The sequence below is a fragment of the Collinsella sp. AM28-11LB genome, from assembly GCF_003469895.1.
Lineage (GTDB): Bacteria > Actinomycetota > Coriobacteriia > Coriobacteriales > Coriobacteriaceae > Collinsella.
This window is the reverse complement of record NZ_QSKJ01000010.1, coordinates 7,638-49,339: the sequence shown is the minus strand read 5'-3', so window position 1 is coordinate 49,339 and position 41,702 is coordinate 7,638. Positions and strand designations below refer to the sequence as shown.

36 protein-coding genes, 1 tRNA gene, 1 other RNA gene and 1 pseudogene are annotated in these 41,702 nt (G+C 59.8%); 22 read left to right on the top strand and 17 right to left on the bottom strand.

The features are described from left to right. The first annotated feature begins 186 nt into the window (after positions 1-186). Positions 187-540: a hypothetical protein gene (locus DW732_RS09900; protein WP_158567386.1), complete on the top strand. Its 354-nt coding sequence runs from the start codon at positions 187-189 to the stop codon at positions 538-540. Next, a complete protein-coding gene (locus DW732_RS08095) occupies positions 537-1,052 on the top strand; it encodes a PIN domain-containing protein (RefSeq protein WP_158567385.1) in 516 nt (171 codons plus the stop codon). Before DW732_RS09900 ends, DW732_RS08095 begins: the two co-directional genes overlap by 4 nt. 58 nt (positions 1,053-1,110) lie before the next feature. Here DW732_RS08095 and DW732_RS08090 read toward each other — a convergent pair whose 3' ends face one another. Next, positions 1,111-1,545: a hypothetical protein gene (locus DW732_RS08090; protein ID WP_117793970.1), complete on the bottom strand. Its 435-nt coding sequence runs from the start codon at positions 1,543-1,545 to the stop codon at positions 1,111-1,113. A 239-nt stretch (positions 1,546-1,784) separates the two neighbouring features. Here DW732_RS08090 and ssrA point away from each other — a divergent pair. The 8 genes from ssrA to DW732_RS08050 all read left to right on the top strand — a co-directional run bounded on the left by ssrA (position 1,785) and on the right by DW732_RS08050 (position 10,874). Further along, positions 1,785-2,148, top strand: a transfer-messenger RNA (tmRNA) gene (ssrA, locus tag DW732_RS08085). A gap of 370 nt (positions 2,149-2,518) precedes the next feature. Beyond that, positions 2,519-3,397, top strand: a complete 879-nt coding sequence (locus DW732_RS08080; RefSeq protein WP_117734642.1) for a patatin family protein — start codon at positions 2,519-2,521, stop codon at positions 3,395-3,397. A 157-nt stretch (positions 3,398-3,554) separates the two neighbouring features. Then, on the top strand, positions 3,555-3,998 hold the full coding sequence (gene rplM / locus DW732_RS08075; protein WP_022094635.1) for a 50S ribosomal protein L13: 444 nt from the start codon (positions 3,555-3,557) through the stop codon (positions 3,996-3,998). A 2-nt stretch (positions 3,999-4,000) separates the two neighbouring features. After that, positions 4,001-4,396 (top strand): 30S ribosomal protein S9, encoded by a 396-nt coding sequence (rpsI, locus tag DW732_RS08070; RefSeq protein ID WP_022094634.1) that lies wholly within the window; start codon positions 4,001-4,003, stop codon positions 4,394-4,396. A 123-nt stretch (positions 4,397-4,519) separates the two neighbouring features. Further along, positions 4,520-5,857, top strand: a complete 1,338-nt coding sequence (glmM, locus tag DW732_RS08065; RefSeq protein ID WP_118099246.1) for a phosphoglucosamine mutase — start codon at positions 4,520-4,522, stop codon at positions 5,855-5,857. 100 nt (positions 5,858-5,957) lie between these two features. Then, positions 5,958-6,425 (top strand): PTS glucose transporter subunit IIA, encoded by a 468-nt coding sequence (locus tag DW732_RS08060; protein ID WP_306421699.1) that lies wholly within the window; start codon positions 5,958-5,960, stop codon positions 6,423-6,425. A 272-nt stretch (positions 6,426-6,697) separates the two neighbouring features. Further along, a complete protein-coding gene (gene nagB, locus DW732_RS08055; RefSeq protein ID WP_117734640.1) occupies positions 6,698-7,426 on the top strand; it encodes a glucosamine-6-phosphate deaminase in 729 nt (242 codons plus the stop codon). Between the two features lie 448 nt (positions 7,427-7,874). Then, positions 7,875-10,874 (top strand): BTAD domain-containing putative transcriptional regulator, encoded by a 3,000-nt coding sequence (locus DW732_RS08050; protein ID WP_118099245.1) that lies wholly within the window; start codon positions 7,875-7,877, stop codon positions 10,872-10,874. A 70-nt stretch (positions 10,875-10,944) separates the two neighbouring features. On the opposite strand, the gene DW732_RS08045 is transcribed toward DW732_RS08050, so the two are convergent. The 9 genes from DW732_RS08045 to DW732_RS08010 form a co-directional block, all read right to left on the bottom strand. Continuing rightward, on the bottom strand, positions 10,945-11,244 hold the full coding sequence (locus DW732_RS08045) for a YhbY family RNA-binding protein (RefSeq protein WP_006234690.1): 300 nt from the start codon (positions 11,242-11,244) through the stop codon (positions 10,945-10,947). A gap of 158 nt (positions 11,245-11,402) precedes the next feature. Further along, positions 11,403-11,966 carry a hypothetical protein gene (locus DW732_RS08040; RefSeq protein WP_233539412.1) on the bottom strand — a complete coding sequence of 188 codons (564 nt, stop codon included), beginning with the start codon at positions 11,964-11,966 and terminating at the stop codon, positions 11,403-11,405. A 38-nt stretch (positions 11,967-12,004) separates the two neighbouring features. After that, the gene (locus DW732_RS09985; RefSeq protein ID WP_199406600.1) at positions 12,005-12,169 is read right to left on the bottom strand and encodes a hypothetical protein; all 165 of its coding nucleotides are present in this window, start codon (positions 12,167-12,169) and stop codon (positions 12,005-12,007) included. A gap of 317 nt (positions 12,170-12,486) precedes the next feature. Next, complete coding sequence (locus DW732_RS08035; protein WP_117734638.1) at positions 12,487-13,851, bottom strand: PFL family protein; 1,365 nt, start codon at positions 13,849-13,851, stop codon at positions 12,487-12,489. Positions 13,852-13,959: 108 nt separating this feature from the next. Beyond that, positions 13,960-16,527, bottom strand: a complete 2,568-nt coding sequence (locus tag DW732_RS08030; RefSeq protein ID WP_233539409.1) for a homocysteine S-methyltransferase family protein — start codon at positions 16,525-16,527, stop codon at positions 13,960-13,962. Then, on the bottom strand, positions 16,517-17,524 hold the full coding sequence (locus DW732_RS08025) for a DUF4928 family protein (RefSeq protein WP_233539408.1): 1,008 nt from the start codon (positions 17,522-17,524) through the stop codon (positions 16,517-16,519). The genes DW732_RS08030 and DW732_RS08025 overlap by 11 nt, the downstream gene beginning before the upstream one ends. Beyond that, positions 17,493-18,653 (bottom strand): DNA cytosine methyltransferase, encoded by a 1,161-nt coding sequence (locus tag DW732_RS08020; protein WP_117734636.1) that lies wholly within the window; start codon positions 18,651-18,653, stop codon positions 17,493-17,495. Before DW732_RS08020 ends, DW732_RS08025 begins: the two co-directional genes overlap by 32 nt. A gap of 109 nt (positions 18,654-18,762) precedes the next feature. Then, positions 18,763-19,554, bottom strand: coding sequence for a hypothetical protein (locus DW732_RS08015; RefSeq protein ID WP_118099244.1), 792 nt, complete (start codon positions 19,552-19,554; stop codon positions 18,763-18,765). Then, positions 19,554-20,426 carry a methylenetetrahydrofolate reductase gene (locus tag DW732_RS08010; protein ID WP_118099243.1) on the bottom strand — a complete coding sequence of 291 codons (873 nt, stop codon included), beginning with the start codon at positions 20,424-20,426 and terminating at the stop codon, positions 19,554-19,556. Before DW732_RS08010 ends, DW732_RS08015 begins: the two co-directional genes overlap by 1 nt. Positions 20,427-20,924: 498 nt before the next feature. Between DW732_RS08010 and DW732_RS08005 the strand changes: the two genes are divergently transcribed. After that, on the top strand, positions 20,925-23,012 hold the full coding sequence (locus tag DW732_RS08005) for a glutamine synthetase III (RefSeq protein ID WP_117798975.1): 2,088 nt from the start codon (positions 20,925-20,927) through the stop codon (positions 23,010-23,012). A gap of 231 nt (positions 23,013-23,243) precedes the next feature. Here the strand turns inward: DW732_RS08005 and DW732_RS08000 are convergent. The 4 genes from DW732_RS08000 to DW732_RS07980 form a co-directional block, all read right to left on the bottom strand. Then, positions 23,244-23,320 (bottom strand) — tRNA-Glu (locus DW732_RS08000). Between the two features lie 299 nt (positions 23,321-23,619). Beyond that, positions 23,620-25,797, bottom strand: coding sequence for a MurT ligase domain-containing protein (locus DW732_RS10115; protein ID WP_233539407.1), 2,178 nt, complete (start codon positions 25,795-25,797; stop codon positions 23,620-23,622). 45 nt (positions 25,798-25,842) lie between these two features. Then, positions 25,843-26,886: a hypothetical protein gene (locus tag DW732_RS07985; RefSeq protein WP_118099242.1), complete on the bottom strand. Its 1,044-nt coding sequence runs from the start codon at positions 26,884-26,886 to the stop codon at positions 25,843-25,845. Then, on the bottom strand, positions 26,886-27,962 hold the full coding sequence (locus tag DW732_RS07980; RefSeq protein ID WP_118099241.1) for a hypothetical protein: 1,077 nt from the start codon (positions 27,960-27,962) through the stop codon (positions 26,886-26,888). The genes DW732_RS07985 and DW732_RS07980 overlap by 1 nt, the downstream gene beginning before the upstream one ends. Before the next feature lie 500 nt (positions 27,963-28,462). Here DW732_RS07980 and DW732_RS07975 point away from each other — a divergent pair, with 500 nt between their 5' ends. The 6 genes from DW732_RS07975 to DW732_RS07950 all read left to right on the top strand — a co-directional run bounded on the left by DW732_RS07975 (position 28,463) and on the right by DW732_RS07950 (position 35,025). Continuing rightward, on the top strand, positions 28,463-29,677 hold the full coding sequence (locus tag DW732_RS07975; RefSeq protein WP_117734630.1) for an iron-containing alcohol dehydrogenase: 1,215 nt from the start codon (positions 28,463-28,465) through the stop codon (positions 29,675-29,677). A 76-nt stretch (positions 29,678-29,753) separates the two neighbouring features. Then, positions 29,754-30,854, top strand: a complete 1,101-nt coding sequence (locus tag DW732_RS07970; RefSeq protein WP_117763638.1) for a glycerol dehydrogenase — start codon at positions 29,754-29,756, stop codon at positions 30,852-30,854. Positions 30,855-30,966: 112 nt separating this feature from the next. Further along, positions 30,967-32,034 (top strand): glycerol dehydrogenase, encoded by a 1,068-nt coding sequence (locus tag DW732_RS07965; RefSeq protein ID WP_117794789.1) that lies wholly within the window; start codon positions 30,967-30,969, stop codon positions 32,032-32,034. 151 nt (positions 32,035-32,185) lie between these two features. Further along, entirely contained in the window at positions 32,186-33,439 is a 1,254-nt protein-coding gene (locus tag DW732_RS07960; RefSeq protein ID WP_117763640.1) for a 4Fe-4S binding protein, read from the top strand. Positions 33,440-33,553: 114 nt separating this feature from the next. After that, the gene (gene ychF, locus DW732_RS07955; RefSeq protein WP_055309950.1) at positions 33,554-34,630 is read left to right on the top strand and encodes a redox-regulated ATPase YchF; all 1,077 of its coding nucleotides are present in this window, start codon (positions 33,554-33,556) and stop codon (positions 34,628-34,630) included. A gap of 11 nt (positions 34,631-34,641) precedes the next feature. Further along, entirely contained in the window at positions 34,642-35,025 is a 384-nt protein-coding gene (locus DW732_RS07950; protein WP_089572786.1) for a DUF1648 domain-containing protein, read from the top strand. A 9-nt stretch (positions 35,026-35,034) separates the two neighbouring features. On the opposite strand, the gene DW732_RS07945 is transcribed toward DW732_RS07950, so the two are convergent. Continuing rightward, a complete protein-coding gene (locus DW732_RS07945) occupies positions 35,035-35,424 on the bottom strand; it encodes a hypothetical protein (protein WP_118099240.1) in 390 nt (129 codons plus the stop codon). Between the two features lie 76 nt (positions 35,425-35,500). Here DW732_RS07945 and DW732_RS07940 point away from each other — a divergent pair, with 76 nt between their 5' ends. Continuing rightward, complete coding sequence (locus tag DW732_RS07940) at positions 35,501-35,719, top strand: helix-turn-helix domain-containing protein (protein ID WP_099432713.1); 219 nt, start codon at positions 35,501-35,503, stop codon at positions 35,717-35,719. A 22-nt stretch (positions 35,720-35,741) separates the two neighbouring features. Here the strand turns inward: DW732_RS07940 and DW732_RS07935 are convergent, their stop codons facing one another. After that, positions 35,742-36,755, bottom strand: coding sequence for an asparaginase (locus DW732_RS07935; RefSeq protein WP_117763641.1), 1,014 nt, complete (start codon positions 36,753-36,755; stop codon positions 35,742-35,744). 267 nt (positions 36,756-37,022) lie between these two features. Between DW732_RS07935 and guaA the strand changes: the two genes are divergently transcribed. After that, positions 37,023-38,621 (top strand): glutamine-hydrolyzing GMP synthase, encoded by a 1,599-nt coding sequence (gene guaA, locus DW732_RS07930; protein WP_117583320.1) that lies wholly within the window; start codon positions 37,023-37,025, stop codon positions 38,619-38,621. Between the two features lie 617 nt (positions 38,622-39,238). On the opposite strand, the gene DW732_RS07925 is transcribed toward guaA, so the two are convergent. Beyond that, entirely contained in the window at positions 39,239-39,532 is a 294-nt protein-coding gene (locus DW732_RS07925) for an XRE family transcriptional regulator (protein ID WP_068539730.1), read from the bottom strand. Here DW732_RS07925 and DW732_RS07920 point away from each other — a divergent pair. The 3 genes and pseudogenes from DW732_RS07920 to DW732_RS07910 all read left to right on the top strand — a co-directional run. After that, a pseudogene (locus DW732_RS07920) lies at positions 39,531-39,941 on the top strand (site-specific integrase); the annotation flags it as partial. The gene DW732_RS07925 and the pseudogene DW732_RS07920 overlap by 2 nt on opposite strands. 2 nt (positions 39,942-39,943) lie before the next feature. Then, a complete protein-coding gene (locus DW732_RS07915; RefSeq protein ID WP_052792090.1) occupies positions 39,944-40,264 on the top strand; it encodes a hypothetical protein in 321 nt (106 codons plus the stop codon). A 7-nt stretch (positions 40,265-40,271) separates the two neighbouring features. Beyond that, a complete protein-coding gene (locus DW732_RS07910) occupies positions 40,272-41,426 on the top strand; it encodes a helicase RepA family protein (protein WP_052792089.1) in 1,155 nt (384 codons plus the stop codon). The last annotated feature ends 276 nt before the right edge of the window (positions 41,427-41,702 follow it).

The window sequence follows — 41,702 nt, the reverse complement described above, 5'->3', positions numbered from 1 at the left end:
CGACGATTGCCTACAGCCTGAGCAACGCAAAGGCGTACCTGCATTAGCGTTTTCGATTGAGTATATGGCCTGCACCCTGGCGGCACCGCAGCCGCCAGGGTGCAGGCCTTCTTTTGTTTGACGAGATGTTAGCTCAGATATATGATCGTGCTAGCACGGCTAGTAAATGCTGAAGGTGAGGTTGAGATGGCTACCGTTGGCAGCATGGCGCAGGTGAATGTTCGCGTAGATCGCTCGGTTAAAGAGCGCGCCGAGGAAGCGCTGCAGCTTTCGGGCAGGTCACTGCCTGAGCTCATCAAAAAGGTGGTGGCCAAGGTCGCGCAGGGTGGCGGGCAGTGCGAGGAAGTGCTTGCGGCCGTCGACGACCGGCGGCAGACCGTCGCGCCCGATACTCCGTTCGCCGCATCATGGGCGGCGGCGGATCAGCTTTACGCGGACCTGGGCATCGCTACGTCGCACGTATCCGACGATCGCGATTGGGACACAATCTATTCGGAAGCCATGGACGAGCGCTATCGCCAAAAGGGGATGATCCTGTGAGCGGGGCTCCCCTCAAAATAATGGTGGATGCCAACGTATGGGTTGATTCGTTTTGCGTCGACCATGCCGAGTCGCTTGCCGCGCGTGCGTTTATTGGGCGGGCGACGGAGACGGGGGCGTTGCTGTTCTTTCCGGTGCATATCGCTAAGGACGTGCTGTACGTTGTCCAACACGAGCTGAAGCGTAGCGTTCTTGCCAGCGGGGGAGCGCTCGACGAGGCTTCTGCCCGCGCGATTGGCGATGCGGCGCTGGCGTTTGTTCGAAATATGACCGAAAACGCCACGGCCGTGGGTGCAGATGCGTCGGATCTTTGGCTGGCCGACAAATATCTGACGCTCCATCGCGATTACGAGGACAACTTGGTGCTCGCTGCATGCAAGCGCGCGCAGGTTGATTACTTGGTAACTAACGATCGCAAACTGCTCGAACATGCCGATCTTGCAGCAAAGACACCTCGTCAAATGATGCCGATTCTTGCTTTGGCCAAACGCGGTGGCGCGGCTATCGGTTGACGCGAACTGCTTGCGGGCCTCTTGGACGACGATGAGCCAAGGGGCCCGCGTCTGCTATTTACAAAAGCTCGGCCTTAATGGCGGGACTTTCTGCGAGCTGCTCGGCTGCCTTTTCGTCGGAGCTGTCGAGTACTGCCAGACTGCGATAGACCCACTCGTTGACCTGGGTGTTCTTGACGCCTGCGGTTTGCATGAGGGCGCCTACCTCGCGGATTGCTGCGAGCAGATCAGCCTTGGGACCCGCGAGCTCGACTTCGATGCCGTGGTAGGCGGCCACGCCGCGGTTCTCACTCACGTGGTCGATAAAGTCCTCGACGGTCTCAAGCTGCTGGGCGAGAGCTGCATCATCGTCAGCGTCCAGCGCGACGAGTGCGTTCGATACCGTGAGGGCGGGATGTCCGCAGGGGACAAAGCCCTCGATGACATCCATAGCTTCGGTAATGGTTGAGCCCAGGCCTGCGAGGGCATTGACGAGTTGCTGCTTGGTATCCATAACGGTCCTTTCGACGGGTCAATTTTGTTTGGCGAAAATATACGTTACGCGATCGGTAGCAAAAGTGCGAAGTGCGGCACACATTGTGGTCTTCACAGCTCGTGCATAGAACAGCTGTCTGCCTTTAGAACGTGGTAAGATAGCACTCCACAAGCGGCGCATGTCCCGCGTGTTCTTTGAAAAGTCGACGGCTGTTGGGTGCTTGTGCGCCCGATGCCACCCAGACTTTCCCGACATTCGGGGGCGACTGGTTTCGACACGATAGCTCTGAGAGAGGAAGCAAGCCGAGGTCTCCTTGCCTCGTTAAACAGGGGTACCGTCAAATTGAATTGACAACAACTCTTCTTTTGAGCCTATGGCTCTCGCTGCCTAATTTATAGCGGCGCGTCAACCCGGTGATTTCCCCGACACCGGCGCGACGTCATTTTAGGGGAATGCTCCTGCGCACGTAATCGGTATGGCGCAGGTTAAGACCGAACCGGTTGGGACGGCGCGAGCGTGTCGCTGCGCGCAAAGCGTCCGAGACTAAACCAGCGACTGAGCTTGGAGATGCCAATCAGGGGGCTTTCGTGGACCGGAGTTCGATTCTCCGCGCCTCCACCACAAGTAATAGGCAGGTAGATATTCGTATCTACCTGCCTTTTAATTTCCAGCCCGTACCGCGGAGAATCGAACTCTATGCAGGGCGCGGGCGTAAAGAAAACGCGTGAGCGTTTTAGCCCGCGGGCGAGGACGCCGGCAGGCGGCCGAAGCCGGTGCGGATTTGCGAAGCAAATACGCGGATTCTCCGCGCAATGCCTCGACTAGATATAGATGCGATGCCGATCGCGCTGCAGCCTGCCGTGCCCCGCAGCAACGCAGGGTGAGACGTGCTTTCCGCCAGCCGCCCCGCCCTCCTCAACTCCAAAACCTACACGCCCTCCATCCCAAAACTGGGTAGAAGAAGGCCAAAACGAAACAGCAGGAGGTCAACATGACTGCAGAAGATAAAGCAAAGAACGCCGGCAGGGTCGCGCTCGTCCTGGAGGGCGGTAGTTTTCGCGGGCAGTTTACCGCGGGCGTGCTCGACGTTCTCATGGAGGCCGGCGTCGAGATTCCGGCGGTATATGGCGTATCGGCCGGCGCCCTCAACGGCGTGAACTACAAGTCGCACCAGATCGGCCGTGCTAACCGCATCAACCTGGCTTTCTGCAACGACAACCGCTTCATGGGCGCCGCATCGTTTGCGTCCACGGGCTCCATCGTCGGCTACGACTTTATCTTCAACGATGTCCAGGACCGCCTGGATCCCTTTGACAGCGAGACGTTCGACGCGAGCCCCATCGAGATGTACGCCGTCGCGACGGACATGCTCTTTGGAACCGCCGCGTACCTGTCGGTCAAAAGTGCCGTGCTCGACCTCGACGCCGTGCGCGCATCGACGTCGCTGCCGCTGGTGACGCCACCGGTCGAGATTGACGGGCACAAATACGTCGACGGTGGCGTAGCCGATTCGGTCCCCATCGAGCACGTGCTGGAGGAGGCAGGCTTCGATCGCGCGGTCGTCATTGTCACGCAGGACCGCTCGTACGAGAAAAAGCCCTACGAGTTTATGCCCGCCGCACGAGCCCGCTATGCCGACTACCCCTATCTGCTTGAGGCTATCGAGACGCGCCACGACCGCTATAACATCCAGCGCATGCATCTGTGGAAGTATGAGCGTGAGGGCCGTGCGCTGGTCGTTGCTCCGCAAAAGCCGGTCGAGGTCGGCCATGTTGAGCACGATCCGGCAAAGCTCCTCGACCTGTATATTCAGGGCCGCCAGGAGGCAAAGCGCTTGCTGGGAGATATCGAGGCGTTTGTCGAGCGCTAGTGTCGCGACGTCATGACCCATGGACGACATGTGCAGAAACTCTGGTCGGAGCCAAAATACCTGTTGACTCGTACGGCGAGCGGGGTAATATGGACGGGTTACTTGCAGAGCCCCGTGAATCTCTGTAACAACACGTACTGTACATGGAGGAGTCTAAGTGATTTCGAAATCGACTCACTACGCCAAGCAGGGCGAGGTCCAGCGCAACTGGGTTCTCGTCGACGCCGATGGTGCTGTCCTGGGCCGTCTTGCCACCCAGATCGCAATGATCCTGCGCGGTAAGAACAAGCCTCAGTTCACGCCCAACAGCGACTGCGGCGACTTCGTTGTCGTCATCAACGCCGATAAGGTCCAGCTTACCGGTAACAAGGCCGACACGAAGACCTATTATCGCCACAGCGGCTACAACGGCGGCCTTAAGGCTGAGAGCTTCCGCCAGGCTATGGAGAAGCACCCGGAGAAGGTCATCGAGCGCGCTGTTCGCGGCATGCTGCCCAAGACCACCCTCGGCCGTGCCCAGATGACCAAGCTTAAGGTCTACGCTGGTGCCGAGCATCCGCACGCTGCCCAGAACCCCACGAAGATTGAGCTGGAGGCTTAAAGATGGCTGAGAACACCGTTGTCTACCAGGGTACCGGCCGTCGTAAGAACGCCGTCGCCCGCGTCCGTCTCGTCCCCGGCACCGGCAAGGTGACCATCAACAAGCGTGACGCCGAGCAGTATTTCGGCCGTCATCAGCTCGTTGAGAACGCCCTTGCTCCCTTCAAGGTGACCGACACCGCCGGTCAGTTCGACGTTATCGCTCTGTGCGATGGCGGCGGCATCTCCGGTCAGTCTGGCGCTCTGCGCCTGGGTATTGCTCGCGCTCTTCTGAACGCTGGCGACTACCGTGCTGATCTCAAGAAGGCCGGTTTCCTTACGCGCGATGCTCGCGTGGTCGAGCGCAAGAAGTACGGCCTCAAGAAGGCCCGCCGCGCTCCCCAGTTCTCCAAGCGCTAAGGTTTTATCTCCTTTCGAGATACAATGTACAAGCGGGGCCTGCCGATTCCTCGGCGGGTCCCGCTTTTCTTTTTCGACTAGGGTGGGCGGTTGCATATCGCCTGCTAGGGAAGGAGCGATCCTATGCCCCAGAACATCTTCGGTACCGACGGCGTCCGTGGCGTCGCCAATGCCGGCCTCTCGTGCGACCTCGCGTTTCGCCTGGGCCGCGCGGCGACCAAGTTCCTTGGTCCGGATATCTGTGTCGGCCGCGACACGCGTCTTTCGGGCACCATGCTCGAGAGCGCTCTGACCGCCGGCATCATGGCCGAGGGCGGCCGTCCGCACTGCTGCGGCGTCATCCCCACGCCGGCCGTGGCCCTGCTCACCGTTCAGAACGAGCTCGACGGCGGCATCGTCATCTCTGCTTCGCATAATCCGCCGGAGTTCAACGGCATCAAGTTTTTTAGCCGCAAGGGCATGAAGCTTCCCGATGCTGTCGAGGAAGAGATCAGCGCCTGGGTCATGTCCGAAGAAGCCATGGCTGCCGACACGCTGCCGACCGGTGCCGGCGTGGGCCACATCATTAAGATGAAGGATGCCCGCAAGGCATACGTCGACCACGCCATCGATACGCTTGATGGCCTGAGGCTCGACGGCCTGGTCGTTGCCGTCGACTGCGGTCACGGTGCTTCCTGCCAGACTACGCCCGCCGCTCTGCAGCGCTTGGGTGCCACGGTCCATGCCATCAACACCGATTACTGCGGCACTGACATTAACGTTGAGTGCGGCTCCACTCACCTCGAGCCCCTGCGCGAGCTCGTACTGCGCACCCATGCTGACATTGGTCTGGCCCACGACGGCGACGCCGACCGCGTACTGTTCGTGGACAGCGAGGGCAATGAGATCGACGGTGACTACATCCTGGCTATCTGCGGTTCTGACCTCGCCGCTCGCGGCAAGCTCTCCAACTCCGAGATCGTCTCGACCGTCATGTGCAACCTTGGCTTCTCCATCGCTATGAAGGAGCAGGGCTTCGAGATGGTTCAGACTGCCGTGGGCGACCGCTACGTTCTGGAGCGCATGCTCGCGGATGGCGCCGTCATCGGCGGCGAACAGTCCGGCCACATCATCTTCCTGGAGCACAACACCACCGGTGACGGCCTGGTGACGGCTCTGCAGCTGCTGGCCGTGCTCAAGCGCACCGGTCGTACCCTCACCGATCTTGCCGGTATCATGAAGAAGTACCCGCAGGTACTCGTTAACGTGCATTCCGACAACAAGGCTGGTCTGGACGATTGCCAGCCCATCTGGGATGCCGTCGCTGCTGCCGAGAAGGAGCTTGACGGCCGCGGCCGCATTCTGGTGCGTCCGAGCGGTACCGAGCCACTGGTCCGCGTGATGGCCGAGGCCGAGACGCACGAGCTGACCCAGCGCGTTGTCGACGACATCGTCGAGGTTGTCAAGCGCGAACTTCCCTAATGGTCAAAAACGGGTGCCAAGTGGTAAACTGTTAAGGCTATTTGATTGATTGGTATGTCCGAGGGGGAGCATGTTCACTAAAGTCCTAAGGTCTTTTGGTATGCGTGGTCGAGTCCTTACGCTGGATGCTCCCATCTCGGGCGACGTCATTCCGCTCTCCGAGGTAAACGACCAGACGTTTGCCACCGGCCTTTTGGGCCAGGGCGTGGCGATTCAGCCCACCGGAACGCGTGTGATTGCACCGGCTGATGCCAAGGTCGAGGCCATTTTTCCCACGGGGCACGCCGTTGCGCTTAACACGGTCGATGGCCTGGACGTGCTCATCCACGTTGGTTTGGACACTGTTCAGCTCGAGGGCAAGCACTTTACCGTACATGCGCAAGTGGGTGACATCGTCCATAAGGGCGATGTGCTCATTGAGTTTGATCGCGAGGCAATTGCTGCCGAGGGCTACGATGTGACGGTTCCCATCTTGGTGTGCAACTCCGTTGAGTTCTCGAGCATCAAGGGCTCCGTTGGCGTGCATGTCGAAGAGATGGACCAGCTCATCGTTGCTCGCGAGCGCTAGTAAGTGCACGTGGCCATTAGCCTACAATTCAAACACGTTTACGGAGGGCGCCCTTGAAAGAGGGGGCCCTCCGTGGCAAGATGGGATTTGTCCGAAGCTAAAAGGCTTCGGGTCACCGTGGACGGGCAGGGGCCTCGACGCGGCTAGACACGAGACACATACATTACGCGACCTCGCCCTGGTGGCCGCACACGTTGGTTGCGGCCGACGCAGGCCGCGGGCAAGTGCTTGTAAGGGGAGCCTTGCCTCTCTTGTACGAGAAAGGATGCGTAATGAAGATCATTAAAGCTAAAGACTACGAGGATATGAGCCGCAAGGCCGCCAATATTATCTCGGCGCAGGTTATCCTCAAGCCCGACTGTGTGCTGGGCCTTGCCACCGGCTCTACCCCGATCGGTGCCTACAAGCAGCTCGCTGCTTGGTACAAGAAGGGCGACGTCGACTTTGCCGAGGTCAGCACCTACAACCTGGACGAGTATCGCGGCCTTTCGCACGACGATCCCCAGAGCTATCACTACTTTATGCGTAAGAACTTCTTCGATCACATCAACATCGACCTGAACAACACGCATGTGCCCGACGGTTCCAACCCCGATGCCGCCGCTGCCTGCTCTGAGTACGACAAGGTCGTCGCTGCCGCCGGTTATCCCGATCTGCAGCTGCTCGGCATTGGTAACAACGGTCATATCGGCTTCAACGAGCCCGACGACCACTTCTCCAAGGGCACGCACTGCGTCGATCTCACCGAGAGCACCATTCAGGCCAACAGCCGTCTGTTCGACAGCATCGACGATGTCCCTCGTCAGGCCTACACCATGGGTACCCAGACCATCATGTATGCCCGCATGATCCTGGTCGTCGCCAACGGCGAGGCCAAGGCTCAGGCCGTGCATGACATGTGCTATGGCCCGGTTACGCCCGAGTGCCCGGCTTCGATCCTACAGCTGCACACCAACTGCGTTGTCGTTGCCGACGAGGCCGCCCTTTCGCTCTGCGAGTAGCGCGAATCCTGCACCTCGACATAGCCTTGCCTAAGGCCTCCGCATTGCGGGGGCCTTTTTGCTATCCCTTTCCGCCCACTTGACCAAGATCTTGCCGCAAGCTTGACGAATACTGGATGCCCAACAGCTTGATTCATCCCATACCATAATATATGCAAAAATGCCACTAAAAGGTCGTAGACGGTAGCGGGTGCTAGGCGAGTTGAATGACATGGCTGAACCTTGTTCATTTACGTTACACTGCCGCTTAGATGGGACAAGCTGACAAGCTCATTTACCTGCTTAAAGACCGATTAGTCGGGGGATTAATAACAATCTGCCCTTGCTGTACAAAAACTTGCCGCTTGCGTACCAAAAGACAACCTAAAGCACAAGGTCGCTCTATTCATAGCGCGGCCTGTATGGTCTTGCGGTTACAGTGTCCATACGGTCGAGTTGAGGAGTGGGCATGGTAAACGATTTGAGCAGTATAGACGACCTCGAGCTGATGCCGCTGGGCGGAGGCTATATGGTGCGCCGCGAACGCTTGATGAATGAGCTTATAGCCAAGGGCCGAAAGGCCGGAATCGTGGTTCTTTATGCGCCCGACGGGTTTGGGAAGACCTCGGTGCTGCTGCAGTACACCCATGAGGTTAAATGCGACCCGACGCGAGGCCCCGTGCGGATTATCGAGGCCGATCGCGCCATTGGGCGCGAGGTGTTTATGCAGCTCGAGGTGGTTACCGAAGAACTCAAAGACAAACCGCACTCCCTTATCGCAATCGATAATGTGCCAAACCTCGATCAGCACGATACCGAAGACCTCATCGACAGGATTCGCGGCCTGCGCGCTATGGGGGTAGGGGTCTTTATCTCCTGCCGTCCTTCAAATCGTCAGCTGATTCACGGGCTGGGCGATTCGGTTAAGATCAATGCGCAGATGCTCAAGGTGCATGCCTATGAGTATTCGGCGTGGGCATCGGCGTTTTCGATCAGCACGTCGCTCGACTTTTATCAGCTCACGCAGGGCGTGCCCGAGCTTGTTTCGGCATTGCAGACGGGTCTGTATGGCCAAGGCGACGTAGCCGGTCTGCTCGAAAACGAGATTGTCAACGTATATGGCGCGGCACTTGCCGATCTGGCTTCGCTCGACAATAATGCGCTGTTTTGCGTGGCATGTCTCATGATTTTGATGGGCGAGGGCAATATCGCAGAACTCGAGGCTTGTGGGGTGAGGCTGTCGATGGTCGACCAGTCCTACTTTGTACGCGACTACCCGATCTTTGGCTTGGACCCCGCCGAGCGGAGTTTTACGTGTCTGGGTACGGAGGATAACGGACGCTTGCGTTTGCGTAAGTTGGTGGCCGAGGTTCGCCCCGAACTTGTTCCGAGGGCGGCCCGGATTTTGCTTAAGGCGGGCCGATGCGATGCGGCGATGGGCCTAGCGGACGCCTTTTTGGACCGTGATGCGGTCCTTGAACTTGCTGGTCAGTATGGGGTCGATCTTGCTCTGACGGGGCACGGGGCCGATATCTGCCGAGCGGCGCTGGGCACGATCGATGTCGACGATCCGGCTCCAGAGCCAACGCCTGCCGAGGCGCTTGGCGTATATCTGGCAGCGGTCAGCGTGTCCAATACAAAGCTCGCTCGCTATATGGCATCGGTTATCGAGCGCGGGGGCGAACGGGCGGCCTGCGAAATAGACCCTGTTTCATGGAGGGTGGCCCAGACACTGACGGCTGTTTGCTATGGGGACAACGGGCTTGGGCTTCCTGCGAACCTGGCCGTGCCAGAAATCGAGACATCCCATACTGCACTCGATATGTTGTCCGCGCATATCGAGGTCAAGCGCTGTCTGACCGAGCGGGGAGATGAGGGCGGCGTTCTACAGCGGCTCAAATCGAGCAAGGCCTACGACTGTGAGCTCGACATTGCGGGGATTGTTACACGGGCCGATAGCATGCTGGTGGAGCTCTTTGATGGGTCGTTCGCGGGAACCGACGAGCGCGACGACGAGATGACGGTGGTGCGGGAGGCGCTCGACGTACGTGGGCTTAAGGCGATGGCTATCTGGGTGCGTATGGTGTTGGCGGCACGGCGGCTCCTTTCCGGCTTGCCGGTAACCGACGACGCGGCGTTCAACGAGCTCGATCGTTTTGCCGTGCGCATGCGCGACAACCAGATTCAGCTGTTTGGCCTGTTGCTAGAAGGCTGGCAGTCGCTGGCAGAGGGACGGCCGGTTAATGCAAAGTTCCGTGCGGTCCAAGTGCTCAAACTTGCCGAGGAGTCGATTGCGTACATGCGCGATAACGCATTGCTGCTGGAGCGCGCGGCGTATCTGCGTAACACCTCGATGGTTTCGGTGCGCGAGGAAGCGGAGTTACTCGATATAAGCCAGACACAGGTTGGTGGAGCGGAGGCCTGGATGGTGGCGCTGCATTTGGCCTGTGCGGGCCGAGACAGCGACCTTGCGGCCTGGATGTCCATGAATCGTGCGGGGATTCTAGAGCCATCGTATCGGCTCTTTGCGCGCCTTGCCATGCATTGTCTGGGCGAGCCGGCGGCCAGGATACGCAAGAAGCTTCCCGTGCGAGAGCTGTCGCGGTACTCGCTGCGCGACGATTTGGAAGGGGAGGGCGAGCGCCTGTTCCAGGCCAGCGAGGTTGAAGCCGTTGATACCATCGACCATATCGAGATTCGCATGTTTGGTGCGTTTCGCGCCGAGCGCGACGGGTTTCCCATCACGGACAAAATGTGGCGCCGCAAGAAGGCGGCGACGCTTGCCGAGCGGCTTGCACTGGGCATGGATGCGCTCGTCGACCGCGAGACGCTGGCAATGGAGCTGTGGCCCCATGCCGAGTTTAATAGCGCCCGTAACAACCTGTACTCGACGATATCGCGCTTGCGGTCGGCTTTGGGACCGACGCCGGATGGCAAGTCGTGTGTACTCATCCAAAATGAATGTATCGGACTCAATGGCGACTACGTCAAGACCGATGTGCGGCTGTTTGACCAGATAAGCCGTGAGGTTTTGGGAAATCGTACGGGTGCGCGCGGGCCCCATTTAGTTGAGCTGTGCCTTAAGATTGAGCAGCTTTATGCCGGACCGCTGTATGTTCCCAATGGCTGTAATCCCACCTACTTTTTGCGTATGCGACGCATTATGCAGTCAAAGTACATCGATTGCATGATTAAGGGAGCAAATGCCGCTCTAGAAGAAAACGATCTGCAGTCGGCGATTTGGCTGGCGGAGTCGGGGCTTCGGCAGGAAACGGCGCGTGAGGATATGGTGCGCTGCGCCATGCGTGTCTACAGTGCGGCGGGGCGGAGGCGCGATATTGTCGAGCTGTACAGCGGGCATATGCACCATCTGAGGGAGCAGGTCAATGGCGTACCCGAGCCCGAGACGCGGCGTCTATATGAGCACTTGGTGGAGGGTCGGCTCAACCGCGTGCTGGTCGAGCGATAAAAAAACGGGCGTCCGAAGTACTTGGGCGCCCGTAAGCTTGCTATGTGTTGGCTCGCCGGATCATTGGCTCTTAGACGAGCTTGATCTTCTCGATATCCTTGCGCGAGGACTCTCGATACAGCGAGAACTTGCGGCCGATGACCTGGACGACCTCGGCGTGGCAGCGCTCAGCGAGCTCTTCGGCGGCCTCGCGGGCGGAAAGACTGGAGCCGTCCAGCACGGAGCACTTAACGAGCTCGTGCTTCTCCAGGTAGGCGACCGTCTGCTCGACGGTGCCCTCGTTGACATCGGACTTGCCGATGATGATGGCGGGGTTGAGGTGATGGGCCATGCTGCGAAGCTGCTTGACTTGGGCTCCTGTCAGTGCCATGGGTTCTCGCTTTCTATGTATGGGGCGCCCCGCGACGGGGCCTTAATCTACGTGAGCTGTCCCACGATAGCGCAGGAACGGCGCGGTGTGGAGTGCGTTTGCCCAGTTCGCAAAGAATGCGGATGCCAAGTGAGTGGGCGGTGCGGGCTGCGAACAGGCTATGAGCTGGGCGCAGAGACCGGCTCCCATGCAATAAACGCCCAACGAACCTTGCGGACATGCTCGAGCATACGGGAAAAATCCGCCACACCTGCTTCAAGGCTGTCGAAGGTATCGCGACGATGCGATTCAAAGTACGTGACCTGCGGCAGCGCACCCATCTGAATAAGGATATTAAAGGCATACACAAAGCCATTGCTGCAGGTAACGGAGGCGCCGATGGCGTTCATCAGGTGCAGATCATAGCGCGGGCTGGAGTTGGCGACCATCGTGACGGCACAACGCCGACGAGCCGTACGATCAAGCTTGGCAAGCGCACCTTTTAGATTAGTCGTCGTAACCGACCGACTGGCAAAGGCAACATCCACCGCCTTTGCGACCGGTCCAACCAAATCCCAATCATCATCCCAAGCAAGCTCAAGCGGCGTAATGCGATTCTCGAGCCCATAGTACTCAATGCCAGCATCAAGCGTGCCCAACATAGCAGGGGAGAAATCAGCCGCAATCACAGGATGCCCAGCCTGAGCAAGCGGAATAGCAATCGACCCAGCCCCACATCCCATATCCAGCACCGACTCGCGGGGCTCAAGCGCCAATAGCTTTATAAAATCCCGGGCATACGGAGCAGTCTCAAGTGGCCGAAAATGCCGAGCTCGCTTATCCCATTCAAAAGAATCATCAGCCCGCCGCCGACTAGCTTGCAAGCGCACCATTCGCCATTCCAATCCGCGGAAAGCAGCTCAGAATGAATCAAATCATCAGCCACGGGCCATTTCCCCTTACAACAAAAAAGCGACTCCTCCCAAAAGAAGAGCCGCAACCAGCATATATCAGAAAGAACCGATCCAACGCCAAACCGCCATACCAGCCTAGTGGTGCAGGAGCGAAGCAACTGCAACCGGGATAGAACCCAACTGAGGTCCCGTTGTGTGGGAGCCCCGGGGAGGGCAAATATATAAGGTCGATCGCGAGTTCCGCACGAGCCGGAGAGCACTTAATGTGCTCTCCGTGCGAGTCAGGACTGTTCGAGCAGGCGACCTTATATATTTGCCCTCCCCGGGGCTCCTCGCCCGAACCCCTCAGCTAGTTCTTCAGCGAGTTCAGCGGTGCCGGGAAGCGTCCACCGCGATGGGCAAGCACGGTGCCGGCGTTGGGGTTCACCGGCATGATGGGTGCACGGCCGAACAGGCCACCGTACTCGACGCAGTCGCCCACGCCCTTGTCGATGGCAGGGATCACGCGGACGGCCGTGGTCTTGTTGTTGATGACGCCGATGGCCATCTCGTCGGCGATGATGCCGGCGATGGTCTCGACCGGGGTGTCGCCGGGGATAGCGATCATGTCCAGGCCGACGGAGCACACGCAGGTCATGGCCTCGAGCTTCTCGAGCGAAAGCGCACCGGCCTCGACGGCGGCGATCATACCGGCGTCCTCGGACACAGGGATGAAAGCGCCCGAGAGGCCGCCCACGCTGGAGCTGGCCATGACGCCGCCCTTTTTGACGGCATCGTTGAGCATGGCGAGCGCACAGGTCGTGCCGGGGCCACCGCAGGTGCCCACGCCGATGATCTCGAGGATGCGCGCGACGGAGTCGCCGATGGCAGGCGTGGGAGCCAGCGACAGGTCGACAATGCCTTTCTCGACACCCAGACGATGGGCGGCCTCGCGGCTCATGAGCTCGCCGGCGCGGGTGATCTTAAAGGCGGTCTGCTTAATCTTCTCGGCGACTTCCATCATCGATGCGGAATCGGGCAGCGTCTCCAGGGCTGCGGCCATAACGCCGGGGCCCGAGACGCCTACGTTGATGACGGCGTCGGCCTCGCCACCGCCGTGGACGGCGCCCGCCATAAACGGGGAGTCCTCGACCATGTTGGCAAAGCAGACAAACTTGGAGGCGCCAACGGAATCCTGGTCGGCCGTGAGCTTGGCGGCGTCGATGATGGTCTGGGCGGCCATGAGCACGGCATCCATGTTGATACCGGCGCGCAGGCTAGCGACGTTGACGCTGGAGCAGACGCGGCTCGTGGTGGCGAGCGCCTGCGGAATGGACTGGATGACGCGGCGGTCGGCGTCGCCGATGCCCTTCTGGACGAGTGCGGAGAAGCCGCCCAGGTAATCGATGCCGAGCGTCTCTGCCGCGCGGTCGAGGGCATGCGCGATGGGGGTGAGGTCCTCATCCTTGCAGCACGCGGCGATCTGCGCCACCGGGGTGACGGAAACGCGCTTGTTGACGATGGGGATACCGTACTCGCGCTCGAGGTTCTCGGCGGTCTCGACCAGATGTTCAGCCGTGTGCGTCACGTGGTCGTAGATCTTCGTGCACATGCGGTCGAGGTTCTCGTCACCGCAACCCATGAGCGAAACACCCATGGTGATGGTCCTGATGTCGAGGTTCTGCTCCTCAACCATGCCGCGGGTTTCCGCGATTTCTGCGGGCGTGATCGCCATCCTTGCGCTCCTATCTGCCAAAACGAGCATAGTCTTTTCTATTCTAACGTGCCGCACGTGCCAAGTGGCGCGTGCGGCACGTTTTGGTGCGGGGTTGTTTCCGTTGTGTTACCGCCCAAAGACCTCTTCGGCGATACGGGCGCTTTCGGCGGCGTCCTTGGCGTAGTAGTCCGCGCCGATCTGCTTGGCGTATTCGGGGGTGAGTACGGCGCCGCCTACGATGATCTTGACGTCCGGCACCTCGGCATGAAGCAGCTTGATGGTCTCTTCCATGGCCACGACGGTGGTGGTCATAAGCGCCGAGAGGCCGACGAGTTTGATATCGCGCTTCTTGACGGTCTTGAGTACCTCCTGCGGATCGACGTCGCGGCCCAGGTCAAAGACGGTGTATCCGTAGTTGTCGAGCAGCATCTTAACGATGTTTTTGCCAATATCGTGGATGTCGCCCTTGACGGTGGCCACGCAGATCTTGCCCTTGTCGGCAATCTCGCCGGCGGGCATCAGGCGCTTGATGGTGTCGAAGCCCACGCGTGCGGCCTCGGCCGAGGCCATAAGCTGCGGCAAGAAGAACTTGCCCTGGTCAAAGAGGACACCAACCTCGTCGAGGGCGGGGATAAAGTGATTGTTGATGAGGTCCATGGCATCGTGGTCTGCCAGCAGACGCTCGGTCTCGGCGGCGATCTCGCCTTTGCGGCCCGAGACGACCATGCGACGAATCGGGTCGTCGTTGCCGTCGGTGCCGGCGGTGCCAGCAGCGGGCGCAGCGTCGGTCGATACCGCCTGGGCCGCCGCCGGGTTCGCGGCGATCTTGTACGGATCGGTCCAGCCGGCGTAGCGCTCGATGTATCCGGTCGAGCCCTCGTCCTCAACGCTCAAGACGCGATAGCTGTAGACGGTATCCATAAAGCGCTTGGAACCCGGGTTCATGATGGGGGCGTCCAGGCCAGCGCCAAAGGCGGCAGCCAAAAAGACCGAACCCAGGAGCGGCCGCGCGGGCAGGCCAAAGCTGATGTTCGACACGCCGAGCGCGCATTTGACGCCCAGGCGCTCCTTGCACAGGGACATGGCGCGCAGGATCTGCTCGGCCTGGCGCTGGTTGGTTGAGGCGGTCATGACCAGGCAGTCGATGAGGATGCGGTCCGGTCCGATGCCGTAGCGGGCGGCCTCGGCCACGATGCGCTCGGCGATGGCGAAGCGAGCCTCGGCGGTATCGGGGATGCCGCCTTCGTCGAGCGTGAGGCCGACGACATTGGTGCCGTAGTGGGCGACCAGCGGAAAGATCTCATTCATGATCTGCTGCTTGCCGTTGACGGAGTTGATGATGGGCTTGCCGGCATAGCGGCGTACGGCGGCCTCGACGGCGGCGGGATCGGTGGAGTCGATCTGCAGCGGCAGCAGCGTGGAGCCTTGGAGCTGCTCGGTCGCCTGTTGAATGATCTTGACCTCGTCGATCTCGGGCAGGCCCACGTTGACGTCCAGGATGTCAGCGCCCTGCTCCTGCTGACTGATGCCCTGGCTCACGACGTAGTCCAGGTCGCCGTCGCGCAGGGCCTGCTGCAGGCGCTTTTTGCCGGTGGGGTTGATGCGCTCGCCGATGACGGCGATCTTGTGGCCGTCGCAGGGAAGGTCCACCACGGTCTGGGCGCTCGTGACCGACATGCTGGGCTTGCGGTGACGCGGGCTGGGCGTGTGGTTGTCGATGAGCGTGCGCAAGGCGGCCATGTGCGTGGGCGTGGTGCCGCAGCATCCGCCGACGACGCCAACGCCGTCCTCGATCATGCCGGCGACGGCCTCAGCGTACTCGGGTGTCTGGACATCAAAGACGGTGTTGCCGTTGTCGTCCACGCGGGGGAGTCCCGCATTGGCCTGCACCATAACGGGCTTGTCGGTAACGGTGAGCATGCGTTCGGCGAGCCCGCGGAGCTCGGCCGGTCCCTGACTGCAGTTGATGCCCAAAACGTCGGCGCCGATGGCGTCGAGCGTGATGGCGGCGACCTCGGGGCTCGTGCCCAGGAAGGTGCGTCCGTCTTCCTCAAAGGTCATGGTGGCAAAGACGGGCAGGTCGGAGTTCTCGCGGCAGGCGAGGACTGCCGCCTTGATCTCGGCCAGGTCGGTCATAGTCTCGATAATAAAGAGGTCGACGCCCGCAGCGACGCCGGCGTGCACTTCCTCGGCAAAGAGGTCGTAGGCCTCGTCAAAGCTGAGGGTGCCCAGGGGGCGCAGCAGGGCGCCGATGGGGCCGATGTCGCCGGCGACGTAGCGGGCGCCGGCCTCGCGGGCGCAGGTGACGGCCGCGGCAAAGACGTCTGCCACGGTGGCAGCACCGTCGAGCTTGTGGGCGTTGGCGCCAAAGGTGTTGGCGGTGATCACGTCACAGCCAGCCTCGACATATTGACGTTGGATATCGGTGATAACCTGGGGCTCCTCAAAGTTGAGCAGCTCGGGCAGAGCGCCCGCCTTCATGCCGGCGGCCTGCAACATGGTGCCCATGCCGCCGTCAAACAGCAGGTGCCCCGTGCCCTCGATGGCCGCACGCAGGCGTTCATCCTTAATGTGCAGGTCGTCGATCGTGCGCGTCTTGTACGCGGCGCCGTTGCGACGGGCAGCATCAACAGGCGCCGCCAGTGCAGCGCCGTCAGAATCATGGGTGATAAGTATGTTTGAGCTATTCGCCATGTGCGTCCATTTCGTCTAGAGCCCACTGAGGGATTTCTATTTGTAGGGATTTGTCGGGCTCGATGTCTTCGATTCGTTTGTTGTAGTAGACAAGAAGTCGTGCAACATTTAATCGAATTAGGCTTCGCTTGTAGAACGATAATTCTTCAATATTGATGCCAATAAACGATTCGAGCGCGATAACCTGTACGCAATCGCCGAGCCCCTCACTTTCGAACAGTCCGTAAGCGAAGGAAACTTTATTGCGGGGGACAACAACGATGGGCCGAATGCCATTTCGAATGTTATCTCGGCATCGATCGGTCAACTTGGCCATCGGCGATACAGTTACATGAAATGCAGCATCATTGATTTGGAAATCGCCAGAACGGTCAGTCTGCTGGTCAGCAGCGTTTGAGTTGTCCTTTCCGATTTCTATGGTTGGAAATAACATTTCAAGTTTTGCACCTACCAGGTGCTGTGCGACCGTGCCTGTTGGTTTATCGGATCGCAGGCTTGCTTCGGCCAGGATATCTTCGACAATGGCAGAAATTGGTTTTTGAAGATCGATTTCGACTTTGATTCTCTGCCGGTTGAAGAAGTCGACCTGGATACGCTCGACGAAGAAGTTGGCGATTGCATTCGCAGCTTCAAGACGAGCGTCTTCACAAGTGTCGCTGGGCAGGGTAGAGTTGATGATCGCGGCAAGCTCAAGCGCCATTGGAAGCGTGCCGCGTGAGGTCCTGCCGCCTTCTGATGCGAAGGCGCGCGTTTCCCCATGTCTGGCTAAAACTGTTTTGATGCATGCCCCACTTAGGCCTCGTACTTGGCTCCCCTTGTCCGATTGCACGTAATCGTTGGTGAGCGGGAAACGGTTTTGCAACAGCTCGCTTATGCCTATGCCAACCGCCATGACGTTGCGGTTGACATTGCCTCGCTTGTTTCGCTTGGATTCGTACCAGAGCTCAATGGCATTCAAGACGTTTTTATTGGGCTCGCTCAAGGAGTAATTTGCCATTTCCATCATCGCTCACTCCATTCCTTGAAGACATTAACGCGGGCTTGACTGCATTTTTTATAAGCCAGGTGACAACTGGCACGGCAACTGCATCGCCGAATGCATAACGAATCTGAGCATCCGAGAAGCCGCTAAATTGATATGAGCCGGCACCTTGGAGACGAGCATATTCAGTTCCAGTCATCCAGCGAACTTTTAACTTTCCGTTTTCGCATATAACGACTGCCTGTCTTGATGAGCCGCCGCGAGCCGTTCTTAGGCATCCGGCAATTTCCTCTTCGCGGATTTCCCAGCGTACAACGCCCGACCGCGTGCGACGATAAGCAGTGCGAACAATTTTTGCACTGGCATTTAAGAAGCGCTGAAGGCGATCTTCTTGATGTGGCGCAAGTGAATCGGTAAATGCTTGCACTTGGTTCTTGTCCCACCAACGCTTGTCGTCCTCGGGAATATTTTCAACTACCGTTGCGAGGCCTGTCATGCGAAGTGGACTCGGCTCGTTTAGGTGAGAGATGTGTGTAATGAGCGAAGGGTCGGAGTGAATCCAGGAGACCTTTTCAGGTCGAAGCGAGGAATCGAGTCGGCTGTTGGGAAGGGGATTTTTTAATCCGACGACAAACATGCGGGGGCGAGACTGGGGAAGCCAGTGCCGTGCGTCGATAAAATAGGCATCGCATGAATAGCCCAATCGATTAAATTCCTGGCAAACGAGTCTAAAGTCATCACTGTTATTAGACGTCGCAAGGCCGATGACGTTTTCGAGAACAATTGCCCGCGGGGCGCGATCGCCCATTCCTTCGATGGCCTTAATAAAGCCAAAGAACGCACTAGACTCTTTGCCAGAGATAAGCCCCTCCCGGTTCCCCGCGAGAGATAGGTTTGTGCAAGGGCTTGATGCCCATGCGATGTCGGCTTGGGGTATCAGGTCGGGATCGAGTGCGTGGACATCCTGCTCGACTAGATGTTCATCGCCCCAACGCTGGCTGTACATGGCGCATTTAGTATGGTCTATGTCGTTTGCCCAGATTGTTTTGATTCCGGCTTTTGCCATGCCGGCACGAGCCAGGCCAATGCCTGAAAAAAACTCAAGCGCGGTAAGTTGTGGCGAGAACTGCAGAATGTTGTGCATGTACTGGCTTTCAGATAGTTGTTATTTGGCCTCTTATGGTACTTGTTTGCGAGGACATCTGCTTACAAACGGATGCGATTCCCTCGATACCGAGCCATCAATTGACATTTTATTCAGAATACGAATAGCAGGTGGTGTGGGCGGCGCGGAAGCGGCAGTGTTCGCGCATACGGCAGATATTGCAGGTGGGGCGGGTTTGGGCGTCGTGGACTTCACCGTCGAACAGGCCAATCACCGCGGTCACGCTCTTGGTGGGCATGAGCAGGCTGGTGGGTGTGACGGTGAGTCCAATGAGGCGCGTGGCGTTGAGCGCATCCACGATCGAGCGCTGAGCCGAGAGCGGGCAGTCGCCGTAGCCGGGGCTAAAGCGCCAGTTGCCGGCGAGTCCGTGTGCGGCAGCCGCAGCCTTGACCTGCTGGTCCATCTGCTCAACGGCTGCCTCAACATATGCCGAGCATGCGGCGTCGAGCACGGCACCTTCCAGAGGCTGCTGGGCTCCGGTGGTGCGCAGACGGCGCTCGGCGGCCATGCCGAGGGTGCAGGCCATCAGCGCGGCCATGCGGGCGTCCTTAAGGTGGCGGTAGATATCGCGACCCCGCAGCTCGACATTGGAGCCAACCAGGCGGATACAAGGTTCGCCCTGCTCGTCGACGCCCGTGGCATCGACGGCAAAGACGCGACGTACACCGCGTGGCTCGATATCCAACTCCAGGCGCTCGACCACAAGCTCAATGCGTTGCGACAGTTCGGGCTCGATCTGCTGGCCGCCGTAGCCCAGATAGCGAAGCATCTCGGCGCGATCGACGCGGGGATGATGGGCAGTGTCGACACGGTAAAGCGCCGGCGACGCAAGGTCAGCCGGTACTTCGACAGTGGTTGTATCGATATGCGGTTTTTCCATTACCCTAGGCGCTCCATAATGGTCGCGGCGATCGCAGGACGATTCATAGTGTACAGGTGCAGACCGTCGGCACCGTGCTCTTTGAGGTCGCAAAGCTGGCGGGTGGCATACTCTACACCGGCTGCCTGCAGGCTCTCGGGGTCGTTCTCGTACTTGGCGAGAATCTTGATGACGGGGGAGGGCAGCGACGCTCCGCACATAAAGACCATGCGGCTGATCTGGGACTTGCTCATAAACGGCATGATGCCCGCGGTGATGGGCACCGTGATGCCCGCTTTATCGGCAAGCTCGCGGAAGCGGTAGAAGCACTCATTATCAAAGAAAAGTTGCGTCACAAAGAAGCTTGCGCCGGCATCCTGCTTTTGCTTGAGGTATTCGACCGAGAGGCTGAGGTCCTTGCAGGCAATGTGGCCCTCGGGGTAGGCCGCAGCGCCCACGCAAAAGCCGGCGTCGACGAGCTCGGGGATGAGGTCGCGGGCGTGGGCGTATTCGGAGGCGGGCTTGTCGTCCTCAGTCGCGCCGGCAGGGAGATCGCCACGCAGCGCCAGGATGTTATTCACGCCGGCGGTGCGGTACTCATCGATCTTGGCGGCGATATCGGCATGCGTGCGGCCGACGCAGGTGAGGTGCGCCACCGAGGGCGTATCGAATTCGCTCGTAATCATATGCGCGATGGGGGCGGTGGTGGCGCCGTTGCCCGAGCCGCCGGCAGAGCAGGTGACCGAGACAAAGCTCGGCGAAAGCTTGCACAGACTGCCTGCCACCTTGCGAGCCGTATCGAGGGTGAGCTCGCCCTTGGGCGGGAACATCTCAAACGAAACGGGCACGGTGCCCAGGGATGCTGCCTGCTTAAAAACCTCGTCGACGCGCATATCGTGCTCCTTTAGATACTTTAGTGCGATGTGTTGTAAGGATTCTACAGCACCGCTGCGCCACGCTGGAGTTTTACTTGCCATTTGGGAATACCAATCGAAGATGCTTCGCTATCGTCATTCCCTATAACAACGTAGCTCATTTGGGACGTGCCTCTATAGCCATCAACCAGTTGCCCAGGGTAGTCTTTTTGGGACGGGGCTTTTTTAGCTACCCTATGTCAAATATTGCCTTGAGCTTCGAAGATACCGGATGGGTAGCTAAAAAAGCCCCGTCCCAAAAAGACTACCCTTAAACCATGCGGGGAGGTCTGCAATTTATGCAGTTCGTTGGCTGTTGAGGGTGGTAATAATCCTGTGTTGCTGTAACCTCATTGATTGGTTTCGTGACAGCAACATAACGGTAATGTCGCGGAAACACGGCGAGTCTAAGCTAAGGCTCGTTCGTTAGTAATCAACACCGCTTCTCACGCGGTGCCGATACGAAGGGAGTTCCGTATGGCCGAACTTACTGACCGCTTCGGGACCATGGTGTTCTCTGAGGAAGTCATGAAGGACTGCCTCCCCAAGGACATTTGGAAGCGCCTTGCTGCAACCCTCGAGGGCGGTGAGCCGCTCGACCTAGATGTGGCCAACGCCGTTGCCCATGCCATGAAGGTCTGGGCCATCTCCAAGGGTGCTACGCACTACGCGCACTGGTTCCAGCCGCTTTCGGGCATCACTTCCGAGAAGCACGACAGCTTCCTCGAGCCTAACCACGACGGCACCGCCATTACCAAGTTTACGGGCAAGAACCTCATCCAGGGTGAGCCCGATGCCTCCAGCTTCCCCAACGGCGGCCTGCGCGCCACCTTCGAGGCCCGTGGCTACACCGCTTGGGATCCCACCAGCCCCGCCTTTATCAAGGACGATGTCCTGTGCATCCCCACGGCTTTCTGCTCCTACACGGGCGAGGCCCTGGACAAGAAGACCCCGCTGCTGCGCTCCATGACCGCGCTCTCGCGTGAGTCCAAGCGCGTTTTGGCGCTGTTCGGCAAGACGCCAAAGAAGGTCGTTCCTTCCGTGGGCGACGAGCAGGAGTACTTCCTGATCAAGAAGGACGCTTACCGCAAGCGCAAGGATCTGGTCATCACCGGCCGCACCCTCTTTGGTGCTGCCCCCTGCAAGGGCCAGGAACTCGAGGAGCACTACTTTGGCGCTATCCGCCCCACCGTCTCGGCCTATATGAAGGATCTGGACGACGAGCTGTGGGCGCTCGGCATTCCCGCCAAGACCAAGCACAACGAGGTCGCTCCCTGCCAGCATGAGCTCGCCCCCGTCTACGGTGAGGTCAACGAGGCCATCGACCAGAACTTGGTCATGATGGAGAAGATGAAGCTCATCGCCTCCCGCCACGACCTGGTCTGCCTGCTGCACGAGAAGCCGTTCGAGGGCATCAACGGTTCGGGCAAGCACAACAACTGGTCGCTCGGCACCGAGTCCGAGAATCTGCTCGATCCGGGTGACACCCCGCTCGACAACCTGCAGTTCATCGTCTTCCTCACCGCGGTGATCGAGGCCGTCGATAACTATCAGGAGCTCCTGCGTGCCTCTGTTGCCTCGGCCGGCAATGACCATCGTCTGGGCGCCAACGAGGCTCCTCCGGCGATTATGTCCATCTTCCTGGGTGACCAGCTTACCGAGGTTGTCGAGAAGATCATCGATGGCAAGGCTTCCGTCCATGCCACGCGCGGCGTGCTCGACCTGGGCGCCGATACCCTGCCCAAGCTGATGCAGGACAACACCGATCGCAACCGCACCTCCCCGTTTGCCTTCACCGGCAACAAGTTCGAGTTCCGTGCCTGCGGCTCCGAGCAGAACGTCTCCGACTCCAACCTGGTGCTCGATGCCGCCGTGGCCAAGTCGCTCAAGTCCTTCGCCGACGCGCTTGAGGGCACGCCCGAGGATAAGTTCCAGGACGCCGCGCTCGAGTACTGCAAGAAGGTCCTGACCGATCACCAGCGCATCCTGTTCTCTGGCGACGGCTACTCCGATGAGTGGCCCGTTGAGGCCGAGAAGCGCGGCCTTGCCAACAACAAGACCACGGCCGATGCCCTGCCCGCCTTTGTTTCCGATAAGGCCATTGCGCTCTTTGAGGAGACGGGTGTCCTGACCCGCGCCGAGGCTCAGTGCCGCTACGACTGCAAGCTCGAGAAGTACAACAAGCTCATGAACATCGAGGCCACCACGATGGTTCGCGAGGCACGCCGTACCTATCGCCCGGTCATTACCGCCTATGCCACCAAGGTCGCTAAGGGCCTTGAGGCTATCCGTGCCGCCGGCGCCGAGGCCGCCATGCAGTGTGAGCAGAACACGCTCAACAAGCTCTGCAACGGCATCACTACCATCAACGACTCCATCAAGGCGCTCGACGCCGTGCATCAGAAGGCCGAGGCCCTCGATGGCCAGGAGCAGGCCAACGTGTACGCGCACGAGGTCGTTCCCGCTATGGATGCGCTGCGTGCCGCCGTGGACGCTATGGAGGAGATCGTGGCCGCCGACTACTGGCCGGTCCCGACCTACGACGATATCCTGTTCTACGTGTAACAGACACGTTTGATTATGCGCGCGAAGGGGGTCTCGCCTGTGCGAGGCCCCCTTTTTGCTGCTCAGATCTATTATGGACGTGCTGCCGGGCAAGCGTTTCGTGCGAGGCATCTCAAAAGATGTAACCTGTTTTGGCGCACATTTGGCGCACATGTGCCGAAACGAAAACAGGCCAAGATGAAAAACGAACCCGCGCGACTTAACATCGCGCGGGTTCGAACAAAATGCAAATGGTGCCCCCAGCGGGATTCGAACCCGCGATATCCACCTTGAAAGGGTGGCGTCCTTGGCCGCTAGACGATGGGGACAGCGGGAAAGAGTATAGCAGACTTTTTTGCCGGCGCGTATATCGTTGGCAAACTGGAAAACCACCACATAGGAGCTGGCTCTCTATCCCGATTTTCAAACATCTCAATCTGTAACATCTGGGCTGATAAATCGGCTCTATGTGTTACAGATCGAGACAAAAGGCAGGCGTCGGGACGAACATCTCATTCTGTAACAGTAAGACGACTTTTAACGGTCTAGATGTTACAGATTGAGACAAACCGCTGGGACGGGTCAAAACCACCACAAAGGTGCCTGTCCCCTTTGTGGTGGTGGGGTGCTAGGGGAGGAGCTTCATCGCGGCGTCGTGGGCAGCGTGCTCGTAGGTGTCGTCGAGGGGTTTGAGCGGCAGCAGGGCGGCGGCCTGTGCGTCGCCACGGCGCTCGAGGGCGTGGGCGATGAGCCAGTCGGCGAGCTCGGGGTTCTTGGGCAGTGCCGGTCCGTGTAGGTACGTGCCGATGACACCCTTGTAGATGAGACCCTCAAAGCCATCGTCGCCGTTGTTGCCGGTGCCCGTGACGACGGACGTTCCAAGCGGCGTGGCATCGGCGTCCAAAAGCGTGCGGCCGCCGTGGTTCTCGAAGCCAACAAAGGGCTCGGGCGCCAGGTCGGTCTTGACGGCGACGTTGCCGATCAGGCGGTCGGAACCGCGCACGGTCTCGGCGGCAATGACGCCCAGGCCCTCGATGCGATTTTCGCCCATATAGTACGAACGGCCGAGCAGCTGATAGCTGCCGCAGATGGCGAGCAGCGAACCGCCGTCCTCAACATAGGCTGCGACCTTGTCTTTTTGGGCGAGCAGCTCGTGTGCCACGGCTAGCTGGTCGCGATCGGATCCGCCGCCCATCATGACGATATCGGCATCATGCAGATCGAGCACCTCGCCCATGCGGACCTCATCCACGCGAACGGGGATGCCGCGCCAGGCGCAGCGGCGCTCGAGGGCGATGACGTTGCCGCCGTCGCCATAGAGGTTGAGGGCATCGGGATACAGGTAGACGATGCGCAGCGGATGCGAGAGCTCGACTGGCGCGACGCCAACGGGGACGGCACTGCCATTGGTGCACTTTGCAGCGTGGGCGGCAACCGTAGCCGCATCGGTGTCTTTAAGTCCGTCGAGCTCCTTGACCAGCGGTGGAAAGGCCGTGTAGTTGGCGACGGCGTAGAAGGTGTCATCGGCGGCCTCGTCTGCCACGGCGCCAATTGCCTGCGCGACGTCCGAGATAATCGCGGCATCGATGCCGGCGTACTTGAGGCGCACCTGCATGTCGTGCGCGCGTGTGCCGCCGGCAAAGGCGACAAGCCCCGTTGTGTCGGCGATGCGCTCAAAGTCGACGTCGTAGATCCACGATACATCGTGGCCGTCGGCATCGTTGTCATTGAGGAAGAAAGCGCAGAGTCTGCCGCCTGCTGTCTTGATGGACTGGATCTGGCGATCGAAGCCTACGGGATTCTTAGCCAGGTTGGCCTCGACGGTGCGGCCGGCGATATCCCAGCGCCCCATACGACCACCGGCGGGCACATAGGCATCGAGCGTAGGCTGCAGAAGCGCCGCGTCCACGCCCAATTCGTGCGCGGTAAAGAAGGCGGCGGCAACGTTATAGACCATGTACAGGCCGTTGTAGCGCGTGGCGATGTGTACGGCAGCAGCGTCGGGCGCAGATCCAAAGACCAGGTCAAAGCCGTAGCCGTCGCAGCCGAGCTCCACGCCCGTCACGCGACGGACAAGCCCAGGGCGGGCCCAGCCGCACGAGGGGCAATGATAGGCGCCAAGTTGCCCGTACTGCACATAGTCGTACTCCAACGGTGCGTTGCACTGTGAGCAAAAACGTGAGTCGCTAATGCGGTCGGACTCGGTGTTGGTGGCGCCGTCGATGCCAAAGGCGATGCTTGCATTGGGAACGCGCGCGGCAATCGCGGCACACAGCGGGTCGTCGGCGTTGTAGATGAGCGTTGTTGCCGGAGAGAGCTCCAACGCATGGGCGATGACGTCTTGGGTATGGTCGATCTCGCCGTAGCGGTCTAGCTGGTCGCGGAACAGGTTGAGCAGCACAAAGTACGTCGGCTTGAGCTTGGGCAGAACGCGTACGGTGTAAAGCTCATCGCACTCAAAAACGCCCACGCGCTTGCCGCTGGCAGTGTGCTTAAGGCCGCCGCGGGCCTCGAGCAGTGCGCCCACCACGCCCGGCTCCATGTTGTTGCCGGCGCGGTTGCATACCACGGTAGCACCGCTGGCAGCAACGGCGTCGGCGATGAGGTTGGAGGTGGTGGTCTTGCCGTTGGTGCCGGTGACCACTACGCTGCGGTCGACAAGGCCCGCGAGGTCGCTCAGCAACTCGGGGTCGATCTTCATGGCGATGCGGCCGGGGAGTACGCCGCCCTGGCGCTTAAGGACGGAGCGCAGTCCCCAGCGAGCGATATCGCTCGAGGTGCAGGCAAGAGATGAGCGGAGGTTCATGAAACCGTTCCTAACGTAAACGACATGGTCGGGTCGAGTGCGTCACTAAAATCCGTAGCGGCGCGCAAATTCCTGGGCAAGCTGCGACACGTCTTCGCAGGCATTGGCCCAGGGGGCAAAGTCGGGGGTGTCCGAGATAATGCCGTCCGCTTCCCAAACGGCTTGGTGCGAAAGATCCCAGGGATCGCGTGGCTCGGGTCGGCAGGGAAGGTACGGTGTCTGGTACATGGGATTCAGCAAGAAGAACGCGCCGCCCTCGCAGCGGTTAGCGAACTCACGCAGCGCACGCGCCGCCGGACGCATCTTGTTCGTTTTGAACAAGAGGATCGTGCGGGCGAGCAGGTACCAGGGGGAGTTCTCGAGTGCATCGGCCCCCACCTGTTCCTCGAGCTGGTGAGCCAGGGCAAAAAAGCCGTCCTGGTCTTCCAGGCGAGCGAGGGCGAGCAACACGGTGCCGGCAGCTCGGGTGGGATAGCCTTCTGCCTTAAGGACGCGGCGGGCGTAGTTGGCGGCAGCGCGGTAGCGGGCGCTCGCCATGCACAGCTGCGAGATAGCCTCGAGCGTGTGGAGCCACCCGATAAGTGCCGGCTCGCTCACGGTGAGATCTGACGCCGTCACACCGTCCGTCAAAACCTTGTTGGCCCAGTAGTGCGGGGCTTCCATATCAAACCCGGGCACGCTTTGCTGCAGGTAATCGGCCGTGGTTGCCTCGAGCTTCATCAGGTCGCCCAGGCAGGCATCGACGGGTGTGTCCGCCAGGATGATGGCGAGCAACTGGGCATCGACGGCAAGCGCATCGATACGGACGATCTTGAGCAGCTCATCGCGCATATCGTCGAACAGGCGGTTGCGCGTCTGCTCAAACTCCTCGTCGCTGCCCATGTCCTCGATGCAATGGAGCTCGTCGAGCAGGTGGCGGTGAACACCGGCATAGGACAGCAGCGCCTGGGCATGCTCGGACTGCGCATACTTTTGGGGATTCGCGCTAATGTCGTTATGGACAAGCTCGCGTGCTGCATCGGTGAGCTCGGGGTGCGACGCCAGATAGGTGCGCTCCAAGTAGGCGGGGATGTAGACGCTCGGATCCATTAGAGGTCCCCTCCCTTAAATGGAAGCCCCTGCTCGGCTGCGCGCAGGATGCGCTCGTCGATCTGGGAACGCACGATGTCGCTGGTGGCGACCCAGGCGGCAAAGCTGGCGTTGTCGGGAGCGCCCAGGCCCTCCTGCAGCACCGGCGTCGCCTCGGACAGTGCAAGGACGAGCTCATCGGTGGAGCCCACGCCCACGTTGACGCGGGCATAGACGCCATCGGGAAATTCGGTTTGGAAGTAGAGCGCCTCGGCTGCGTGCGGGCATGAGCGTGCAAGGATGCGCAGGTAGTGCTCGGCGTCCTCGTAGTCTAGCTCGCGCCAGGCAGCGCTCATCAGCGCGATGAGCGTCCACGGGTCTAAGTCGCGCTCCGCGTCCTTGGGACGACGGCGCAGCGGCGTGTTGGCGAGATAGGGGACGGAGTGGGCGGAGCGAAAGCGCTTGAGCTCCTCGGCGGGGTATTCGAGCTTTGCCATGGCGAGCATCGCGGTGTGGCGGACACCTGCGGGGTCGTTGGGCGCAAAGTCCAAGCTGCGATTCGCTGCCTCCAGTGACATGCGGTAACGGCCGCTAATGAGCGCGCGCGATGCTAAGGCGGCAAGCCAGCGCAGGTAGGGACGGCGGGTCAGGTCGCCTGCAGCCTCACGCTCGTAGGGGTCTTGCGCCGAGGCGATCTTGAGTGCCAGATCGTGCTCCACCTCGTCGCACTTGGACACCAGATACTGCACGTAGTCCTCGTTGGAGTCGGCGGTGAGTGCCGTCAGCATGCGCTGGGCATCCCAGTTGGCCGGATCGAGTGCGGCCGCCTCGCGAAGCATGTTCTCGGCAGCTGCCTCTTCCTGCTCTGCCTGGGCATCGTCAGGGATAAAGGGAATTCGGTAGTCGACGGCCTCGACCACCTTGGCAATCAGATGTCCGGCGCGGTCGCGGTCGTGCACGATGAGCGGCGCGGGGTTGCGGGTGAATTGCTCCATCAGACGCTCGACGGCGGGGCCGTCGGTGAGCGGGATATTGTCGCGGCGCAAGGCCTCAAGAACGAGGCGATGGCAATCTTCTTGAATGGGATCGAATGCCATGGGGCCTCCTTTGCTGCGGTTAGGGTTCAAATATCTCTATATAAGGTTCTAGTTTACCCGCATGTGGCACACCGGGGGTGCCGCACTTGGACTTGCACCTTTGCACCACGAAGACGGATGTCACACAAATGTCGGCACCTTGGACGACCGAGTGGTATCACGGTGCCGCAAACGGTCGATTTTTGGCGGCGAACGGTGCATATTTTGGAGGGGCACAGTCCTGCCCGGGATATGTAGTCAGCCTTGATAAAACGTTTGCCCAGCTTGGGAGTATGGATGCCGCACAAGGGTCTTCAGGGATAGAAAAAACGTTTCATCATTGGCGGCTTTAGGTGAATAACTGACCAACCAGAACGGTAAAATAGTGTTTGTCTGAGCGTTGAGACGTTTAGACATTGCGCATTGTCATCGCCGGCAACGCGCAAAATGGTCCTAACGGAGCCAATCGGGTGCTCCGTTATATACGCAAGTCTAAGAGGGGCTTGTTTAGGAGGCACAGTATGGGACGTTTTACCAATCCTCGCGATCTGTACTTTGGTGAGGGCGCTCGTCACGAGGTCAAGAACCTCAAGGGCAGCAAGGCCATCATCGTGAGCGGCGGCGGCTCCATGCGCCGCGGCGGTTTTCTGCAGGACGTCGAGGCCGACCTTAAGGAGGCCGGTTTCGAGGTCAAGCTGTTCGAGGGCGTCGAGTCCGACCCGTCCGTCGAGACGGTCATGAAGGGCGCCGAGGCCATGCGCGAGTTCGAGCCCGACTGGATTGTCGCCATTGGCGGCGGCTCGCCCATCGATGCCGCTAAGGCTATGTGGCTGTTCTACGAGTATCCCGAGGAGACCTTCGAGGAGGCCGTCGTCCCGTTCTCCTTCCCCGAGCTCCGTCAGAAGGCTCACTTCTGCGCCATCTCCTCTACCTCCGGTACCGCTACCGAGGTCACCGCGTTCTCCGTCATCACTGACTACGCCAAGGGCATCAAGTACCCGCTGGCCGACTTCAACATCACCCCTGATGTCGCCATCGTCGACCCCGAGCTCACCTACACCATGCCTGCCAAGCTGTGCGCTCACACCGGTATGGACGCTTTGACCCATGCCATCGAGGCCTATGTCTCCACTGCCGGCTCCATGTACACCGACGCCAACGCCCTGCACGCCATCCGCGAGATCGTCGAGTGGCTGCCCAAGTCCTATGCTGGCGATCATGAGGCTCGCCAGCACATGCATGACGCTCAGTGCATCGCCGGCATCGCCTTCTCCTCGGGTCTGCTGGGCATCGTCCACTCTATGGCTCACAAGACCGGTGCCGCCTTCTCCGGCGATCATATCATCCACGGTTGCGCCAACGCCATGTACCTGGGCAAGGTTATCCAGTTCAACGCCAAGGATGCTCGCGCCAAGAGCCGCTACGCTTTCATCGCCAAGGAGATCCTGCATCTCGCCGGCGAGACCGAGGACGAGCTGGTCGAGGCTCTGGTTCAGGAGATCCGCGACCTTAACGACAAGCTCGATATCCCGCAGGGCATCAAGAACTACGGTGCCAAGGGCGTGAAGGCCGACGAGTCCATCATCGATTACGATGAGTTCGAGGCCAAGAAGCACGACGTTGCCGCCAACGCCATCCTCGACGCCTGCACGGGCTCCAACCCGCGCCAGCCGTCCCAGGAGGAGATGGAGCAGCTGCTCGAGTGCGTCTACACCGACACCCCGGTTACGTTCTAATCAGTTCGCCTTGTTCTGATGAGGGGCTCCGCACGCAGCTGTACGGAGCCCTTTTTCTTTAGAGATTGGGATTAACATGGCTGCAATTTTCAATAGCCCCAGCAAGTATATCCAGGGTCCTGATGAGCTTGCAAAGCTCGGCTCCTACGTTGAGCCGCTCGGCGGCAAGGCCCTCGTCATCGTGACGCCTTCGGGCAAGAAACGTGTCGGCGCAAAGATTGAGGGCGGTTTTACCGAGGCTAAGGCCGAGCTGCTGTTTGAGGACTTTAACGGCGAGTGCTCCAAGGGCGAGGTCGATCGCCTGGTTGCGCTCGCTCGCGACAACGGCTGTGACATCATCGTCGGCGTCGGTGGCGGCAAGATCCTCGACACCGCGAAGGCCGTCGCCTATTACCTGGAGTCCCCGGTTATCATTTGCCCCACCATCGCCTCGACCGATGCACCGTGCTCGGCACTTTCGGTGCTCTACACCGACGACGGCCAGTTCGATAAATATCTCTTCCTTAAGGCAAACCCCAACATTGTCCTTATGGATACGACGGTTATCGCGGCGAGCCCGGTGCGCCTGACGGTTTCCGGTATGGGCGATGCGCTCGCAACCTATTTCGAGGCCCAGGCAACGCACGATGCCGACGGCGGCACCTGCGCCGGCGGTAAGGGCGGAATGGCCGGCCTGGCGCTCGCCAAGCTCTGCTACGAGACGCTTATGGCCGATGGCGTCAAGGCCAAGGTTGCGCTGGAGAAGGGTGCGCTCACGCCTGCCGTCGAGCACATCATCGAGGCAAACACGCTGCTTTCGGGCATTGGCTTTGAGAGCTCGGGCCTTGCTGCTGCCCATGCCATCCACAATGGTCTGACGATGCTGCCCGAGTGCCACGGCATGTATCACGGCGAGAAGGTCGCCTTCGGCACCATCGTTCAGCTGGTACTCGAGGATGCCCCGACCGAGAAGCTCGAGGAAGTCTTGGGCTTCTGCATTGAGCTGGGCCTGCCGGTCACGATGAAGGAACTTGGCGTTGCCGAGCTTACGCGCGAGCAGGCCATGATTGTTGCCGAGGCCGCCTGCGCGCCCGATGACACCATGTGCAACATGCCGTTTGAGGTGACGCCCGAGATGGTCGCAAACGCCATCCTGGGTGCCGACGCGCTGGGCCACTACTACCTTATGGATGAGTAAATCAAGCTAAGGAAGGGGCAAAGCCAGCAGATGGCTTTGCCCCTTTTTGCTATGGTGCAAAGGGGCAGGTTACTTTGCACCAATCGTTGTTTGATGAAGGGCGGATTCTCGTATGGCGCTTCCCATGGTTTATGGCGGTCCCGGCCGGTATGTTCAAGGGCCGGGCGAACTTTCGCGTCAGGGCAGGTATTTGTCATGGTTGGGTTGCGCTGCCTATGTCTTGTTTGACCAGGGCACCGAGGATCGGCTGTGCAGGCAGATTGTCGATGGATTTCTGGACGACGATCTGAGTGAGCCGTTCTTTAAGATTTATGACGGTCCGTGTACGGAAGAGGCCGTTGTAAAAATGGCTAAGGAAGCCCAGGCTGAGTATTGCGACATGGTGGTGGGTATTGGCGGCGGCAAGATGCTCGATATCGCCAAGGCAGTAGCGTTTTATGCCGAGTTGCCGTTGTGCGTATGCCCCACGGCGGCTTCGATGGACGGTCCGTGCAGTGCGATTTCGGTGCTGTATCACGAGGATGGGTCGTTCGACCGCTACCTGATGCTCGAGAAGAATCCAGATCTGGTCGTGGTTGATACCAACGTGGTCGCAGCGGCCCCACTGCGTATGACGGTCGCTGGTATGGGCGATGCGCTGGCAACGTACTTCGAGGCGCGTTCGTGCGCCGCGGCGCACGGCGCCAACGAGCACGGTGGCGCGCCGGGGCACTTGGCTCTGGCTGCGGCTCGTGCCTGCTACGACACACTTATGGAGTGCGGTGTCGCTGCCAAGCGTGATCTCAAAAAGGGGCGTACGTCGCCAGCGGTTGAACGCCTGATCGAGTGCAATATTCTGCTCTCGGGCGTCGGTTTTGAGAGCGGTGGCTTGGCGTTGGCGCATGCCATCGCCAACGGTCTGACGATCCTGCCCAAGTGCAAGGCCATGCATGGCGAAGCCGTGGCATTTGGCCTGGTGGTGCAGCTGCGCCTGGAGCGTGCGCCCGAGCTTGATCAGGTGCTCGAGTTTTGCCAGCGCGTCGGTCTGCCGACGACGCTCGAGGAGCTGGGTCTTGGCGAGATTTCCGATGCCGATCTGCAAAGTGTTGCAAATGCGGTCTTTAGAAACGAGCGCAACATGGCCAACGAGCAGGCCAAGGTGACCAAACAAAAGCTCGTGCAGCTCATGCGCGAGGCATAGTTTGGCGCTTGATTGACCTTGTGCAATCGAGGCGGCGATAGGCCATGGGCTATTTGCCGCAAAGATGCGCCGCGTGAAATTTGCCCGAGGCGTGGACCGATAGCGTATTATTATCTCTTGCTTGTTTGCACTGCTCAGGGAGGGGCCGCGCATGGCGCAGGAACACGATCTGTTTGATGACATTATCGAGATCAGCAAGGGTTTCGACTTTCTTAAAAACCCGCTTGGCGGTGTGGCCGATGCACTCGATCCGTCGGCGCCGCAGTGGAATCCTGCCGACTACAAGGAACGTCCGCGCGGCAACACCATTCCGTGCTTGACCTGCAAAAACGAAAAGAGCGGCTGCACCGCGTGCATGGATGTGTGCCCGGTGGACGCCATCGAGGTCGAGGAAGACGCCATCGAGATTCTCGACTCCTGCCGCAAGTGCGGCCTGTGCGCCGCCGCCTGCCCGACCGAGGCGATTATCTCGCCGCGCCTGGCGCCCAAAAACCTGTATGACGACATTGTCTCGGCGGCCACGAGCCACGAGACCGCCTACGTTACCTGCACGCGTGCCCTTAAGCGCATGCCGCGCGAGAATGAGGTCGTCGTTGCCTGCGTGGGCGATATTACGGCCGAGACTTGGTTCTCGGTACTGGCCGACTATCCCAACGTGAGCGTGTATCTGCCGCTGGGCGTGTGCGATAAATGCCGCAACACCGGTGGCGAGGACATGCTGGGCGAGGCGATTGCGAAGGCCGAGGAATGGGCCGGTACGGGTATGGGCCTAGAGGTCGATCCCAAGAGCCTCAAGTGCCATAAGCGTCGCGAGTACGAGCGCAAGGAATACATGGAAAAGATTGCCCGTACCACGGGCCTGACCGTGACCAAACTCAATCCGGCGACGGCGGCACTGGCTTCGGTGACGCAGAAGCTCAAAGCCCATCGCCATCAGATCACCCAGCTGGAGCGCACACTCAACACCATGTGCGGTACCACAACGACCAAGCGTCGCCGCTCGCTCACACACGGACGACAGCTGGTGCTCTCGACGCTGCAAAACCACCCCGAGCTTGCCCAGAACATGCAGGTGAGCACGCCGGAGTGCGATTTTGACAAGTGCACGTCGTGCGGCGAGTGCGTTAACGCGTGCCCCACGTCCGCCTGCGATTTGGTGGGAAGCGGTCGCTTTGCACTGGAGTCCACGTATTGCCTAGGTTGTGGCGCCTGTGTCAAGGTTTGTCCCGAACATGCGCTCAAGCTGGTCGAGCACGATGCGTCCAACTTGGTTGTCGTCGACCCCGAAGCCGAGGAAAAGGCCGCTCAGAAGGCCAAGGCCCACGAGGAGGCCGAGAAGGTCAAGGCCGAGGCAAAGGCCAAGCTCGATAAGATGCTCGATCAGGTGGAAAAGCTCGCAGACTAGTCAGCGACCCCTATCTCTGCTTCATTTGCGCCGCCGCGGTGTCCGGATTCGCCCGGATGCTGCGGCGGCGCTATACTTATACGGTTTGAAGTACCTGTACTAAAAGGAGCTGTCGTGTCCCTTTCCATCGGTATCGTGGGCCTGCCCAACGTGGGCAAGTCGACGCTGTTCACCGCGCTTACCAAAAAGACTGGCCTTGCCGCCAACTATCCGTTTGCCACGATTGATCCCAACGTGGGTATCGTCGACGTGCCCGATAGCCGCCTGCAAAAGCTCGCCGACATCGTCAACCCGGGTCGCATTGTGCCGGCGACGGTCGAGTTTGTCGACATCGCAGGTCTGGTGAAGGGCGCTAACGAGGGTGAGGGTCTGGGCAACCAGTTCTTGGCAAACATCCGCGAGACCGACGCCATCTGCGAGGTCGTGCGCTATTTTAAGGACCCCAACGTCATGCGTGAGGTGGGCCGCACCGGCGAGTTCGTCGATCCCGCCGGCGATGCCGACACCATCATGACCGAGCTCATCCTGGCCGACATGGGCACGCTCGAGAAGCAGCTGCCCAAGCTCGAGAAGGAGGCCAAGCGCGACAAGGAGCTCATGCCCAAGTTTGAGGTCGCCAAGCGCCTGCTTGCCTGGCTCAACGAGGGCAAGCGCGCCGCATCCATGGAGATGACCGACGAGGAGCGTGCTGCCGCCAAGGGCCTGTTCCTGCTCACCATGAAGCCCATCCTGTATGTGGCCAACGTGGACGAGGACATGCTCAACGAGGACCTGGCGCCCATCGACGGCGTCAAGCCGCTGCCCATCTGCGCCAAGATCGAGGCCGAGCTTTCCGAGCTCGATCCCGAGGACGCTGCCGACTACCTGGAGAGCTTGGGCCTGGAGCAGCCCGGTCTGGACGTGCTCGCGCAGGCGGCCTACAAGTTGCTCGGCCTGCAGTCGTTCTTTACGGCTGGCGAGATGGAGGTCAAGGCTTGGACGGTGCGTCAGGGTGCGACCGCTCCGCAGGCTGCCGGTGTCATCCATACCGACTTTGAGCGCGGCTTTATTAAGGCCGAGGTCATTGGCTATGACGACTACATCGAGCTTGGCGGCGAGCAGGGCGCCAAGGCTGCCGGCAAGCTGCGTATTGAGGGCAAGGACTATGTCATGGCCGATGGCGACGTCGTGCACTTCCGCTTTAACGTGTAAGGACGACGCATATGTTTAAGTATGGCAAAAAAGCTGGCTACATGGGTATTGCTCTGCTCGTACTTGCGGTGATTCCGCTGGTGGTCGCAGCGTGTGTTATCCCCAACATTGGTCCCGAGGTGGCAACGAAGTTTAACGCAGCCGGCGAGGTGACGCGCTGGGGCAAGAGCTACGAGTTGCTGGCACTGCCGGTGCTCAACCTACTGCTGAGCGTGGCGACGTACTTTACGGCAGGACGCCAGGCTAAAAACAATGATGACTCCGCCGCCATGGCGCGCATCGTGTGCGAGCGCTACCTGCGAAACGGCTGCATCACGGGTGTGTTTCTCAACGTAATCAACGTCTACTTTATGTACTCGGCGATTACCGGAACGGGCTTTGGCTTTGGTTTCTAACTTGTTCTTCTAGGCAACGAGCCTGCACGCATATTCAATGGCTGTTGCGAGGCCGCCGCTCGATCGTGGTTTAAAGACCATATCGGCGGCGGCCTCGTTTTCGTATCCGGCGCCGCGAAGGGTGAGCGCGGTACCGGCTTCTAGGAGAAGGGGCAGACCGCGTTGGCTGGTTGTGATTACGGCAGCCTGATTGAGCGAGCAGCTGTGCGCTTGGCATTGGATGGCAAGTTCGCCTTGCGCCGGGCAAGGGACCAGAACGGCGGCGACGCGACTTGATAGCAATGCAAATGCTGTGCGCTCATCGGGCGAAAGACATTCTGCTTCAACGACGACGAGCTTGGGCGGTGCGCTGTTTGTGCGAAGCGTGGCTCGGTACGTGCGGACCGAAGAACCCGACATAGAAAACTCCTGTGTATTCGGCAAAACGTAAACTATAGTTTACGTTTATGTTCGGCTCCATTTCAAACTCGTCTGCATGGACGAACGTGCTAAACAGATTCTTGGCAGGCGGGTCGAAGAGACGCGCAGGGACCTTGGTATCTCCAAGGTCGATTTTTGTGTGGCAGCAGGAATCAGCCGCCCCTATCTCGACAGAATCGAAGATGGAACGGCAAATTTCACGCTCAAGGTTCTATTTAAGATCGCGCCCGCCCTTGGCATGACGGTGTCAGAGCTTCTCGAGGGTATCGAATAGGGGATACCCGTCGACAACTGAATTACGCCATCGGGACGCGGTCGTGGTTGACTTGGCTGTAGAACAGGCGCTGAATCTCGGCGGCATCGCGTGACTGGCCGAGTGCCCACATAGTCTTGGCCACGAGCGTCTCGGTGGTCATGTCATCGCCGCGCAGAATGCCCGGATGGTCGGCGTAAGCACGGCCGACCTCGTAAACACCCAGGTCAAGGCCCTCTTCGGGGACTTGCGTGGTCATAACGACGGTGCGGCCCGAATCGACCCAGCGGAAAATTGCCTCTTGGAACGACTCGCCGGACTCGCCGAACTCGGGGATGCCGCCAATGCCAAAGGTCTCCAGAATCACGGCGTCGTAGCTATCGGCCAGAGCGTCCAGAACGCCAGGGTTCACGCCGGGCGTGAGCTTGAGCACAAACACGCGTGGGTCGATGTGGTCGTAGAAGCGCACCGGGTTTTCGCCTTGATGCGTGCCGTGAAGCCCGCTGCGCACGATACGGTCGTTGCGGATATAGGCGATGGGCGGATAGTTGACGCTAATGAACGCGTTAAAGCTCATGGTGCGCTGCTTACGGGCGCGTGTGCCGGCAATGGCGACGCCGCCAAACACGATCGAGACGTCATGCGAGTGCTCGTCGAGCGCATAGAGCAGGCTCTGGTACAGGTTGAGCTTGGCGTCGGTAAAGGGATTGCCCATGGGCTTTTGCGAGCCGGTGAGCACGATGGGCTTGGGGCTGTCCTGAATCAGGTAGGAAAGCGCTGCCGCGGTGTAGCTCATGGTGTCGGTGCCGTGCAGAATCACGAAGCCGTCGTGGTCGGCATAACCCTCGACGATGACGTCGCGGATACGCATCCAGTCACTGGGGCGCATATTGGTGCTGTCGATGTTCATGGGCTGCACGACGTCGAGCTCGCAGAGGCCCGAGATCTCGGGGACGCTCTGGGCGAGCTCCTCACCGGTCAGGGCGGGGGAGAGGCCATTGCCGTCCTCGGTCGATGCGATGGTGCCGCCCGTGGCGATGAGAAGGATGCGCTTCATGCTGGTATTCCTATCGTATTTGCCGCCGCAGAGGCGGAGTCGTTCGGCAGTATTGTGGCACAGGGCGTCCAATGTTCAAACGTATTACATCATCTGTAACGTTTAGTATCACTCCAATTGCCGTCAAATAGGGCCCCGGTCGTGCGTTTGCCGTGCGCTGATGGCTGCGAGGGACGAGAAACCCCATATAACGTGTACACTATGAAAGTTATTTTCGTTCATTCACGCGGGTGGGCACCGGCTCCCCGCCAACAAGAGGGGGAAACCATGGATCAAAAGGCTTCCGCAAAGGTCCTCGTACTCGACTTTGGTGCGCAGTACGGTCAGCTCATTGCCCGTCGCGTCCGCGACCTCAACGTGTATTCCGAGATTGTCCCCTGCGACATCTCGGCCGATGAGATTCGCGAGATGAACGCCTCTGCGCTCATCCTTTCTGGCGGCCCGGCCTCCGTGTACGCCGAGGACGCTCCGTCCATCGATCCCGCCATCTTTGACCTGGGCCTTCCCGTCCTGGGCTTTTGCTACGGCCATCAGATCACGGCCGTGACGCTCGGCGGCAAGGTTGGCCACTCCGAGGTGGGCGAGTACGGCCGCGCCACCATCACGCGTACGGCTGGCGCCAAGCTCTTTAACTCCACGCCTATGGAGCAGACCGTGTGGATGAGCCATCGCGACGCCGTTTCCGAGGTGCCCGAGGGCTTTACCGTTACCGCCAGCACCGACGTGTGCCCGGTTGCCGCCATGGAGTGCGTCGAGCGCAAGATTTTCACCACGCAGTTCCACCCCGAGGTCAAGCACTCCGAGTACGGTCAGCAGCTGCTGAGCAACTTCCTGTTTGAGATCTGCGGCCTGGAGCCCAACTGGAGCATGGACAACCTGGTCGAGACCATGACGGCCGAGTTCCGCGAGAAGGTCGGCGACGACCGCGTGATTCTGGCCCTGTCCGGCGGCGTCGACTCCTCCGTCGTGGCTGCGCTGGGCGCCCGCGCCGTGGGCAAGCAGATGACCTGCGTGTTTATCAACCACGGCCTGCTGCGCAAGGGCGAGCCCGAGCAGGTGGAGGAGGTCTTCACCAAGCAGTTCGACGTCGACTTTATTCACGTCCACGCCGAGGACCGCTATGCCGAACTTCTGGCCGGTGTGACCGAGCCCGAGGAGAAGCGCCGTATCATCGGCACGCAGTTCTGGAAAGAGTTCTTCGCTGTGGCCCAGCAGCTCGAGTGCGATGGCAAGCCGGTCAAGTACCTGGCTCAGGGCACCATCTACCCCGACATCATCGAGTCCGGCGCTCGTAAGACGGGCGGCAAGACGGCCACCATCAAGAGCCATCACAACCTGATCCCGTTCCCCGAGGGCGTGCACTTCGACCTCATCGAGCCGCTCGACCACTTCTTTAAGGACGAGGTCCGCGCACTTGGTCTGGCGCTGGGCCTGCCGGGCCACATCGTGTTCCGTCAGCCTTTCCCGGGCCCGGGTCTGGCCATCCGCATCATCGGCGCGGTCGATAAGGAGAAGCTCGAGATTCTCAAGAACGCCGACGCTATCGTGCGCGAGGAGCTCGACGCCTACAACCAGCGCCTGTTTGAGCAGACCGGCGAGCGCAACTCCGAACACAGCTGCTGGCAGTATTTTGCGGTCCTGCCCGACATTAAGTCCGTCGGCGTTATGGGTGACGAGCGTACCTATCAGCGTCCGATTATCCTGCGCGCCGTCGAGTCCAGCGACGCCATGACCGCCGACTGGGCCAAGCTGCCCTATGACGTTCTGGCCCGCATCTCCGGCCGCATCGTGGCCGAGGTTCCCGGCGCCAACCGCGTGTGCTACGACATCACGTCCAAGCCGCCCGCGACCATTGAGTGGGAGTAGGCTGATAGGGTTCTGACCTGCACTTTTGAGTGCCGCACTGTGCCGCTGAGTTTCGTTTCGTACGAGAGTCATGGCAAAGCCGCCAGCGACGGCGGTGAGTAAATACGGTAATCTGGCCTCCGTTCCCGCGTTGGGACGGAGGCTTTTTCTTTGCCGTTTTACTCCCTTTCACCTGCGATTTCGCGATTTACTCCCCGTATTTCAAGACGACAAGGCACGGGGCGGTATTCGGAGGAACGGGAGTAAAGATTTATCCCGAATGAGTAGACGCGCGATTTTTGTCCCCGAGAACGAAACGAGGCCGTTTCGGGGCCCGTGAAACTCAAATCGAACTCAACGGGCGTTTTTACGGTCTCCGTACGGCGTTTCCCCAGGTGGTTAATGGGGAGTAAAGAATCTCGCCGCCTCAATGAAAACGGGAGTAATCAGGGGAAATGCCGCAGTGTACTGCCGTGTGCCGCCATGTAAGCCACCGCGTCATTTACTCCCCATTTACGCTTGAAATGCCTTTGCATGCAATGGGGAGTAAAAACTCAGCTTACGCAGGAGCGAGCGGAGCTCACCGCCTAGCCTGGCGTCCTGATTCGGTTGCGTTGATTGCGAAATGCGGGGAGCCGTTACAGCAAGGCTTTCCAGTCCTCGTACTCGTCGGCGTCGATCTCGCCGTTCTCGAGCCGTGCGCGCTTCTCTGCCCACAACTCGATCGCCATCGCGGCTTTGGGCGCGTGCGGCGCCTTGGGGTTCAGGGAGAGGCCCGAACCGTCGGCTGAGGGAACTATGCCGAAGGAGTCTTCGAGCCGCACGAGCAGCGACATGAGGTCGCCTGCGGTCTCGACGCCGTAATCCTTGAGGGCGTTGACGGACACGCCGAGCGCTGCGGCGATGGACTCGAGCAGCTCGGGCTTGTCCATCAGCAAATCCTATCAGCGGCTCAAGGGCAAGGACGTGATTACCACTCCTAAGACGAAAAAGAGCAACCGTGTCATTAAGATGCCCAAATTCCTCTGTGGAGAGATGGAGGACTACTTAAAGATGTTTTACAGCACCGGGGCAAATGAACGGATTTTCCCTGTCAGCAAGCACTATCTCCACCATGAAATGGACAGAGGTGCGAAAGCGGCGGGAGTGAAGCGGATCAGAATTCACGACCTCCGACATTCACACATTTCCCTGCTGATTGATATGGGCTTCACCGCCCTGGCAATCGCTGACCGGGTGGGGCATGAGAGTATCGATATCACCTACCGCTACGCCCATCTGTTTCCTACAAGGCAGACGGAGATGGCGGACAAACTGGACTTTGAAAGGATGGGAACGTAACCATGTCACTGAAAAACCGAGACAACAAAAATCGCTGGAGGAACAAGACCGTGGCCTTCCGGGTGTCCCCGGAGGAAGATGAACAGATCGAGGCCGCTGTGCGGCTCTCCGGCCTGACAAAGCAGGACTACATCACAAGACGCCTCCTGTGCCGGGACGTAGTGGTACAGGGTAATCCCAAGGTCTACAAAGCCCTGCGTGACCAGCTTGCCGCCGTTCTGGACGAACTGCGGCGGGCCGAGGACGGGGCTGGCGTGGACGATGAACTGCTGGACACCATTCAGATGATCGCCGCTATCATGGGCGGCATGAAGGAGGATTGATAGATTGATGGATTCCAGAGAAACGAAAAGGACTGTCCCGGTTCCGTCTGTTGGCGCAGACGGGGAACAGCCCATTTCACAAACACCTACCGCAAGTATAACAGAGGAAACGACAGAAAACAATCCCCCTGAAAAAAATTATGCGGAACTGCTGCGGAAAATGCAGCGCATGAACGACCCGGCGTATCTCCCCACGATTTCCATGAACGAGTTGTACGAGAACGTCTATCAGAGCAGACCGCCCGTCATTGACGGTCTGCTCTATCCGGGGACGTACCTCTTTGCGGGAGCGCCCAAGGTAGGCAAGTCGTTTCTGATGGCCCAGCTTGCCTACCACGTCAGCATGGGCCTCCCCCTGTGGGACTATCCCGTTCACAAGGGGACTGTCCTCTATCTGGCGCTGGAGGACGATCACCGTCGCTTGCAGGAGCGGCTTTACCGGATGTTCGGCATGGACGGCACCAACGACCTCCTCTTTTCCATCTGCGCAAAGCAGGTCGGCAACGGGCTGGAGGAACAGCTAAAGCGATTCGTGCAGGAACACCCAGACACCAAACTGATTATCATTGACACCCTTCAGAAGATTCGGGAGGCTGGCGGGGATAAGTACAGCTACGCCAACGATTATGAGGTGGTAGGAAAGCTGAAACGCCTTGCTGACGCTTGCGGCGTCTGCCTCCTACTGGTACATCACACTCGGAAGCAGCAGGCCGACGACAAGTTTGATATGATCTCCGGCACCAACGGCCTGTCGGGGGCAGCAGACGGGGCCTTTCTTCTTCAGAAGGAGAAGCGGACGGACGGCACCGCCACCTTGGATGTGGTAGGACGTGACCAGCAAGACCAGCGGCTCTATCTCATTAAGGACAAGGAACACCTGACATGGACACTGGAGCGGATGGAAACGGAGTTGTGGGTAGAACCCCCCGACCCGGTGCTGGAGGCCGTAGCCGCCTTTATCACGGCGGAGAGGCCGTCCTGGGGCGGTACGGCCACGGAGTTGGCGGCAGCCCTGCAAGTGGATATGAAGCCCAATGCCCTGGCGATGCGGCTGAACGTCCGGGCCGGGAAACTGGCAACGGACTATCATATCCGCTATGAGAACACCCGCACCCACGCCGGGAGAAGTATCAGCCTGACCCTGGATCCTCCCCAAGCGTGACGACCGTGACGGCTGTGACGGCTTTTTTGAGAGCGGGGGCGGTGTCCAAAACATCGTCACGGTCGTCACGGCTGTCACGGGGAGCGGGGTCAAATGTCAAGGGGGCATACCTGTGGGTGGAGATTGCCGCAAGGCAATACAACCCGAACCCCTTGATATTTGGCCCACGGAGGACACTTGCCGGGTGGTGGAAAGGCTGTGCCTTTCCACCTGCCCAACGGCGAGTGGAAAAGTTTAGGCGGGGTGCAGGGCGCCCTTTTCAAAGGGCGGCCCTGC

What these genes read in the sequence shown, in the direction of transcription:
- DW732_RS09900 (WP_158567386.1), top strand. Translation starts at nt 187, where the DNA reads ATGGCTACCGTTGGCAGCATGGCGCAGGTGAATGTTCGCGTAGATCGC.
- DW732_RS08090 (WP_117793970.1), bottom strand. Translation starts at nt 1,545, where the DNA reads ATGGATACCAAGCAGCAACTCGTCAATGCCCTCGCAGGCCTGGGCTCA.
- DW732_RS08080 (WP_117734642.1), top strand. Translation starts at nt 2,519, where the DNA reads ATGACTGCAGAAGATAAAGCAAAGAACGCCGGCAGGGTCGCGCTCGTC.
- rpsI (WP_022094634.1), top strand. Translation starts at nt 4,001, where the DNA reads ATGGCTGAGAACACCGTTGTCTACCAGGGTACCGGCCGTCGTAAGAAC.
- glmM (WP_118099246.1), top strand. Translation starts at nt 4,520, where the DNA reads ATGCCCCAGAACATCTTCGGTACCGACGGCGTCCGTGGCGTCGCCAAT.
- DW732_RS08060 (WP_306421699.1), top strand. Translation starts at nt 5,958, where the DNA reads ATGCGTGGTCGAGTCCTTACGCTGGATGCTCCCATCTCGGGCGACGTC.
- nagB (WP_117734640.1), top strand. Translation starts at nt 6,698, where the DNA reads ATGAAGATCATTAAAGCTAAAGACTACGAGGATATGAGCCGCAAGGCC.
- DW732_RS08050 (WP_118099245.1), top strand. Translation starts at nt 7,875, where the DNA reads ATGGTAAACGATTTGAGCAGTATAGACGACCTCGAGCTGATGCCGCTG.
- DW732_RS08045 (WP_006234690.1), bottom strand. Translation starts at nt 11,244, where the DNA reads ATGGCACTGACAGGAGCCCAAGTCAAGCAGCTTCGCAGCATGGCCCAT.
- DW732_RS08040 (WP_233539412.1), bottom strand. Translation starts at nt 11,966, where the DNA reads ATGGGATGTGGGGCTGGGTCGATTGCTATTCCGCTTGCTCAGGCTGGG.
- DW732_RS08035 (WP_117734638.1), bottom strand. Translation starts at nt 13,851, where the DNA reads ATGGCGATCACGCCCGCAGAAATCGCGGAAACCCGCGGCATGGTTGAG.
- DW732_RS08030 (WP_233539409.1), bottom strand. Translation starts at nt 16,527, where the DNA reads ATGGCGAATAGCTCAAACATACTTATCACCCATGATTCTGACGGCGCT.
- DW732_RS08025 (WP_233539408.1), bottom strand. Translation starts at nt 17,524, where the DNA reads ATGGCAAATTACTCCTTGAGCGAGCCCAATAAAAACGTCTTGAATGCC.
- DW732_RS08020 (WP_117734636.1), bottom strand. Translation starts at nt 18,653, where the DNA reads ATGCACAACATTCTGCAGTTCTCGCCACAACTTACCGCGCTTGAGTTT.
- DW732_RS08015 (WP_118099244.1), bottom strand. Translation starts at nt 19,554, where the DNA reads ATGGAAAAACCGCATATCGATACAACCACTGTCGAAGTACCGGCTGAC.
- DW732_RS08010 (WP_118099243.1), bottom strand. Translation starts at nt 20,426, where the DNA reads ATGCGCGTCGACGAGGTTTTTAAGCAGGCAGCATCCCTGGGCACCGTG.
- DW732_RS08005 (WP_117798975.1), top strand. Translation starts at nt 20,925, where the DNA reads ATGGCCGAACTTACTGACCGCTTCGGGACCATGGTGTTCTCTGAGGAA.
- DW732_RS10115 (WP_233539407.1), bottom strand. Translation starts at nt 25,797, where the DNA reads ATGAACCTCCGCTCATCTCTTGCCTGCACCTCGAGCGATATCGCTCGC.
- DW732_RS07985 (WP_118099242.1), bottom strand. Translation starts at nt 26,886, where the DNA reads ATGGATCCGAGCGTCTACATCCCCGCCTACTTGGAGCGCACCTATCTG.
- DW732_RS07980 (WP_118099241.1), bottom strand. Translation starts at nt 27,962, where the DNA reads ATGGCATTCGATCCCATTCAAGAAGATTGCCATCGCCTCGTTCTTGAG.
- DW732_RS07975 (WP_117734630.1), top strand. Translation starts at nt 28,463, where the DNA reads ATGGGACGTTTTACCAATCCTCGCGATCTGTACTTTGGTGAGGGCGCT.
- DW732_RS07970 (WP_117763638.1), top strand. Translation starts at nt 29,754, where the DNA reads ATGGCTGCAATTTTCAATAGCCCCAGCAAGTATATCCAGGGTCCTGAT.
- DW732_RS07965 (WP_117794789.1), top strand. Translation starts at nt 30,967, where the DNA reads ATGGCGCTTCCCATGGTTTATGGCGGTCCCGGCCGGTATGTTCAAGGG.
- DW732_RS07960 (WP_117763640.1), top strand. Translation starts at nt 32,186, where the DNA reads ATGGCGCAGGAACACGATCTGTTTGATGACATTATCGAGATCAGCAAG.
- DW732_RS07950 (WP_089572786.1), top strand. Translation starts at nt 34,642, where the DNA reads ATGTTTAAGTATGGCAAAAAAGCTGGCTACATGGGTATTGCTCTGCTC.
- DW732_RS07945 (WP_118099240.1), bottom strand. Translation starts at nt 35,424, where the DNA reads ATGTCGGGTTCTTCGGTCCGCACGTACCGAGCCACGCTTCGCACAAAC.
- DW732_RS07940 (WP_099432713.1), top strand. Translation starts at nt 35,501, where the DNA reads ATGGACGAACGTGCTAAACAGATTCTTGGCAGGCGGGTCGAAGAGACG.
- DW732_RS07935 (WP_117763641.1), bottom strand. Translation starts at nt 36,755, where the DNA reads ATGAAGCGCATCCTTCTCATCGCCACGGGCGGCACCATCGCATCGACC.
- guaA (WP_117583320.1), top strand. Translation starts at nt 37,023, where the DNA reads ATGGATCAAAAGGCTTCCGCAAAGGTCCTCGTACTCGACTTTGGTGCG.
- DW732_RS07925 (WP_068539730.1), bottom strand. Translation starts at nt 39,532, where the DNA reads ATGGACAAGCCCGAGCTGCTCGAGTCCATCGCCGCAGCGCTCGGCGTG.
- DW732_RS07915 (WP_052792090.1), top strand. Translation starts at nt 39,944, where the DNA reads ATGTCACTGAAAAACCGAGACAACAAAAATCGCTGGAGGAACAAGACC.
- DW732_RS07910 (WP_052792089.1), top strand. Translation starts at nt 40,272, where the DNA reads ATGGATTCCAGAGAAACGAAAAGGACTGTCCCGGTTCCGTCTGTTGGC.